General features: G+C 40.9%; 52 protein-coding genes, 1 tRNA gene and 1 pseudogene (1 of these 54 cut by a window edge). 32 read left to right on the top strand and 22 right to left on the bottom strand.

All coding sequences use genetic code 11. From position 1 onward, the window contains the following. The 5 genes in view from PVK79_RS17650 to PVK79_RS17630 are tightly spaced (at most 9 nt apart) and all read left to right on the top strand, a layout consistent with a single transcriptional unit that may run on beyond the window. Nucleotides 1-112, top strand: partial view of a heme lyase CcmF/NrfE family subunit gene (locus PVK79_RS17650; RefSeq protein WP_182731016.1) — the final stretch only. It extends 1,856 nt beyond the left edge of the window; only the last 112 of its 1,968 coding nucleotides appear in the window; its start codon lies off the left edge, out of view; the stop codon is at nucleotides 110-112. Beyond that, a complete protein-coding gene (locus tag PVK79_RS17645) occupies nucleotides 109-681 on the top strand; it encodes a DsbE family thiol:disulfide interchange protein (RefSeq protein WP_182759895.1) in 573 nt (190 codons plus the stop codon). The genes PVK79_RS17650 and PVK79_RS17645 overlap by 4 nt, the downstream gene beginning before the upstream one ends. After that, complete coding sequence (locus PVK79_RS17640) at nucleotides 678-1,139, top strand: cytochrome c-type biogenesis protein (protein WP_145239304.1); 462 nt, start codon at nucleotides 678-680, stop codon at nucleotides 1,137-1,139. Before PVK79_RS17645 ends, PVK79_RS17640 begins: the two co-directional genes overlap by 4 nt. Beyond that, nucleotides 1,140-2,420, top strand: coding sequence for a c-type cytochrome biogenesis protein CcmI (gene ccmI, locus PVK79_RS17635; RefSeq protein ID WP_257326270.1), 1,281 nt, complete (start codon nucleotides 1,140-1,142; stop codon nucleotides 2,418-2,420). A gap of 9 nt (nucleotides 2,421-2,429) precedes the next feature. Continuing rightward, nucleotides 2,430-3,161 (top strand): MlaA family lipoprotein, encoded by a 732-nt coding sequence (locus PVK79_RS17630; RefSeq protein WP_257326269.1) that lies wholly within the window; start codon nucleotides 2,430-2,432, stop codon nucleotides 3,159-3,161. Nucleotides 3,162-3,230: 69 nt separating this feature from the next. On the opposite strand, the gene PVK79_RS17625 is transcribed toward PVK79_RS17630, so the two are convergent. After that, nucleotides 3,231-4,454: an EAL and HDOD domain-containing protein gene (locus PVK79_RS17625; RefSeq protein WP_145239295.1), complete on the bottom strand. Its 1,224-nt coding sequence runs from the start codon at nucleotides 4,452-4,454 to the stop codon at nucleotides 3,231-3,233. 377 nt (nucleotides 4,455-4,831) lie between these two features. Between PVK79_RS17625 and putP the strand changes: the two genes are divergently transcribed. Next, on the top strand, nucleotides 4,832-6,343 hold the full coding sequence (gene putP / locus PVK79_RS17620) for a sodium/proline symporter PutP (protein ID WP_145239292.1): 1,512 nt from the start codon (nucleotides 4,832-4,834) through the stop codon (nucleotides 6,341-6,343). A 70-nt stretch (nucleotides 6,344-6,413) separates the two neighbouring features. Here the strand turns inward: putP and PVK79_RS17615 are convergent, their stop codons facing one another. Then, nucleotides 6,414-6,728 carry a YebG family protein gene (locus tag PVK79_RS17615; protein ID WP_145239289.1) on the bottom strand — a complete coding sequence of 105 codons (315 nt, stop codon included), beginning with the start codon at nucleotides 6,726-6,728 and terminating at the stop codon, nucleotides 6,414-6,416. Nucleotides 6,729-6,989: 261 nt separating this feature from the next. Here PVK79_RS17615 and PVK79_RS17610 point away from each other — a divergent pair, with 261 nt between their 5' ends. After that, the gene (locus PVK79_RS17610) at nucleotides 6,990-7,286 is read left to right on the top strand and encodes a ComEA family DNA-binding protein (RefSeq protein ID WP_257326268.1); all 297 of its coding nucleotides are present in this window, start codon (nucleotides 6,990-6,992) and stop codon (nucleotides 7,284-7,286) included. A gap of 16 nt (nucleotides 7,287-7,302) precedes the next feature. Here the strand turns inward: PVK79_RS17610 and PVK79_RS17605 are convergent, their stop codons facing one another. From PVK79_RS17605 to nhaB, 3 genes are all read right to left on the bottom strand, one after another. Further along, nucleotides 7,303-7,605 (bottom strand): DUF6170 family protein, encoded by a 303-nt coding sequence (locus PVK79_RS17605; protein ID WP_145239283.1) that lies wholly within the window; start codon nucleotides 7,603-7,605, stop codon nucleotides 7,303-7,305. Next, complete coding sequence (gene dsbB / locus PVK79_RS17600; RefSeq protein WP_145239280.1) at nucleotides 7,605-8,117, bottom strand: disulfide bond formation protein DsbB; 513 nt, start codon at nucleotides 8,115-8,117, stop codon at nucleotides 7,605-7,607. The genes PVK79_RS17605 and dsbB overlap by 1 nt, the downstream gene beginning before the upstream one ends. A gap of 123 nt (nucleotides 8,118-8,240) precedes the next feature. Further along, on the bottom strand, nucleotides 8,241-9,824 hold the full coding sequence (gene nhaB / locus PVK79_RS17595) for a sodium/proton antiporter NhaB (protein ID WP_145239277.1): 1,584 nt from the start codon (nucleotides 9,822-9,824) through the stop codon (nucleotides 8,241-8,243). Between the two features lie 434 nt (nucleotides 9,825-10,258). Between nhaB and fadR the strand changes: the two genes are divergently transcribed. Further along, the gene (fadR, locus tag PVK79_RS17590) at nucleotides 10,259-10,972 is read left to right on the top strand and encodes a fatty acid metabolism transcriptional regulator FadR (protein ID WP_064666576.1); all 714 of its coding nucleotides are present in this window, start codon (nucleotides 10,259-10,261) and stop codon (nucleotides 10,970-10,972) included. 273 nt (nucleotides 10,973-11,245) lie between these two features. Then, entirely contained in the window at nucleotides 11,246-11,851 is a 606-nt protein-coding gene (locus PVK79_RS17585) for a peroxiredoxin C (RefSeq protein ID WP_145239274.1), read from the top strand. 66 nt (nucleotides 11,852-11,917) lie between these two features. On the opposite strand, the gene PVK79_RS17580 is transcribed toward PVK79_RS17585, so the two are convergent. Continuing rightward, nucleotides 11,918-14,515, bottom strand: coding sequence for a TonB-dependent receptor (locus PVK79_RS17580; protein WP_182734905.1), 2,598 nt, complete (start codon nucleotides 14,513-14,515; stop codon nucleotides 11,918-11,920). Nucleotides 14,516-14,704: 189 nt separating this feature from the next. Further along, complete coding sequence (gene smpB, locus PVK79_RS17575; protein WP_064666579.1) at nucleotides 14,705-15,184, bottom strand: SsrA-binding protein SmpB; 480 nt, start codon at nucleotides 15,182-15,184, stop codon at nucleotides 14,705-14,707. Between the two features lie 146 nt (nucleotides 15,185-15,330). On the opposite strand from smpB, the gene PVK79_RS17570 reads away from it, so the two are divergent. Next, complete coding sequence (locus PVK79_RS17570; protein WP_145239267.1) at nucleotides 15,331-15,768, top strand: type II toxin-antitoxin system RatA family toxin; 438 nt, start codon at nucleotides 15,331-15,333, stop codon at nucleotides 15,766-15,768. Next, nucleotides 15,768-16,097 (top strand): RnfH family protein, encoded by a 330-nt coding sequence (locus PVK79_RS17565; RefSeq protein ID WP_145239596.1) that lies wholly within the window; start codon nucleotides 15,768-15,770, stop codon nucleotides 16,095-16,097. Before PVK79_RS17570 ends, PVK79_RS17565 begins: the two co-directional genes overlap by 1 nt. 60 nt (nucleotides 16,098-16,157) lie before the next feature. Here PVK79_RS17565 and PVK79_RS17560 read toward each other — a convergent pair whose 3' ends face one another. Next, nucleotides 16,158-16,517 carry an outer membrane protein assembly factor BamE gene (locus PVK79_RS17560; protein WP_145239264.1) on the bottom strand — a complete coding sequence of 120 codons (360 nt, stop codon included), beginning with the start codon at nucleotides 16,515-16,517 and terminating at the stop codon, nucleotides 16,158-16,160. Between the two features lie 119 nt (nucleotides 16,518-16,636). Between PVK79_RS17560 and PVK79_RS17555 the strand changes: the two genes are divergently transcribed. Further along, entirely contained in the window at nucleotides 16,637-16,954 is a 318-nt protein-coding gene (locus PVK79_RS17555) for a GIY-YIG nuclease family protein (RefSeq protein ID WP_145239261.1), read from the top strand. A 37-nt stretch (nucleotides 16,955-16,991) separates the two neighbouring features. Here the strand turns inward: PVK79_RS17555 and PVK79_RS17550 are convergent, their stop codons facing one another. The 4 genes from PVK79_RS17550 to ilvC form a co-directional block, all read right to left on the bottom strand. Then, a complete protein-coding gene (locus PVK79_RS17550) occupies nucleotides 16,992-17,882 on the bottom strand; it encodes a M28 family peptidase (protein WP_259398193.1) in 891 nt (296 codons plus the stop codon). Nucleotides 17,883-17,898: 16 nt separating this feature from the next. Next, nucleotides 17,899-19,092 carry a tetratricopeptide repeat protein gene (locus PVK79_RS17545; protein WP_182759896.1) on the bottom strand — a complete coding sequence of 398 codons (1,194 nt, stop codon included), beginning with the start codon at nucleotides 19,090-19,092 and terminating at the stop codon, nucleotides 17,899-17,901. An 81-nt stretch (nucleotides 19,093-19,173) separates the two neighbouring features. Further along, nucleotides 19,174-21,087 carry a methyl-accepting chemotaxis protein gene (locus PVK79_RS17540; RefSeq protein WP_257326265.1) on the bottom strand — a complete coding sequence of 638 codons (1,914 nt, stop codon included), beginning with the start codon at nucleotides 21,085-21,087 and terminating at the stop codon, nucleotides 19,174-19,176. A 193-nt stretch (nucleotides 21,088-21,280) separates the two neighbouring features. Further along, entirely contained in the window at nucleotides 21,281-22,753 is a 1,473-nt protein-coding gene (gene ilvC / locus PVK79_RS17535) for a ketol-acid reductoisomerase (RefSeq protein WP_182731024.1), read from the bottom strand. Nucleotides 22,754-22,917: 164 nt separating this feature from the next. On the opposite strand from ilvC, the gene ilvY reads away from it, so the two are divergent. The 5 genes from ilvY (at nucleotide 22,918) to PVK79_RS17510 (ending at nucleotide 27,182) form a co-directional block, all read left to right on the top strand. Next, nucleotides 22,918-23,832, top strand: coding sequence for an HTH-type transcriptional activator IlvY (ilvY, locus tag PVK79_RS17530; RefSeq protein ID WP_145239251.1), 915 nt, complete (start codon nucleotides 22,918-22,920; stop codon nucleotides 23,830-23,832). Nucleotides 23,833-23,984: 152 nt separating this feature from the next. Next, nucleotides 23,985-24,845: a MipA/OmpV family protein gene (locus tag PVK79_RS17525; protein ID WP_182731025.1), complete on the top strand. Its 861-nt coding sequence runs from the start codon at nucleotides 23,985-23,987 to the stop codon at nucleotides 24,843-24,845. 1 nt (nucleotide 24,846) lies between these two features. After that, on the top strand, nucleotides 24,847-25,233 hold the full coding sequence (locus PVK79_RS17520) for a DUF3019 domain-containing protein (protein WP_145239246.1): 387 nt from the start codon (nucleotides 24,847-24,849) through the stop codon (nucleotides 25,231-25,233). Between the two features lie 14 nt (nucleotides 25,234-25,247). Further along, complete coding sequence (locus tag PVK79_RS17515) at nucleotides 25,248-25,940, top strand: response regulator (protein ID WP_145239242.1); 693 nt, start codon at nucleotides 25,248-25,250, stop codon at nucleotides 25,938-25,940. Nucleotides 25,941-25,946: 6 nt separating this feature from the next. Next, nucleotides 25,947-27,182: an ATP-binding protein gene (locus tag PVK79_RS17510; RefSeq protein WP_145239239.1), complete on the top strand. Its 1,236-nt coding sequence runs from the start codon at nucleotides 25,947-25,949 to the stop codon at nucleotides 27,180-27,182. A 171-nt stretch (nucleotides 27,183-27,353) separates the two neighbouring features. Here PVK79_RS17510 and PVK79_RS17505 read toward each other — a convergent pair whose 3' ends face one another. The 3 genes from PVK79_RS17505 to PVK79_RS17495 form a co-directional block, all read right to left on the bottom strand. Continuing rightward, nucleotides 27,354-27,572: a DUF3820 family protein gene (locus tag PVK79_RS17505; RefSeq protein WP_145239236.1), complete on the bottom strand. Its 219-nt coding sequence runs from the start codon at nucleotides 27,570-27,572 to the stop codon at nucleotides 27,354-27,356. A 116-nt stretch (nucleotides 27,573-27,688) separates the two neighbouring features. Next, nucleotides 27,689-27,970 (bottom strand): hypothetical protein, encoded by a 282-nt coding sequence (locus PVK79_RS17500; RefSeq protein WP_182778293.1) that lies wholly within the window; start codon nucleotides 27,968-27,970, stop codon nucleotides 27,689-27,691. Nucleotides 27,971-28,257: 287 nt separating this feature from the next. Then, a complete protein-coding gene (locus tag PVK79_RS17495) occupies nucleotides 28,258-29,829 on the bottom strand; it encodes a cation:proton antiporter family protein (RefSeq protein WP_145239230.1) in 1,572 nt (523 codons plus the stop codon). Nucleotides 29,830-30,094: 265 nt separating this feature from the next. On the opposite strand from PVK79_RS17495, the gene PVK79_RS17490 reads away from it, so the two are divergent. Both PVK79_RS17490 and PVK79_RS17485 read left to right on the top strand, forming a co-directional pair. Continuing rightward, on the top strand, nucleotides 30,095-30,838 hold the full coding sequence (locus PVK79_RS17490) for a sporulation protein (RefSeq protein ID WP_145239228.1): 744 nt from the start codon (nucleotides 30,095-30,097) through the stop codon (nucleotides 30,836-30,838). A gap of 79 nt (nucleotides 30,839-30,917) precedes the next feature. Next, nucleotides 30,918-31,370 (top strand): GNAT family N-acetyltransferase, encoded by a 453-nt coding sequence (locus PVK79_RS17485; protein ID WP_145239226.1) that lies wholly within the window; start codon nucleotides 30,918-30,920, stop codon nucleotides 31,368-31,370. Nucleotides 31,371-31,386: 16 nt separating this feature from the next. Here the strand turns inward: PVK79_RS17485 and PVK79_RS17480 are convergent, their stop codons facing one another. The 6 genes from PVK79_RS17480 to PVK79_RS17455 all read right to left on the bottom strand — a co-directional run bounded on the left by PVK79_RS17480 (nucleotide 31,387) and on the right by PVK79_RS17455 (nucleotide 37,145). Further along, nucleotides 31,387-32,739 (bottom strand): sodium-dependent transporter, encoded by a 1,353-nt coding sequence (locus PVK79_RS17480; RefSeq protein WP_257326264.1) that lies wholly within the window; start codon nucleotides 32,737-32,739, stop codon nucleotides 31,387-31,389. A 216-nt stretch (nucleotides 32,740-32,955) separates the two neighbouring features. Then, complete coding sequence (locus PVK79_RS17475) at nucleotides 32,956-34,251, bottom strand: ATP-binding protein (RefSeq protein ID WP_257326263.1); 1,296 nt, start codon at nucleotides 34,249-34,251, stop codon at nucleotides 32,956-32,958. Nucleotides 34,252-34,279: 28 nt separating this feature from the next. Then, a complete protein-coding gene (locus PVK79_RS17470) occupies nucleotides 34,280-34,984 on the bottom strand; it encodes a response regulator (protein ID WP_257326262.1) in 705 nt (234 codons plus the stop codon). Between the two features lie 13 nt (nucleotides 34,985-34,997). Next, entirely contained in the window at nucleotides 34,998-35,390 is a 393-nt protein-coding gene (locus PVK79_RS17465; protein ID WP_257326261.1) for a DUF3019 domain-containing protein, read from the bottom strand. After that, on the bottom strand, nucleotides 35,380-36,237 hold the full coding sequence (locus PVK79_RS17460; protein WP_257326260.1) for a MipA/OmpV family protein: 858 nt from the start codon (nucleotides 36,235-36,237) through the stop codon (nucleotides 35,380-35,382). The genes PVK79_RS17465 and PVK79_RS17460 overlap by 11 nt, the downstream gene beginning before the upstream one ends. Nucleotides 36,238-36,341: 104 nt before the next feature. Continuing rightward, nucleotides 36,342-37,145, bottom strand: coding sequence for a hypothetical protein (locus tag PVK79_RS17455; RefSeq protein WP_182778330.1), 804 nt, complete (start codon nucleotides 37,143-37,145; stop codon nucleotides 36,342-36,344). A 116-nt stretch (nucleotides 37,146-37,261) separates the two neighbouring features. Here PVK79_RS17455 and PVK79_RS17450 point away from each other — a divergent pair, with 116 nt between their 5' ends. Both PVK79_RS17450 and PVK79_RS17445 read left to right on the top strand, forming a co-directional pair. After that, a complete protein-coding gene (locus tag PVK79_RS17450) occupies nucleotides 37,262-38,440 on the top strand; it encodes a serine hydrolase domain-containing protein (protein ID WP_145239207.1) in 1,179 nt (392 codons plus the stop codon). Continuing rightward, a complete protein-coding gene (locus PVK79_RS17445; RefSeq protein ID WP_145239204.1) occupies nucleotides 38,437-38,913 on the top strand; it encodes a SixA phosphatase family protein in 477 nt (158 codons plus the stop codon). Before PVK79_RS17450 ends, PVK79_RS17445 begins: the two co-directional genes overlap by 4 nt. Nucleotides 38,914-39,006: 93 nt before the next feature. Here the strand turns inward: PVK79_RS17445 and yhbY are convergent, their stop codons facing one another. Then, nucleotides 39,007-39,303, bottom strand: a complete 297-nt coding sequence (yhbY, locus tag PVK79_RS17440; RefSeq protein ID WP_016707974.1) for a ribosome assembly RNA-binding protein YhbY — start codon at nucleotides 39,301-39,303, stop codon at nucleotides 39,007-39,009. An 88-nt stretch (nucleotides 39,304-39,391) separates the two neighbouring features. Here yhbY and rlmE point away from each other — a divergent pair, with 88 nt between their 5' ends. The 11 genes and pseudogenes from rlmE to PVK79_RS17385 all read left to right on the top strand — a co-directional run bounded on the left by rlmE (nucleotide 39,392) and on the right by PVK79_RS17385 (nucleotide 57,227). Next, nucleotides 39,392-40,021, top strand: a complete 630-nt coding sequence (gene rlmE, locus PVK79_RS17435) for a 23S rRNA (uridine(2552)-2'-O)-methyltransferase RlmE (RefSeq protein WP_145239201.1) — start codon at nucleotides 39,392-39,394, stop codon at nucleotides 40,019-40,021. 66 nt (nucleotides 40,022-40,087) lie between these two features. Then, nucleotides 40,088-42,031 carry an ATP-dependent zinc metalloprotease FtsH gene (ftsH, locus tag PVK79_RS17430; RefSeq protein ID WP_145239198.1) on the top strand — a complete coding sequence of 648 codons (1,944 nt, stop codon included), beginning with the start codon at nucleotides 40,088-40,090 and terminating at the stop codon, nucleotides 42,029-42,031. Nucleotides 42,032-42,133: 102 nt separating this feature from the next. Then, a complete protein-coding gene (folP, locus tag PVK79_RS17425) occupies nucleotides 42,134-42,988 on the top strand; it encodes a dihydropteroate synthase (RefSeq protein ID WP_257326259.1) in 855 nt (284 codons plus the stop codon). A 2-nt stretch (nucleotides 42,989-42,990) separates the two neighbouring features. Beyond that, on the top strand, nucleotides 42,991-44,340 hold the full coding sequence (gene glmM, locus PVK79_RS17420; protein WP_145239192.1) for a phosphoglucosamine mutase: 1,350 nt from the start codon (nucleotides 42,991-42,993) through the stop codon (nucleotides 44,338-44,340). Between the two features lie 72 nt (nucleotides 44,341-44,412). Beyond that, complete coding sequence (tpiA, locus tag PVK79_RS17415) at nucleotides 44,413-45,162, top strand: triose-phosphate isomerase (RefSeq protein WP_257326258.1); 750 nt, start codon at nucleotides 44,413-44,415, stop codon at nucleotides 45,160-45,162. 1 nt (nucleotide 45,163) lies between these two features. Beyond that, a complete protein-coding gene (gene secG / locus PVK79_RS17410; protein ID WP_169019853.1) occupies nucleotides 45,164-45,514 on the top strand; it encodes a preprotein translocase subunit SecG in 351 nt (116 codons plus the stop codon). Nucleotides 45,515-45,596: 82 nt separating this feature from the next. Next, a tRNA-Leu gene (locus PVK79_RS17405) sits at nucleotides 45,597-45,681 on the top strand. 215 nt (nucleotides 45,682-45,896) lie between these two features. Beyond that, complete coding sequence (locus PVK79_RS17400) at nucleotides 45,897-46,616, top strand: Crp/Fnr family transcriptional regulator (RefSeq protein ID WP_182759900.1); 720 nt, start codon at nucleotides 45,897-45,899, stop codon at nucleotides 46,614-46,616. A gap of 203 nt (nucleotides 46,617-46,819) precedes the next feature. Next, nucleotides 46,820-52,249: pseudogene (locus tag PVK79_RS23480) on the top strand (glucoamylase family protein); the annotation flags it as partial. 39 nt (nucleotides 52,250-52,288) lie between these two features. Continuing rightward, nucleotides 52,289-55,411, top strand: coding sequence for a glycoside hydrolase family 94 protein (locus tag PVK79_RS17390; protein ID WP_338052651.1), 3,123 nt, complete (start codon nucleotides 52,289-52,291; stop codon nucleotides 55,409-55,411). Nucleotides 55,412-55,508: 97 nt separating this feature from the next. Continuing rightward, nucleotides 55,509-57,227 carry a diguanylate cyclase domain-containing protein gene (locus PVK79_RS17385; RefSeq protein ID WP_257326257.1) on the top strand — a complete coding sequence of 573 codons (1,719 nt, stop codon included), beginning with the start codon at nucleotides 55,509-55,511 and terminating at the stop codon, nucleotides 57,225-57,227. The last annotated feature ends 444 nt before the right edge of the window (nucleotides 57,228-57,671 follow it).

Genomic DNA, 57,671 nt, shown 5'->3' with positions numbered 1-57,671 from the left:
GATGTGGATTGGTGGTGTGTTGATCTCACTTGCCGGTTTTATGATTTTAGGTGATAAACGTTACCGCACTAGTAAGAAAAGCATCGATAAGTCACAGGAGAAGCTGGTATGAACCGCAAGTTGTTAGCGCTAATACCTCTGTTGGCGTTTGTTTTAGTGTGCGTGTTTTTATTTCAAGGTTTGTTTTCAAACCCAAGAGAAATTCAAACTGGTCGGTTAGGTCAACCGATGCCAGCTTTTGATTTACCAGATTTAATGCAGGATTCAAAGCGTTGGCAAGATGGCCAATTAAAAGGCGATGTATATTTACTCAATGTGTGGGGCACTTGGTGTCCTACCTGTTTGGCTGAATTAGATTATTTAACCCAATTGCGAGAGCAAGGCGTTAAAATTGTCGGGCTTTACTATGTGCAAAGTTACGATGCTGACTTTGATGGTGAATTTGATATGTCAGCGCTTCGTGAAGAAGTGGCGTCAATGTTAAGTCGTGCAGGTGATCCGTATCAGTTTAATATTCTTGACTTACATCGTACACTTTCGCTTGATTTAGGTGTATCAGGTGCACCTGAAACATTTTTAGTGGATAGCAAAGGCACCATTTTATTGCACCATACTGGCGATATAAACCCACGAGTTTGGCGTGCTAAATTTGCTCCCTTGATGCAGGAATTACAGCCATGAAATATTTTATAATTGCTTTAATGATATTAGCTAGTGGCATAGCTATGGCAGAGCAAGATCGGTACCAATTTGATAACAACGAACAAGCGCAACGATTTACTGAGTTAACTAAAGAATTACGTTGCCCTAAATGCCAAAATCAAAATATCGCAGATTCAGATGCTGTGGTTGCAAAAGATTTACGCGAAAAAGTATTGGCGTTAGTCAAAGAAGGCAAATCGAAAGACGATGTGATTGAATATATGATTGACCGCTATGGCTATTTTGTTCACTACGATCCGCCGGTTACGCCAGCAACATTAGTGTTATGGGTATTACCTATTTTGATTGTGGTATTTGGCTTTGGTTTTATTATTTTTCGACAACGTAAGGCTGCGGTTAAGCAAACATGGAGTGAGCAAGATGAGGCGTTATTAGCCAAGCTCATTGCGAAAAATGAACGTCAGGAGCAGATTTAAATGATACTAATGTGGGTTTCTTTTGCATTATTAACCTTATTAGCTGTGGCGTTTGTGGCATTGCCTTTTTTGAGTAAAGAGCGCATACAAAGTCTCACTTACAATGCTAATTCAGAGCTTATTGCCATTTACCATCAGCGCCTTGGTGAGCTGGCGAATGATTTAGCAAATCAACGTATTGATCAAGCTAACCATGATGAGTCTGTGATTGAGCTCAAACGTCGTTTACTAAATGAGTTATCACCTGAAAAATCACTGATGAGTAAGGGTAATAACCGTATCTTTGCGTTAACCGGTAGTGCATTTTTAATTGCTTTTACGGCTATATTTTATACTGCTACTGGCTCACAACAGCAATTACAGAACTGGCACAGCGCTATGGATAATTTACCTGCCTACGGTGAACGTGCAGTGATGCAAAAAGGCGAGCCTTTAACCCAAAATGAATTACAAGCGTTTGCGTTAGGGCTACGCACTAAACTAGATCAAAGTGGTGATGATCAAGTGGCCTGGATGCTGTTAGGACGTGTTGCTATGTCATTGAATGAATACGATATGGCACAACAGTCATTTGATAAAGTGTTGCGTCTGGATCCTGACAATATGCCTGTGCTTATCAGTTACAGCCAAGTGCTATTACTGGAAGGCAGTGAGGCAAATATGACGCGCGCTGCGGGTATGCTCTCTAAAGTACTTAAAGACGATCCAACTAACCTTGATGCTATTTCATTGTTAGCATTAATTGCTTACGAGCGTCACGATTGGTTACAAGCAAAATCAGCATTCGAAGTACTTTTAAATAGTATGGACGAACAAGACTCTCGTTATGGCATGATTGCTCAGAGGATTACTGAAATTGAACAAAATATTTCTGCTGAAAATACACAACAACAAGTTCAACAGAGCAGTGACGAAGATAATAACGCAGTCCAAACTAGCGCTATTAAAATCACTGTTAATCTTGCTCCACAGTTTACTGACAAGCTTCCAACGCAAGGAACCTTATTCGTCTTTGCAAAAGCCGCCAATGGTCCACCAATGCCACTCGCAGTGGTAAAATTAACAGATTATAGTTTTCCAATTGAAGTACAGTTAAGTGATAGTAATGCTATGGTTGCAGGTTTAACGCTTTCGAGCGTTAATAAAATTATTTTAACTGCACGCATTTCAAAGGATGCATCAGTAATGCCTTCAACGGGTGAGTTGGAAGGGCGTTCAGATGTGTTAGAACGTAGCCAAACCAAGGCTTATGATTTACTTATCAATGAATTAATACCTTAAGGATAAAAGATGTTAAGACAGAGTTTAGTTTTGTTTGGACTATTGGTGCTAGCAGGATGCGCACAAGTGCCTGACGAAAAAATAGATGAGCGAGATCCACTACAATCATTTAATCGTTCAATGTATGATTTTAATATGGATGTACTTGATGCGTATGTTCTGCGCCCTGTTGCGGTAGGGTATGTGGCTGTAACGCCAACACCGGTGCGCCGTAGTATCGTCAATTTTACTGGTAACATTAGTGCACCAACTGATGTAATTAATGCCACGTTACAAGGTAAAGCGGGTAACGCAGGGGTTAGTTTAGCGCGCTTTTTAGTTAATTCAACAGTGGGTATTTTTGGCTTATTTGATGTTGCTACATCGCTTGGTTTGAATATTGTTGATGAAGACTTTGGTCAAACTCTGGGGGTGTGGGGAATAGGTGACGGTGCCTATTTAATGCTACCGGGAATGGGACCGTCAACAGCGCGTAACTTGACGGGTGATGTTGTAGATAGCTTTGTGTTACCGAAAATTGCCTTAACCACGCCACAAACTGTATTGGTGTTTGCATTAAAGGCCGTAGAAGCCCGAGCCTCTTTAATACCACAAGAAAGCTTATTGAATGAGTCACTCGATCCGTATATTTTTATGAAAGACATTTACTTTCAACGTCAGTTATATGAGCTGTATGATGGTAATCCACCTGTTGAAAAAGAGCCCGAAGATTTTGATGAAGACTTTTTAGAAAGCCTTTAATATATTATATTTTCGGGTTAAATAACAATGCCAGCATCTAAGCTGGCATTGTTTTTACGGCGTTATTTATTACCCAGCCAGTACTTTCATTTGTTCATTAGCCCAGTTAACTGCGTCATGGTATGCATCTGGCACTTTACCAGCTGTAAGACCAAGCTCATCTTTAATCGCGTTTGCACCTTGCCAATTGGCTTGTTCGTATAATTTTACCAAGCGCAGATATTGTGCCAGTAAACCTTGATCCTCTAATAATGCTAACTTTATGTCGTTGGATAATGGTAGCTTATTCATCACGCTTTCCATATCTTCATCTAATATGGCATCCATTAGTGACATCATACCGGTTAAAAAAGCCATTCCCGTATCTTTGAGTTTACTATGGTTTATAGCTAGCAACTCAGTAAAGCGTGCTCTAGTTAACGATAAGCGTATTAACTCTGCGGGTTTATCACCAGCAACTTGAGCTGCAAACAACAAGGATAAAAACTTTTTAATTTCTGCTGCACCTAGCACAATTAGTGCTTGTTTGATGGTGCTGATCTCAGCTCTGCGCTTAAATGCCGCTGAATTACTATAACGTAATAATTTATAAGAGAGGTTTACATCTCGCTCAAATACGTCGGTAATTTTCTTTAAATTGACTTCAACAGTGGATGTCTCATAAAGCAGCTCGGCAAGAGCTATCTCTGATGGCGGCAAGGTTTTACTTTGCACCATTTCTGGTTTGGAAAAGAAAAACCCTTGAAAGTAAGTAAAGCCAAGATCTAATGCTAATTGATACTTTTCGTAGGTTTCTACCTTTTCTGCTAATAATTTTATATGCGGATAAGGTTTAATTTCTTCGATTATGCTGTGGATAGTGTCAACTTCACAATTGAGAAAATCTATTTTAATAATATCAATAAAAGGATAAAAATGACGCCATACAGGCTGGTGAATATAATCATCCAGGGCGAGCGTATAACCTTTTTGTTTTAAGTCTTTGACGATCGCGAGTAAGCGTTTCCCTGGTTGAATTGTTTCGAGTATTTCTACAACAATCTGATCTTTACCAAGCAGGGTTGGGTAGCCTTTTTGTAATGTTTCAAGCGTAAAGTTGATATACGCTGGTTTATTATCGGTGAGATCTTCTAAGCCAAAATTGAATTGACTACCTTCAATTAGCCGACTAGTTGCCTCGTCACCATCAATATCTGGGAATACATTATCAACGCCGTCACGAAAAAGTAACTCATATCCTACAAGTTGTTTGTTTCGATCTAAAATTGGTTGGCGTGCAGCATAAAAATACATAAACAGCGGGTCCACATCAGTTAAGCGATTACTTGGGCAATATAAGATAAAACAACATAAATAGCATTAACTATATTTAAAATATCAATACTATAGTATTGATTAATTGCAAAATCATCGATCTAATCCTAGGGTAATTAAGTATTAATTACCATGTTCTATAGTCAAATAATTAACCATTAGGTAAAACCGCTTAACCCTATATCATTGTAAGGTTAACTTAGTAATTGGAGTTATTCACCCTTTGCGTGATATAGTCAAGCTCTAGGTTGGTTTTTACACCAATAATGACTTTATATAGTATTGATTTATGAGTCATTATTAGGATTAAAAGCCAGGTTTTAACTTCAGAGTTGGAGGCGAGTTTGGAAACTGGAATGATTATTTCTTTAGCTGCGTATTTTATCGTAATGCTAGGTATTGGCTTGTACGCTTATAAGCAGTCTACCGCCGATGTGTCGGGCTATATGTTGGGTGGCAGAAGTTTATCACCAGCTGTAGCTGCTCTATCTGCCGGTGCATCGGATATGAGTGGTTGGCTACTTATGGGCTTACCCGGTGCTATGTATCTATTTGGCTTAAGTAAAGTTTGGATTGCAATAGGCTTAGTACTTGGCGCTTGGGCAAACTACTTCTTAGTAGCGCCACGCCTGCGTGTCTATACTGAGAAAGCGAATGACTCGATTACTATTCCTGATTACTTTGCTAATCGTTTTGCTGATAATAAAAATATATTACGTGTAATTTCGGCAATCGTGATCATCGTTTTCTTCACACTTTATACTTCTTCAGGCGTTGTCGCTGGCGGTAAATTATTCGAAAACTCATTTCAGATGAGTTACGAAACGGGGCTTTATGTGACAACCGGGGTCGTCGTACTTTATACATTGTTTGGTGGTTTCTTAGCTGTGAGTTTGACTGACTTTGTGCAAGGTTGCATCATGTTCATCTCGCTACTTGCTGTACCTATTGTTACTTATATGATGCTAGATCAGCCAGTGTTAGACACACTTACTAATGCCAGTTATGACTTGCTGTTAAGCGCTCCGAAAGAGAGCGAAGTCCACTCTCTTAATATGTTAGATTGGTTTGCAGGCGGTTCAACCATCGCTATTATTTCTGCAATGGCATGGGGCTTAGGTTATTTCGGTCAACCGCATATCATAGTGCGTTTTATGTCAGTACGATCTGTTAAAGATATGCCTACTATGCGTCGTATTGGTATGTCGTGGATGACCTTATCAGCAATTGGTGCAGTGTTAACAGGACTATTTGGTGCTGCTTACATGATCGAAAATCAAATGTTGATTGACGATAAAGAAACGATATTTTTAGTATTATCTGAATTGGTTTTCCATCCACTTATTGCCGGCTTTTTACTTGCTGCTATTTTAGCTGCGATTATGAGTACTATTTCATCTCAGTTATTGGTTTGTTCAAGCTCTTTGACTGAAGACTTCTACAAAATTTATTTAAACCGTGATGCATCACAAACCGAGCTGGTTTTAGTTGGTCGAATTAGTGTACTACTCGTTGCATTATTTGCTATTTATTTGGCTTATGACCGCGACAGTTCTATTTTAGATTTAGTAAGTAATGCGTGGGCAGGTTTTGGGGCTGCGTTTGGCCCGTTAGTATTACTTAGTTTATATTGGAAGCGAATGAATCTACAAGGTGCGATCAGTGGTATGGTTGTGGGTGCAGGGACAGTGTTGATCTGGATATATGCGCCAATCACCATAAATGGAGAGAGTCTCAGCAGTATCATTTATGAAATTATACCGGGCTTTATACTTGCAACAATTGCAATCATTACAGTGAGCTTATCAACAGCGCCACCAAATAAAGAGATCACCGAATTATTTGATGAAGTTGAACGAGGGCTATAACGAGTAGTAATTTTTATAACTAAAAAAGGGCAATTAATTGCCCTTTTTTAGTTAGTTAACTTATGATTTTTTAGCTTGCTTCTTTATCAGTGCTGGCTTTAATAGACGCTACATTTTCTTTTTTTACTTTCGCCGTTGGTGCTTTCTGTATTGCCTCTTTGCCGCCTTTAAGTACATTCATAAAGTCGTCTTTACTTTTAGCAATCTCAAGTGCGAGCGATTCGATTTGTTGTTCGCTTAGTGGTACATCAACTTTCTCAAGCATAACCTCAAGCGACTCTGCTATATCAAGCATTTTGTCATACGCGTCAGCTTCTTTTTTAGTAGTAAACGTCATACGCTCGACTCCGTTTCTCTCTACAACATATTTAACAACAACAGCCATGATTTCTCCTGCCAATTTGCTTGGTGAATAACAAGTTCACCTTGATTGATTACTGTTTTTATGTACAGTAATTGTTTATTGGTCTTTTTGCAAGTGAACATTTTTATTTTTTACTATTAGGATTTGACAAAGAGGTACAACTTTACTTTATTTAAATAGTCGCACTTTTTTAGTATGACTTTATTTGGAAGTAGTCCAAAAGTGAAGGCATTAAAGTCAACTATTAATTGAGTCCACGTATGGACATCATGGAGGAGAAACATGAAGTTTTTAACTTTAATAGTCGTAGTGCTTGGCTTGGCTATATCATTGCCTAGTGGTGCTGCTGTAACTAAAACCGAAGCTACTGAAAGTATGGGTAAAGTTCAGTTAGTCAATGTTAATCAAGCAACAGTCGAGCAGCTTACCCAGCTGCCAGGTATTGGTAAATCAAAAGCACAAGCGATAGTTGATTACCGTACCGAGCAAGGCAAATTTAAGTCTGTTGCAGATCTAGCGCAGGTGAAAGGTGTTGGCGATAAATTAGTCGCTAAACTGGATGGCAAAGTTACATTTTAAAAAACTACAGGGCGAATTATTCGCCCTGTTCAAATTGCTTTATAGCCTTGCTCAAATAGTGTTTAGAGAATTGAATTTCAACAGGGGTGGTTAACAACGGGTAACTTAACCCAGCCACCAGTAATACAGGAAGTAACAGCCAACCTTCGATATACGCTAATGATAGAAATACTGGGATCAATAAAATCAGCTTTATAATACGCAAACTGATTTTTTGCATTGGAGTTAACATACTCACTGCAATCGCAATTATTTGCTGACGTTGACGTATTTTAAACGATTTTAATTGCGTTACTTGACTTGAAAATAATGCAATCATCACAGCGACTTTTTAATTATTAAACGACTTACTACAACGCTTATCAGTATCAGAGTAAATACCGCAAAAATGATCTCCATCCATGCTGGCATACTTAACCCTGCAAATTGCCAATCGATGTTGCCACAGTCTCCTGTCGCAGCAAAAAAATGTGGCATCCACTCATGTAATGGTAATGGAAAATTAGGCTCGAATTCGCAGCTAAACGCAAAGGGATCGGTTGTCGTTTGCATATCAATATGTTGGCGTGCAATTAAGTAACCCCAAATACTAGCAACTGCCCATGCTGAAAATGCTGTTATACGGCAAATTAAATTGGTTGGTCTGACTGCGCCGACTAACCCTGCGGCTAGTAACCCTAGCATGGCAGTACGTTGATAAATACACATAATGCATGGCTCTAAGCCCATTTGGTATTGGAAATACAATGCGATTAATTCAAAAATAAAAGCGCTAAAAGCGAGTAGTAACCAAGCACTGCGTTGTTGGGCTAAATTTGCTAACCAAGTCATAAAATATCCAGTCTATAATTTGTGGATGAATTATGACTTAGTCATTAAACTACGCGCAAGGATAAATATGATTTGTAACAATAAAAAAGCTGCCGAAGCAGCTTTATTTACTGTTTGGATTATTTAATGCCCAGAACTTCCTATACTTTGTAAGCTTGCACTATGGTGCTCAATCCAGCCCCATTGATAGAATAAATCAGTCATTTCACTTAGGCCAAGATATGTCCCTGCTAAGCCAACAACCGTTAGCACTATGGTATAGGGGAGTGCCATGTAAACCATACGACCGTAGGATAATCGCAATACGGGAGCAAGGGTCGATGTTAGTAAGAATAAAAATGCAGCTTGACCGTTAGGTGTGGCAACACTTGGTAAATTTGTACCGGTATTAATTGCCACCGCTAATAAATCAAATTGATCGCGGCTAATTTGCCCTGCTTTTAATGCTGCCGCCACTTCATTAATATAAACAGTGCCAACAAAGACATTGTCACTGACCATCGAGAGTAGGCCATTTGCGACAAAAAACATAACTAACTGTAATTGCCCTTCAAATGTCAGTACCCAAGTTATTACAGGAGTAAATAAGTGTTGGTCAATAATGACTGCAACGATTGAGAAAAATACACATAACAGTGCAGTAAACGGCAGTGCTTCTTCAAAAGCCTTTCCTAGTTGGTGCTCTTCAATTATACCAGCGGACGCAGTTGCAAAAATAATGACGGATAAGCCGATTAAGCCAACAGTGGCAAGGTGTAATGCTAATGCAATGATCAACCATACAGCAATTAATGACTGAAACATCAAATTAACCTTATCGCGTTTGGTACGTTTGCTATCGAGCTCTTTTGCATGATCAGCTAGTATTTGATGAATCGTCTCTGGTAATTTGGCGCCGTATCCGAACGTTTTTGTCTTTTCAAGTAATATTGTAGTGATAATGCCAGCTATGAATACAGGCATCGTAACCGGTAGCATACGCAAGAAAAATTCCCCAAATTGCCAGCTTGCTCGTTCTGCAATAATGAGGTTTTGTGGTTCACCTACCATAGTACAAACTCCGCCAATGGCTGTACCTATCGAGGCATGCATTAATAAGTTACGCAAAAAAGCTCGAAACTCTTCAAGTTCCTGACGATTAACCGGGCGTACTTGATTATCATCGTTAATATCATGTTCGCTAGTGGAATCTTTCCCAGAGGCGACTTTATGGTAAATACTGTAAAAGCCCATGGCGACAGCTATAACCACCGCCATAACTGTAAGTGCATCTAAAAATGCAGAAAGAAATGCCGCCGCAATAGTAAACGCCAAGGAAAGTACTGTTTTACTTCGAACTGACACCACTAGGCGTGTAAAAATATAGAGCAGTAAATCTTTCATAAAGTAGATACCTGCGACCATAAAGATCAGCAGTAAGATTACATCTACATTTTGAACAATTTCATGCTCTACTTGCCCTGCAGTTGTCATGCCTATGAATAGTGCTTCAATCGCAAGTAAACCGCCGGGTTGCAGTGGGTAACATTTCAGCGCCATCGCGAGAGTAAAGATAAACTCTAAAACTAATGCCCAACCAGCCATGTAAGGGTTGATATGAAACAACACAGGGTTAATAGCTAAAAAAGCAATAATTGTGTATTTATACCACTGTGGGGCCGAGCCTAAAAAATTCTTAAAAATTGCATTGAAAACACTCTGTTGCATAGGTGTTCCTTATTATTTTGCATTTAAGTATAACTATTGTTGGTTAAGTTAATGTAGTCTAGCTGTGGTGTAAACAAAAAAGCTATAAACAACATCGAGTAAAACAACATCGAGTACCTTTTATCTGTTATGCGTTCCGCGCTATATTTAGTGTAGCTGAAATAGCTAAATGGGTGTATATAGTGTGCACAATGAAGTTAAAAGTCTATTACTCTTTAGGGTTAATACCTTAATTTAATATCGAAGAACTAGACAATGAAAGAGCAATAAATTAATTTTTATCCATTTTAGAAAACTTAGTTAGATAGAGGCTTTAACCTGCTATCGAAGGTGAATTAATGGGGTGACTTTACTTGTTAGTTTGGCTTCATCTGGTACAATCAGTCAGTTAATCGTTAAAAGTAATATTATGTGGTAACTCAAGTGGGAATTGAATGAGAATTTTTAAAGCGAAAAGCCCAGCAGGGTTTGCCGAAGAGTACATTGTTGAGTCAATCTGGAATGGTGATTTTCCTCCAGGTTCTATTCTTCCGGCTGAGCGAGAGTTATCAGAATTAATCGGTGTCACTCGTACAACCTTACGTGAAGTATTACAGCGTTTAGCGCGCGATGGTTGGTTAACAATCCAGCACGGTAAACCGACACGAGTAAATAACTTTTGGGAAACTTCAGGACTTAATATTTTAGAGACCTTAGCGCGTCTTGATGAAGATAAAATGCCCGAGTTAACCGACCAGCTACTTTCTGCGCGAACAAACATTAGCGCTATTTACACTCGTGCAGCCATTAAGCTAGCACCTGATCGCGTGATAGAAATCCTCTCGCAAAGTGATGAGCTTGAAGATAGTGCACAAGCTTTCGCTGATTATGATTACAAGGTACACCATGAGTTAGCTGTTGCAGGTAATAACCGTATTTATGTGCTTATTCTCAATGGCTTTAAAGGTTTTTACTCTAAGATTGGCTGTCATTACTTTTCAGATCCAGGCACGCGTCAGTTAGCGCGTCAATTCTATAAAGATTTAACCATACTTGCTGAGAAACGCGAACATGACGGCGCAATTTCAATGATGCGAAAATATGGTCATCAAACAGGTGAAATTTGGCAAAAAATTCGCGGTGATATGCCTGAAAATATCATGGATTAATACCGCATTTAATATGTAGTTATACCGATAAAAAGCCTGCATCTGCAGGTTTTTTTTGTTGCTGTTATTAGTGACAAATAGCGAGTGACAAACAGTCGTTCGCATTTTTCGATGACGTGAATCGGAAAATACGATTGTTCTTTTAAGTCTTTAGTCTCTAAAATAATTTGATAATTATGCATGTTAGCCCTTGGTATTTACTTTTTAGATCCCATATTAAAGGCAAGCATTGCGTAAGCAATTAAAAGCAAACTCAAATATTTGGAGAATAAAATGGGTGTATTAGTAGGCCGCCAGGCACCAGACTTTACCGCTGCAGCAGTACTAGGTAACGGCGAGATCGTAGATAGCTACAATCTTCACGAAACAATCAAAGGTAAAAAAGCAGTCATCTTCTTTTACCCACTAGATTTTACTTTCGTATGTCCTTCTGAACTAATTGCTTTTGACAAGCGTTATGAAGAATTCCAAAAGCGTGGCGTAGAAGTAATTGGTGTTTCAATCGATTCACAATTCTCACACAACGCATGGCGTAACACTGCTGTTGCAGACGGCGGTATCGGTGCAGTTAAATACGCACTAGTTGCAGATGTTAAGCACGAAATCTGTAAAGCATACGATGTTGAGCATCCAGAAGCCGGCGTTGCATTTCGTGGTTCATTCTTAATTGATGAAGAAGGTAATGTACGTCATCAAGTAGTAAATGACTTACCACTAGGTCGTAACATCGACGAAATGCTTCGTATGGTTGACGCTCTAGCGTTTCACACTGAGCACGGTGAAGTATGTCCAGCTGGTTGGACTGAAGGCAAAAAAGGTATGGATGCAAGCCCAGCAGGCGTTGCTAAGTTCCTTTCTGAAAACGAAAGCGACCTATAATTTAGGTCTTTGTTTTAGAATATGAAAAACCCGCCAATTTGGCGGGTTTTTTATTTAGGGTAGTCGCTAGAAAGCGAATGACACTTTGGTGTAGATATAACGTCCGCGAGGGTTGTGAACCGCGGAAGCATAACCGTATAAATCACCATCACCATCACCAATTGCAAATGGTGGCTCTTCATCAAATAAGTTATTTACGCCAATCGAGATCTTGGTCGATTCGGTAATACGATAAGCCGTTTGTAAATCAACTAAGACTTGTGAATCAACCATTCTTGATGTGTTGCTATCAAAATCGAGGGTGCCATCAAAATCAATATCAGGCGTATCTTCAAACTCACCCACATAGCTGATATTTACATTAGTATTGAATTCACCAAGCTCCCAATTAGTTGAGAACATCCAGCGGTGTTCAGGGTAACCATATTCACCAGTATAATCGCGACCGTCTTTTTCAAACTTGTCTTGATAAGACCATTCTAAGTTGAACTTAAGTAAACCAAGATCATCCAAGGAGTGATTATAATTTGCTGAGAAATCAACACCAGACACTTCCTGCGAAGAGACATTCTCAAAGGTACTATGAATTTTTTGGATCACCCCAAGACTTTGTCCACCTTGTGGCGACAGGCGAACGCAGATGGTACTATTCTGGTTGTTACATTCAGCATCATAAATAGGACCAAAGGCTTGTTCATCAATCTTATTGTCTTGAGTGATACTCCATACATCAATACTGAAACCAAGATCAGCCATAGGTGCCCAAATAAAACCAACGTTCCATGACTCAGATTCTTCGGCTTTTAAATCAGGATTACCAGCAAATTGGATGTTGTAATCGAGTACATCACAATCTTCTCCCGTTGCAGCACAGCGGTAACTATCAATAAAAAACTGACTTTCCTCTGAAGGACCTAGGCCGATTTGTGCTAGTGAAGGGGCTCTAAATCCTTGTGCCCATGAGCCGCGAACAGTAATTTCATCAGTAGGTGCCCAGCGCAGCGCTACTTTAGGATTGGTTGTGGTACCAAAGTCACTGTAATCATCGTAACGACCTGCAAGTTGTAATTCTAAGCTATCAGCTAATGGGATTGAGAATTCAACATAGGCAGCGTATTGGTCCCGCTCAGCGGCAGCAGAAACGGACTCAGTACCAAAAATTAGACCACGTTGAAATTGATCATCAGGGATATCACTGACGTCCTCTTCGCGGTACTCAATACCAGCCGCCATCATCACGACACTGTCACCAAAACTAAACGCTTCGCCGGTAATGTTGGCATCAAATGAGGTCATATGTGATTCACCACGGCGAACTAAGCTGGTGGTAATACGATTTATTACATCTGGATCATTATAAGTGCCGCCAAATGGGTTGTAGTTGCCAGCATTTATTTCTTGTTGTAAAAAGTCAGTTCTTACCCAGCCTTGAGTACGATCACCGGTTTGCATTGATTTACTTCGACCTTTTTGTACAGCTGCTTCCCAGCTCCAATCGCTAATTTCACCACGAAGACCGGCAACAAAGCGTAACGTATCTGATTCTATATCCCACTGACGGGCACCTGCATCCACGGTACGATAGCGACCAATCTCAATATCTTTACCAAAAGGATTGTTTGGATGACTGCCTGGAACTGTTAATCCCGCATCTTCGTCTAGCGGTGTCGGTGCACCTGCAGCAATCGAGGTATTATGCTGCATGGCCATTTCCAGAAAGGCTGTAATGCCGTTATCAAAGTTGTATTCAAATTGTGAAATAGCACCAACTCGCTCAGAAGCAGGGGCAATATAACCAAATGGACCATAATCAAATAAGCAGCTGCCGCTAGATGTGGCACTTTCAGCTGGGCAATCAGGATCGATAGTTTTTACGCCGTCAACATAGAAATAACCAGGGAATCCGCGTGATGAACGGAAATCTTCACCACCATTCGCGGTTTGATTAGCAGTGCCTAAGCGGCCCATTTCATCTGATGATAAAGAGGTGTTTTTAAAGTAATCGATGATCACAGACGCACTGCTTTTTTCGTTTGAGGTACCCCAAACTATGCTTGCTGAGGTTTCTTCATAGTTAGGGCCGTCAGTACCACCATAACCTAAATTAACTTCTAAACCATCGATGTCTTTTTTCAAAATAATATTCACCACACCTGCAACGGCATCGGAACCATAAATTGCAGAGGCACCATCTTTAAGAATATCAATACGTTCGATAGCAGAGACCGGAATACTGTTAATATCAACAAATGAGTTAGTGATACTCTCAGCAAATGCGCTTATAGCTACTCGACGGCCATTAATTAACACAAGCGTTGCATCTGCGCCAAGACCACGAAGCGACACTGCCGCAGAGCCATTGGCCGTAGAGTCTTGGTTGTTGCCGCGAGTAGAAAAAGTACCATTACCAGCAGCAGGCATTCTTTCTAGTAATTGTTGTAGATTGTCATAGCCCATATTATCGATATCGGCGCGACTAATTGATTGTACTGGGGAAGGGCCTTCAATATCTGTTCGCTTTATTCTAGAACCAGTCACTTCAATACGTTCAACTTTTTTTGCTTCGTCCGCAGCAAATGATTGAGAAGTATAACCCGCTGTTGAAAGTGCAAGTGTTACACAAGCGATTAACTTAGGTTTAAATGGGAGTGTTCTGTTCTTCATCCTTAAATCCTCGTTGTCATGTTAATTTTATCTGGTTAAATCAACCAGTAATATCAATATCATGTAAGTGAATTGTTATCAAATCGTTTGTTTGGATTGTGTACTATAATTTATACAGTTGCGGGGATTTAGGGGCTGAAAATAAAAACGCCTAACTGGGTTAGGCGTTTTTGAGGTTGTTTAGATAGATTAAACTTTGTGCTTCATTAACCGTTCTTTTTCGCGAGACCAGTCTTTGTTTTTACCGTCTTCACGTTTGTCATGCATTTTTTTACCCTTACCGAGGTGGAACTCAAGTTTCACCCAGCATTTTTTCCAATACATGGCAGTGGCAATTAATGAATAGCCATCGCGCTCAGTCGCACCGACTAAGCGATCTAGCTCGCGTCTGCTTAATAATAACTTGCGATAACGTAATGGATCGCAAATAACATGGGTTGAAGCACTATTGAGAGGCTGTATTTGACTGCCAAGCAAAAACGCTTCGCCATTTTTAAGGTGAATGTATGTTTCAGAGATGTTTACTTTACCAGCTCGGATACTTTTTACTTCCCAGCCTTGTAGTTCAACACCAGCCTCAAACTTGTCGTGTAAAAAATACTCATGACGCGCCTTTTTATTTAGCGCGATAGTATTACTTGTCGATTTAGATGAATTTTTCTTAGCCATAGTGGCCCATATTATACGTAAAGCTCTGCTTTTTACATCGATTTTTTATTTTTGCTAATAAAAAAGTGTTTGTAAATAAAGCGCCATGAAAGTTTGGGGAAAAACGCAAAGCTTGCTAAAATTCGCCCACACAGTTGGGAGTGAGTATGCCACAAATAGAAAAAAGTGCGCTAGTAATGTATAGCAGCAAAGAAATGTTTGATTTAGTCAATGATGTGGATGCTTATCCTGAATTTTTACCCCATTGCTCGGATGCAAAAATTATTGCACAGCAAGGTAATACCATGACGGCAAGTTTGGAAATTTCCAAAGCGGGTATAAAAAAATGGTTTACTACTGAAAACACCTTTTTAGATGACAATACAGTAACATTGCGCTTAGTTGATGGGCCATTTAAAGCCTTGCAAGGGCGTTGGCATTTTCAAGTGTTGGATGACAATGCATGTAAAGTTCAGCTACAGCTTGAGTTTGAATTTGCGAGTAAATTAATTGAACTTGCGTTTGGGCGCGTATTTAACGATGTTGCAAAAAACATGGTGAATGCATTTACTCAACGCGCTAAACAGGTATATGGACTGCGATGATGATAAAAGTTGAAGTTGTGTATGCATTACCTACCACGGCAACGTGTTTGCTTGTTGAAGTACCAGTTGGTACAACGGCAGAAAATGCCGTGATGCAATCAGGTATCCTCGCTAAGTGCCCTGAAATTGATGGCTTAGCATTAACCTTAGGAATATGGAACCGTACCTGCAAGCTTACGCAAGTGCTTGAGGATGGCGATAGAATTGAAATTTACCGTCCTTTAATTGCTGATCCTAAAGACGCACGACGAAAACGTGCAGAAAAAGCTAAAGACGAAGGTCGTGCTAATAAAATTACAGGTGGGCGACCGCTTGATAAAGCTAAATAATAGCTCAAACAAAAAAGGTTAGCTGTTGCTAACCTTTTCGTAATTTACTGAACTGGAGCGTTATTGCTCAAGCGGTGTATTAAACTCTGCGGGTTGTTCATAGTCACCACTGAGCGATACCAATTTTTCATTTTCAAAATTAATAGTCAGTGATTTACGTTGTTCGTTATCACGGCCAAGATTAAAAGAATATAAGTAATGCCACGTGTTTTTATCGAAAGCGTCTTCTGCAACAGGTTTACCTAATACATAAAGAACTTGCTCACGGGTCATATTGATACGAAGCTTGTCAACATCGGTTTGTTCTAAAAAGTTACCTTGTGGGATGTTGATACGATAAACCCAGCTAGAACAACCGGCGGTTGCACTTAAGGTCAGAGCAACGATAAACCAAAGAGAAAAAGTTTTTAACGACTGCATTGTTTGTTTGGATCCTTATTTTTTATAAACTGCATGATACCGATTAGTCACCTAAGGTAAAACCCTTTTGAGTAATTGTTTGTGACTTAATTTTTACTATCGATGTTTGGAGCGTAATTTTGACCTCAGAGTCCGCTAAAAGTTTAACTACTACTGAAAATACTATGACAACTAAGATCTCCACGTGGTCACTTTATATTGTACAAACACGTTTAGGGCATTGGTACACTGGGATCAGCACGGATGTGGCAAAACGATTTGCAGCACATCAAGCGGGCAAAGGGGCTAAAAACTTAAAGGGGAAGGGGCCACTGACTTTAATATATCAATGTGAAGTCGGTTCTCGCAGTGAAGCCACCAAGCTTGAGATAAAAATTAAACGCTTAAGTAAGGCACAAAAGCGAGCGTTTGTTAGCTCTGGGATTTTGCTAACCTGAATTCAGTTTAAAATATATTTACTATCTACAATTTAGCTCAAAGAGTGTTTATATCGTTTATATCAAGTTGGCTAATAAATGCGGCAATATAATTAACTGCATCAATATAAAGCGCTTGGTCAATATTACTTAGTAGGTCGGAACTCTTATGATGGTGGGGATCATGACCCATACCAAAGTAAATATAAGCAATTCCGGCTTTAGCAAACGCATAATGGTCGCTTGCTCGGCGCCAATCAATACTATCTCCGAGGGTCATTCTGTTCATTGTGGTTGATGAACTAGCTACTTTTATCTTTAAATTATGCTCAGGCACCTGCTGTAGTTGTGCTTGTAAAGCACTGCGTTGTGCATGTGAGACAAAGGCATATAAGATTTTTTTTGGCGGTTTTACTGCTAACATATCCAAATTAATATTTAGCACGGTTACGCTGTCGTCGATTTGCAATTGACTAACAAAATATTCAGCTCCATGTAAACCATTTTCCTCTGCGTCAGTAGCAACAAAACTAAGTTGGAAAGGCAGATTTGTGTGTGCGAAGCGTTGCGCTAGGAATAACAAGGCACTGACGCCACTGGCATTATCGTTTGCGCCTGCATATAAAGTGTTACCACGCATACCTAAGTGATCATAATGAGCGGTAATTACCAAATGAGTCTTGACTAAGTGCGGTGGTTTTAAAGTCGCAACGACATTTTGCCCCGTTGCTTTTGAAGACCAGCCATGGCTGTAACTAAACGGCTGTAATTGCGTATTGTAACCGAGCGTTTGCAGTCGCGTACTAATGTATTGGGCACTGATACGCGCGCCATCTGTATTGGTTTTTCTACCGCTTAGAGCCGTAGAGCTTAGATGCTTCAGATCATCGATCAGCTGTTGCTGCGCGCTGCTATTACTTTGGCAAAATGTTGAAAAGCTGAGGCTCAATAGCAAAATAAAATAGTTAATGATTAATTACTCGCGCGGTCATGTCACTTAGTGCCTGTAATTTATTTTGATAACGTTGCTTATCATGGTCAAAATCGGCATGTTTATTAGCCAAACGTAATTGGAGATACGCTTGCTTAAAATCACCTAACTGATAATAAGTGCGGGCAAGACCAAAGTAGCTATCATGAATATCATCATCAATTCTTTTTGCTTTATTGAAATGCTTGATGGCATCTTGATAGTTTTGTCCAAGGTATGCGTTATTTCCTAATGACACATGATAATACGGATTACTTTGGCGCTTCAAATCAAGTTTATATAAAATCTTGTCTGCCAGCTCAGGACGGTCGGTGAGTTGATACAGTAAAGCTAAGTTACCCAGTGCTGTATTGTTGTCGTTATTAAGCAGCAAAGCATAATTATAGGCTAATTCGGCGTTATCATACTGAGAATCAAGGCGAAGTAATACGGCTAAGTTACCCCATGCAGCAGAGTAATATTTATCTGCTTTTGTTGCCGCTAAAAAGTAGCTATAGGCTAAATCATAATTTTGATTGAGCATTGCCGCTGCCCCTTTATTGTTATAAAACATCGCGGTAATTCGTTGTTTGCTGATGGGGGTCGTCTGAAATTTCTCACCTCGCGAGTTCGGATCAAAATCAATCACTAATGAGGTTTTTGCGTCATACACATAAGTCACATTAGTGTGGTTATTACGACGCTGTGTGACGATCAAATTAATATGCCCAGTCAATAAGTTATAGCCTTTATTTAGCGCCCAATACTCAGGAATATGAACCGTTTGAAATTGCCCCTGCATGCCTAAATATTCCGCAATACTATAGGCCAAAATCGATAATGATAAACAGTTAGCATTTAGATCTCGGTAGGCTTGATTGGCGGTTAGGGTAGCCCCTGCTTGATATAGTAAGGATGCATCGCCATTTTCTAACAAAAAGTTTAGTAATTTTCGAGTTGTGTTTAAATTGTGTTTAGTACTTGGGAAGGCTGCATCGAGTTGTTGTGTTATTGTATCGCTTAAGGTAAAAATCTGTTCACTACTTTCCACCGGGTAAAGCGTGAAAGATTGGTTTTCAGTGACTGGTGGAGGGATGAGTATTGTTTGATTACTCACACTGGTACAGGCAGAGATACTAAAAAGCAGCACAATGACTGCTAACTTACAAAACCGCGTTAGTATTGTCATAATCATACCCCAACTAATTACTGACTTATTAAGTTTAGTCTGTTTTTTAGTCGAGGTAGATGTTAAATGTTACAAACTGTGTCAGCGCTTTTCAAAGGTGGCGACTAAACTTGCTAAGGTTTGTGCGCTGGTTGCAAGTCCTTTGATCGCCTGCTCGGTATCAATTTGTTCTCGCATTGCCATATCGCTGATCTCACTAATTTGTTCAATATTACGGCCGACGTCAGCAACCACACTACTTTGCTCTTCAGTAGCTGTTGCAATCAAGGTTGCCATATCATTAATTTCATTAGCGGTATTGGTAATGGCATCAAGCAACTGCACAGAGCTTTGCATTGTTGCTACGCTGTACTGAGCTTTATCTTTGGACTGGGCAATATGTTCAACCACATTGGTAGCTGTTTTCGCGAGCTCTTCAATCATTGATTGAATTTCAGTCGTTGATTGTGACGTACGGTTGGCTAAGGCTCGTACTTCATCCGCAACTACGGCAAAGCCGCGGCCATGTTCACCAGCACGTGCTGATTCAATTGCTGCATTTAGTGCTAGTAAATTGGTTTGCTCTGAAATACCACGAATAGAGTCAACAATACTGGCAATAGTCTGGGTTTTATTAGCAAGCTCAGTCACTTGTCCCGCAATTGTGTCAATATCACTGGCTAATGCGGTAATACTCTGTTGGCTTTGCACTACTTGCTGGTGGCTCTGTAATGTATTCGCTTTACTATCTTCGGTCAGTTTTGCGGCAGTTGCGGCGCTGTGGGCAATTTCTTGCACTGTCGCGCCCATTTCGTTGATTGCTGCTGCAACAGAGATAGTCTGCTCTTTTTGGTTGTCCATTGCCTGTGAGTTACGCTTGGCTTGAGTAAATACCTGATCTGAGCTTTGACGAATTTCTAAACTTTCGTGGGAGACTTGCGCAATAGCGGTTTCAATTTTATCAATGAATTGGTTAAAACCATTCGTTAATGCTAGTAGCTCAGGCTGGTCACTGTGAGGTAAACGGTAAGCTAGATTGGCATCACCAGACCCTAAACGAGTAAATAACTCTGCCATTTTTGATAGCGGTGAAGCTAACGAACGAGCCAGTAAAAAACTAACGATACATGCCAACAGCGCAATTGCGATAGCAAAACTTAAAATTTGCCATTGTAAAGTGTTGATCCCGGCAAACACTTCTGCTTTTGGTACTTGTGCAACCACATAGAGTTGAGTGTTTTTAATTGGACTCGCCGCAAGGAAAAAAGTGTCGCCATTGAGTTCGACTTCTTGCAAGTTAAATTCATTGCTTGTTAATAATTGACCACTTACTTGATGACCATACAAGCTATCTAGATTTGTTTTTTCTACTTTATTAACGTCTTGATGGAGTTTAATTACGCCTTTATCGTCAGTAATAAATACAAAGCCAGTCTGCTCGATAGTAAATTTATTCAGTAGTGCCTGCATATCATCAATACTTTTTGCCAGTCCGGTTAAGCCGATGCCATTGATCTGTTGATGATTAACAAACATTTTTGTGTCGCCATTAGGCTCTTGATATAAGCTAATAGAGTAAGCTTGGTTGGCGTTTTTAAAATCAAAAAACCAGCCATCTTGCTGCCGATCTAATACTCTTAAAAAGCCATCTTGATTCCAGTACTGCGCGGTATCGCGATTTGCCCATGATGCGGTTGCTAAGCCGTATTGTTTTACCAGACGATTTAATTCTTTGATTAAAACGTCATCATTGTTATCACTACTATTTGCCCACGCGAGTATAAAATGATTACTTGATACTTGTTCGGCCGCACTGAGTAATTCATTGATCTCTAAGCTTATATAGTTATTTATTGCGTGTAGTTTACTGGGCAACTCAGATTGTATCATCCGTTGTTCGATAATGGTTTTGGCGGATAACAGCGCCGTAATGCCAATTAAGCTGGCGACTGACAAGGCAATAGCGATCCCTAAAATAGTGATCTTACGTGTGATACTAAGACTTTTATATGGCATTGTGGGTACTGACTTTACAAATTATGAGGGTATTTTAGCATGTTTTTTTCATACAGTTCATCATCTAATAGAGTAAGTACTCAGTTTATAATTTACGCTAAGGCGTCTTTAGGCAAATTAATAAAATGAAAAAGCCCACTGCGTTTAGCATGTGGGCTTGGTTTCTAACAAGCGAAATTGTTACTTTCCAGGGTTAAACAATTTTCTTCATTGCTGACATGTAGCCACGCAATTTGGTACCAATGATTTCAACAGGGTGCTCACGCAACGACTTGTTGATTGCAATTAGTGTTTGGTTATCAACATGATTACAGCGCTCGCCTAAGCCTCTACCAATCACATCAGTATCGATGTTTTGCATAAAGTCTTGTAACAGTGGCAAACATGCGTGATTGTATAAGTAACAACCATACTCTGCTGTATCAGAGATTGTGCGGTTCATTTCGAATAATTTTTTACGTGCAATGGTATTGGCAATTAATGGCGTTTCATGTAGCGATTCATAATATGCTGACTCAGCTATAATACCCGCTGCAGTCATGGTCTCAAACGCTAATTCTACACCGGCTTTCACCATTGCAACCATCAAGATACCGTTATCAAAAAACTCTTGTTCGGTGATTTCAACATCACCGGCAGGGGTTTTTTCAAAATTTGTTTCAGCTGTTTCTGCACGCCATTTCAAAAGGTTTGCATCATCATTCGCCCAATCTTCCATCATTACACGAGAGAACGTACCATCGATGATGTCGTCTTGGTGTTTATTGTAAAGCGGGCGCATGATTACTTTTAATTCTTCACTTAATTCAAACGCTTTTACTTTCGCTGGGTTTGATAAACGGTCAAGCATATTTGTAACGCCGCCGTATTTAAGTGCTTCAGTAACAACTTCCCAACCGTATTGAATTAGTTTTGATGCGTAACCGGCGTCTATACCTTTTTCGATCATCTTATCAAAACATAAAATTGAGCCTGTCTGTAACATGCCGCAAAGAATTGTTTGCTCACCCATTAGGTCTGATTTTACTTCAGCAATAAATGAAGACTTTAATACCCCAGCGCGATGACCGCCAGTACCCGCTGCATAAGCTTTAGCCTGGGCTAGACCATGTCCCTGAGGATCATTTTCTGGGTGAACAGCAATAAGAGTTGGTACACCAAAACCGCGTTTATACTCTTCACGAACCTCAGAGCCTGGGCACTTAGGTGCAACCATGATTACAGTGATATCATCACGTACTTGCATACCTTCTTCAACAATGTTGAAGCCATGAGAATAAGCAAGCGTAGAGCCTTGTTTCATCATCGGCATGATTGCGTTTACAACCGCAGTATGCTGTTTATCAGGTGTTAGGTTTAACACAACATCAGCAGTAGGGATCAATTCTTCGTAAGTACCTACAGTAAAACCATTTTCTGACGCATTAAGAAATGATTGACGACGTTCGCTGATTGCAGAATCACGCAATGTGTAGGCAACATCTAAACCTGAATCTCGTAAGTTCAGTCCTTGGTTTAAACCTTGCGCACCACACCCAACAATAACAAGTTTTTTGCCTTTAAGTGCTTCAACACCATCGGCAAATTCAGCCGGATCCATAAATTCACATTGTGCTAGTTGTGCTAACTGCTCGCGTAAGGGAAGAGTATTAAAATAATTCGCCATTGTTAGTATCCTATAAATTTCGTATTTGTTAGATGCAAGCGCTTGCTGCTTTGCTTAAAGTCACCATAAGGAATTTTTACCCTTGCGTAAAATGATATATTTGCATTAAAGTATTTCAAAAAATGAAATGCTTTAATTAATAACCGCTAACTATTGGGATCACTATGGACCATAAACGATTACATTACTTTCTGGCACTTGCCAAAACCTTACATTTTGCCCGTGCCAGCGAGTTATGCCACATAAGTGCTCCCACCTTAAGTCGCAATATTAAACAGTTAGAGGATGAAGTTGGAGTCGCATTATTCAGTCGCGATAATCGCAGTGTAAAGTTAACAGCTGAAGGAGAATCGTTTATCGACTATGCAACGGCTACGTTAGCTAATTGGCAGCGTTTTCGAGCAAATGTACAAAATCCTGAGCAAACTATTTACGGTAAAGTAAGCATTTACTGTTCAGTAACTGCCTCTTATAGTTTTTTGCATCAACTATTAGAGCAACTGCGTTTGCAACATCAACATATAGAAATAAAGCTTAATACTGGCGATCCCGCAGTGGCAATAAACCGTGTGCTTGACGGACACGAAGCCATGGCAATTGCCGCAAAGCCTGATAAATTACCGACGCAAATTGCATTTGCCAGTATTGGTTATTCATCCTTGGTATTTATCGCGCCACGTATTCCGTCGTTGCTCACTGAAAAACTGGCCCAGTTTGGCGATAAGATAGATTGGTCTGAGCTTGAGTTTATAGTGCCAGAGCAAGGTTTTACTCGTCAAAGGTTAGAGCTGTGGTGGCGTAAGCACGGTATTAATGCAAAGATCTATGCGCAAGTAGCGGGGCATGAAGCTATGGTGTCAATGGTGAGTTTAGGGCTAGGCATTGCCATGGTGCCAAAAATTGTTTTAGATAATAGCCCATTAAAAGATCGCGTTCAGGTGATCAGTGATCAAAAAGAGGCCCCTGCCGGGTTTGAGATTGGTTTGGCAGTATTACGTAAAGAGTTACCAGATGCCGCGTTAAATGCATTATGGGAGATTGCTCAATCACTGAAAAACGTTAATAGCTTAGCTCCTTAGCCGAGTCTAAATACGCAGATGTAAAGTTTATTTACCTTGAATCGTTCCATATGTATCAAAAGTGTGAATGATTGTAATCGTCTAGGGATTAGTTATTAATACCTTGCTATGATAACGATATTGGGTTGTCTCTTTTGGCATAAATAACAACAATGAAGTCGATAGTTAATATTCTTACTGCGCTTTGCATCTCTGTATGGCTTACAGTACCTTGTTTTGCACAGCCATCAGAAATTGAGCCTGTGCAGGATATAACAACAGGGCAGTGGCACTTGAGCCTTAACACGGGATTAGGAGTCATAACAAATCCATTAGCTGGTGGAGGTGATTTACCATTAGTGTTGATCCCAGATATAGCTTATTACGGTGAACAGTTCTTTTTTGATAATGGTCGCTTAGGCTATAGCCTGATACAAGACTCCCCACATACCTTTAATTTAGTCACTGAGTTTAATTCGGAAACTCGTTTTTTTGTTGATTGGCATCCAAGTAACATTTTTGCATTAAGATCAGAAAGTTCATTTACGAACAGTGAAAATGAACTTCAAATCCAACAACCTAGTCTAGATATCCGTGAGCTTAATAAACGTAAATGGGCACTCGATGCTGGCCTGAGTTACCATTATAGCTATCAGCAGCATGTATTTTCCGTGCAGGCATTAGCTGATGTATCCGGAGTGTATGACGGGTGGCGAAGTGCACTGCAGTGGCAAATGCACAAGAACATTGGTGAGTTACAGATTAAGCCGACTATTGGCATCTGGTATAAATCGGCAGCACTGAATACATATTTTTATGGCGTAACAGAAAAAGAGTCTCCAGTTCGTGCAATTGAGGTTGGCAGTAGTTGGCAGCCTTATGCTAAAATAGATGCCCGCTGGCCCTTAAATGGAGCCAACTCATTGCGTTTTCATCTGGCTTATTATGATTATTCCGCCTTAGCTGACGACAGTCCGCTGTTTGAACAAACGTATTCTCTGACTGCCTTTATAGGGTTTGATCATATTTTTTAATATGAAGTATTTACAACTTGGTGCGTGCGTCATTTTTTTGTTGGTATGGCCAAAGTTAGCTGTCGCAAAAAAAGATATATTAACAGTTACTCCAAAAGTCTGTGTGGTTTCCGAACAACAAGACTTTTGCGATGTTGATGTAAAATTTGCTTTAAATATGCCCCATAAAATGGACGTTTGTTTATACAGCGAAGATCAACAACTGCAATGTTGGCAACAGGTTACCTTAGAAGAATTCAATCATAAAGCGCGTGTTCAGGTTGAAACCATATACTCCCTAGTCAATCCTCACACGGATGAATTACTGGCGACAACACGCATTGAAGTACAGAGCACTCGCGCTAAAACAACTCGGCGCCGATTACGTTCTCCGTGGAGCTTTTTTTAATCTTGGAGCTGCAAATGGCAAAGATCTTACTTGTAGAAGATGATTTAGGGTTACAGCAATTAACCCGTGACTATCTTGAAAATAATGGCCTTGAAGTGGCGGTGCTAGACCGTGGCGATGAAGTGTTTAGTTACCTTGAAAACAATCCGGTTGATTTGATGATCCTCGATGTGATGCTGCCAGGTAAAGATGGCTTTAGTGTTTGTCGTCAAGTCAGAGATAAATTTAGCTTACCAATATTAATGTTGACCGCCAAAGGTGAAGACTTTGATCAAGTCATTGGTTTGGAACTTGGTGCCGATGATTATGTTATTAAGCCAGCTGAGCCAAGAGTATTGCTTGCCCGTATTAATGCGCTATTACGCCGTGGCCAAGCATCAGTAAAAGCGCCAGAAGAATTACAATTTGGCGATTTATGTATTGATAAAACCAGCCGTATTGTTCGCTTAAAGAATAACGAAATCACCCTCACTTCCCATGAATTTGAATTACTGTGGTTATTAGCTTCAAATTCCGGTGAAGTACTAAGTCGTGAACATGTTCATCAACACATGATTGGTCGCCAATATGATGGATTAGACCGCACCGTAGATGTACGTGTATCTCGGATCCGTAAAAAATTAGGTGATAACAGCGATAAACCATACCGTATTAAAACCGTTTGGGGACAAGGCTACTTATTTGTCTCCGATGCATGGGGTATGTAACTATTAATGGGGAAACTATTTGCAAGTTTATATGTGTATATTATAGTTTCCCTGTTTTTAGTCAGTGGGGTAATTGAACAACTTTGGCCCTATGAAGACAGTCAACAACAAATTGCGCTCGATGATGAGTTTGGTCAATCCCTATGGCTATTAGCGCAAACCCCGCAAGGGCTTACTAAAATAGCCACTCGCTTTCAAAGTGAAATAGTACAAAAACAAGACCTAATGTTGCCCGCACAACAACAACAAGAACTTAACCTACATAATTATATTTATCTATTTGATCAACAACAGCGAGCTATCTGGTATATCGTTGTTGATAATGAGCAATTATTGCAAGTGGGTCCAATTACCGTTTCTGCGCCAGTATTCTCATCCGTTTGGCCTTATCTATTATTATTGTGTGTCGTTGGGATCCCTGTTGGCTTATGGAGTTTTTTACTGTGGCGTGATTTTGCTAAGTTGCGACTGGCCTGTGAAGCCGTTGGTGGATCACAAGACTTTGAGCTGAGCGCCACCTCGAAATCATTCTTTTTACCAATTACCGACACCTTAAGTGCTATGCAGCAGCGTATTCAGCATTTATTAACCGCTCAACAAGAACTTACATCGTCGGTATCGCATGAGTTTAGAACGCCACTGGCACGTTTAAAATTTGCGTTGGCAATGCTTGAGGATAAAGTAGCTGACGAAAAAGCCTTTGAATATATCGATAACATGCAATTAGATATTGTGGAGTTAGAGTCGTTAGTTAAAGAAATGCTTGATTATGCTCGCCTTGATAGCCAACAACCTAATCTTACGGTGCAAACATGTAACTTAGTGCAGCTAGTAGAAAGTGTTGTCACTAAACTTGATTTTGCTACGCAAATAAAACTCAATATGCAATTACCAGCTTTATGCAGTTACACTTGTGACAGTCACTTTATCGCCCGCAGTATCCAAAACTTAGTAGGCAATGCGTTGAAATATGCTCGTCACGAAGTGCGAATTAGCTTAGTTGAAAATACTGGGCAGTTAATTTTATCGGTCGAAGACGATGGCCCTGGCATTGAACAATCACAATGGGATGCAGTGTTTAAACCTTTTGCCCGACTTGATAAAAGTCGCGATAAAAAGACTGGAGGCTTTGGGCTTGGTTTAGCCATTGTGGCAAAAATAGTGTCTTGGCACCAAGGCAGCTGTACGATATCGAATTCAGAATTAGGTGGCGCCAAATTTACAATCTATTTGCCTAAGTAACCAGAGTTCAGGGTAAGTAACTCCTTTTCTATTGCTATATCTGTGGCTAAATTGATACTCAAAAAAAAAGCGCCTAATAGGCGCTTTTCTGCGGTTAAAACCAAAATCAACAAGTAGCAAAAGAGTAGACTTCACTTTGCTAAGTAAGTTCCATTATTTATTACTTTTAATTTATTTATGTGTTTTTAAAAGCGGCATGAGCATCTGCTCCAAGCCATTGAGTTTAACTTCATACATCATTGCTAATTGAGCACCGAGTGTGCCGTGAGGAAATCCTTGCTGCTTAAACCAGACCAAGTATGGTTCTGGTAATAGCAGCAAAGGGCGGCCTGCGTATTTACCAAATGGCATTTTTGTATTGATCGCTGTTTTTAAAAGCTCTGGATCCATGATTAACTTAATTTGCTAGATTATGCGTGAAGTGTATTACAAAAGAGGGTGAGAAAATAGGCTGTGACGGGCAAGAAACAGCCTATTTAATGAGGGGAGTAGGCCCTCATAATTTACTAATGGATCTGATATTGATGCTTTTTGGTAAATCCAAGTTGTTTAAGTTTGTTTATAATTGACGGATCATCGATGCGGCTTGGTGTTTCGCTATCACGTAAGAAATGATTTTCCGGCACTTGATATATATCGAGCATTTTTTGAAATAGCACTGAGCGCATTGTTAACGCTGTCATTCCATTTCTTTGTATTTCATCAAGACGATTTTGAAGCTCAACCAGTTTTGGGTTATTTACATCATCCGCCACTGTCTGAAACTGTGTAGCAAACTTATTCTTCATCTAAAAACCTTATTTAATAGCAAAAGACAAAATGCCGATAAATACGTATTCAAAAACACGAGAAGGCTTTTTTTGTGCTAAAAATAGATACTTACGTATTACTCAACAAATGCAGTTTACTCTTTTTTCATGGGTAAATGCCAATCTGGATGTAAAGCTTTGTAAATGCGCTTGACTCTTATTTGGGGACTTTTGCGACGTTGTTTCAGGCGGTTATATATAAGGATATGAAAATTAAATGAAAATAGTTCTCAGTACCTTTTGTGGTGCTGAGAACTTTATTTATATTATGGAAATAATTTTTGCTTTACATGCTCAGCGAAGCCACTACCGGCCTCTAAATAGAAGTTATAAGTAGAGTCAACGCCCATATCTTCAAGTTCTTTTTGCTGATCTGGATAGTTAGCAATGGCAGTAACTTGACCTTGGTAACCCGAAGCACGCAATTGCTCCAAAGCAAAAATGTTTTGCATATGTTTTGGCATCGCGAGCATGATCATCTCTACATGGGAGTGATTTACCCGTTGCCAAAAGTCTGGATCGGTTGCATCTGCCAAGAGTGCCTTACGGCCTCGTGAAACATGCTTCTCGACCACTTCTGGCTTGATGTCTACTCCAGCTACAACGCCAGGATGGGTGATGTTAATTGTTTCATATGCACCGGTGCCAATACGACCCATACCAAAAATAACAATCTTGGTGTCATTTAAGTTCACAGGAAGTTCTTCTGCTAAGCGAGTAGGGCTTTCAAAACGTATGAGCCAAGCTTCGATTTTTACATAAATTTCGTTTGAACGTTTATTTAGTGGGGATGCAATGATAAAGGTCATTGATACTGCAATAGCCATAACAGCCAACCACTCAGATGTGATTAACCCGCTACTGGCAGCAACCATACAGACTATCAAGCCAAACTCGCTGTAGTTAGCTAAGGTAAATGCACTCAATAAGGAGGTACGAGCGCGTAACTTAAAGGCATTCGTTAGTATATAATACAGGGCAACTTTGACTGGTAGCACCAATACAATAATAAGCGCTATAAGTAATGAGTTGAGCGTCAGATCAGCACCTAAACCAATTGTTAAGAAAAACCCAACTAATAAAATTTCTTTTAAATTAAGTAGTGATTTTGCAAGCTCACTGGCTTTTTTATGAGGAGCAAAGATCATACCGATGATCAACGCGCCTAAATCACCTTTCAAGCCTGCAAATTCAAATGCATGATAGCCAACGACAAGTGCAAAGAAAAAGCCAAACAAAGGTAATAGCTCACCATGTTTAGAACGATTTAACACCCAAAACATGACTGGGCGTAATAATGGCAAGGCAACTAATAGCGCAAAAGCCCAACCGTTGGGGATTTTACCTGTGCTGATGGCTAAAAATATCACTGCAAAGATATCTTGCATAACCAAAATACCAATGGCTATTTTGCCGTGAAGGCTGGCCATTTCGCCACGTTCTTCAAGTACTTTTACAGCAAAAACTGTGCTAGAAAAGCTAAAAGCAAAACCAACAAGCAACGCACTTTGCCAACTTAGGTCTGCAAATAATGGCAACGAAAGTGCGCCTAAGAACAGCATCAAACTGCAAAAAATAGCGCTACTAATAATAATATGTAAAGAGGCAGGGGCCCAAACTTGTGGCTTAATAAGATGGCTAACTTTTAGTTTCAGACCAATACTAAATAGTAATAACGTGATCCCTAAATTAGCAATCGTATTAAGTAGCTCAGTGGTTTTAAAGCCAGATAAGTTCAGTACAAAGCCAGCAATCAAAAAACCGATTAGCGGAGGAAGTTTAAGTTGGTACACGGCAAAGCCACACACAAATGCGACAGCAAAATATAATAGTTCCATAATTCTTAATATCACTTCATTTGGTTACCTAGTGTAGCGAAATATCAGCATTTTTGAAAATCATTCGTGTATATTATGCATATAAATTGCGCGCATAGAGATATACCTGTGTATGAAAAACACTCGTTTAGTTAATTATTCTGCTAAAAACTCAAAAAATAGTTATTTTTTCACTGACAGCAGCTTTTAAATATGGTTAAGATGCAGTAACAAAGGAATTTAAGCGTGATTCAGGTTTAGGTGAATTAAGCTTAAGGAGAAATAGATGTTTAAAAAAATTCTTGCATCAGTCGGTATTGGTGCAGCAACAGTAGATACCGTGCTTGAAACTGAGCATTTACAACCTGGGCAATTATTTAATGCCCAAATAGTGATCACCGCAGGGGATGTTAGCCAAGCAATAACAGGTCTTGATTTAGCATTAATGACGCGCGTAAAAGTGGAAGGTGAAGACGGTGCTTATTTTACCAATCATATTATTGATAAGTGGCGTATAACCGATATTGGTACAATTGAACCTGGTCAACAAAAACACATTCCGTTTGAAGCGCGCTTACATTCAGAAACACCGATCACCGAAATCAACGCCGGTTATAACCAATCACATGTGTGGCTTGAAACAGGTTTAGATATTGATTTAGCACTTGATCCTACGGATAAAGATCATCTTCATATTTATCCAAATGATGCCGTAACTACTTTTATGCAAGCGATGGATAAACTGGGTTTTAGCTTGGTAAAAGCGGATGTTGAAAAGGGCTTCTTACGTGCTAGTACGTTTAACTCTGTCTCTGGTTGTTATCAAGAGCTGGAATATAAACCAAATAGCCGTAGCTTGTTCGGTATTCAAGAGATTGAACTATCGTTTGTGCCTGAAGCTCATAAAACTCATGTTTTAATTGAGCTTGACCGTGGTTTTCGTGGTGATGGCTATGTTGACCTGACGATTGAACATGATCACGTTAATCTTTCGCATTTATGTGATCAATTAGAACGTTTGCTTGCCTAGCTATTCAGAGCTCGGTTAGTTAGCTAAGCGTAATAAGTAGCCCAGTATTGACTGGGCTTTTTTTATGTTAGGAGTTTTTATGCGATTAACAACAAAACCATTTTCTCAACTGTCTGCGCAGGTACTGTTTACTATCATGCGCACGCGGGTCGATGTATTTGTAGTTGAGCAGCAATGCCCATACCCTGAATTAGACGATATCGATTGCACTGCAACAACTCAGCATCTCTATTGGCTCGAGGCTGAACAATTAGCTGCATACGCACGTTGTTATGAGAAAAATGAGCAGTACAGCGCTATTGGTCGCGTGCTGGTTGAAAAATCACAACGGGGTAAGGGGTTGGCAGTGTTATTGGTTAAAGAGGCGATCCAGTGTTGCTTTACGCATTGGCCGAACAAGGATATATACATTGGCGCGCAAACCTATTTACTCGCGTTTTATCAGTCGCTGGGTTTTCAGTGTATTGGCGAGCCTTATTTAGAAGATGGTATTGCACATCAAGATATGATTTTAAAAAACCGCTCCGTGTAAAGAGCGGTTTTTTGAGTTAGCCTAATAGCGAGCTGACAAACACTAAACCAATTGCAATTGGGCAAATGAATTTAATATACCATGGCCATATTTTCCAAAATAGGCTGGTAGCAACTTCTGGGCAGCCTTGTTGTATTTCGTTTAATAGTGAGTTGCGATACCAAATCCAGCCGACAAACAAGCAACACATTAAACCAAGAATAGGCTGACCAAATTTAGTTGTGAGCGCAATAACTAAACCAAACAGCGCATTAAAGTTCAGGACTATCGTAAAGCTCACCAATGCTATAATCGTTCCTATTAACCAAGTGGCTTTTACACGGCCAAGATCAAAGCGCTCTACCGCATACGAAACCGGTGCTTCAAGCATTGAAATAGACGATGTCAGTGCAGCTATACTCATCAATGCAAAAAAGGCAAAGCCAACGAATAAACCAATGGTGCCCATGCCATCAAAAAGAGCGGGTAATACTTGAAATACTAAAGTGTCTTCAGAAAGCAACTCTCCAGTAGCTGAGAATATTTCCACCCCTTGTGCCTGCGCAACGTACATCGCAGGGATAATTAGTAACCCAGCAACAAAAGCAATAAACACATCAATAAGGGTAACGTAGGCGCCAAGTGAGACTAAATTTTCTTTTTTACTAATGTAGGAGCCATAAATGATCATCACACTGGTGCCCAATGACAATGAAAAGAATGCTTGCCCCAGTGCACTAACAAGTAATTCAGGGTCTAAAATAGAGCTAAAATCAGGTACTAAATAGGCTTTAAGGCCTGTCATAGCACCTTCTTGCATCAGCACATAAACAATCAGTGCAAATAAAATAGTCAGCAGTGCGGGCATTAAGCGTTTCGACCACTTTTCAATGCCGTTTTCTACTCCGCGGCTAATGATTGCGACAGTAAGAATAATAAACCCAGCTGTAAATATAAGGTTTCTAGAGAGTGACTGTTCACTTAACCAAGTTGAAGAGCTCTCACTGCCCACTAAAGTCGCAATGGGCTCTAGAGTGGCACTGATCATCCAACCGGCGACAATGGCATAAAAGCTGAGGATCAGTCCGGCACATATGATACCGCCAAAACCGACCACAAACGCAAAGCGTTTTTGGAACGGGTTATTTGAAACTTTCCGCAATGAACTAACCGCATTGGCCTGACCATGGCGCCCAATCGTTAGTTCTGCCATCAGTGCTGGGTAAGCCAAACAAAATGCCAATACAAGGTAAGCAATTAAAAAGGCTGCGCCTCCATTGCTAGCTGTTTGTGTAGGGAAACCCCAAATATTACCAAGACCTACTGCAGATCCTGCTGCGGCCATAATGAATCCAAAACGGGAGCTAAACTCCCCTCTGACTGCGCTCATAATTATTTTTTCTTCTCTATATAGTGACGGCGCTGACAATCTACTGTAAATGTTAAAAAATAAAAAGCCCTTATTTTTAGCTGCAGCCGTGCAGAATTAACGCATGACTGTATTTACAAAATTTAGAATGCCAATGCTGTTAACATTGTTTGTTTAAGTTATTGTTATCTAATCATAATGAGGTGGTTTATGATGCTGTAAACTGTAACATAAAAGTTACAACTGTTCCGGGTTATGTATTTTAAGGGTAAGGCATGCCCCCGTTAGGTGTTTACTACGATTTACGCTTACACTGCCATGATGCCAATCAGCTACTTTAGCAACAATGGCAAGTCCTAGGCCATAACTTTGATCGGCCCGATTGCGATGACTCTGTTCTTGAAAAAAAGGGCTAAAAACTTTGTGCCAATTTTGCTCTTCGATACCTGGGCCATCATCCTCAACGGTGATAATAAGTGTTTGCTCTTTAATCGATGCCGTGAGAATAATTTTTTGTTTGGCAAAGTCACAGGCATTGCTAAGCAGATTAGTGATTGCGCGAGCTAACCAGTGTAAATCTGCATAAATATGAGAATTATCATGACAGATAAGCTGTAAATCAAGTTGTTGCTGTACTAACTTAGGCTCTAGTTGCTGTATTAGGGTGCTTAGGTAGCTGTTTAACTCAGTGTGTGAGTAGGTCAGTTGGTTGGCTTTTTGCTCAAGCGTGGCAAATGCTAAATAACTTTTCAACATTGATTCCATTTGGTCTAAATCAGCTTCCATACGATTTAAATAATGTTTTATTTTTTTTTCGCTATGACTATCTAGTGCCGCATCTAAGCCAAATCGTAGGCAGGCAATGGGGGTGCGTATATCATGAGATAAACTCGAGGCCATCAGTTTATTTTCATCGAGTAATTTTTCGATCTGGCTTGCCATGCGGTTAAAAGTAAGCTCAACATCTTTAATGTAAGTGAAATGGGATACCCGAATGCGAGCATGTAAGTCGCCACTGGCAAACTTTTTAGCTGCGTCATTAACCACGCCTAGTCGTTTAGCTAATGGTGCAATAATAAACCCCATAAACACACATAACCCAGCGTAAAACATTAAGGTAAGTAACATATCATTTTGTTGATCTTGTTCGTGGGATTTTTCCAAACGTAATTTAAGATGAAAAGGCGCAAGCAAATCATTACTGTAGAGTAGGTAATACCCTTCTTGATCTTCTAAAATCAGTCCGCCTTCAGCATTGATCTCTTCTAGCAGTGATGGTGGCAGCGCTAAAGATTGCGTGGCTCGATAACTTAATCCCAACGAAAACTGTTGTGCAAGTAAGGCGGTGTAGTCTGCTCTTTGCATGAAGGGTTGGCTGGCAATTTGCTGGCTGAAGCCCATTAAAAGTTTACTTTGAAAGCCAAACTCATCCTGCGAGGTATGAGTTTGCTGACTAAAAGCATCAATTAACCAACCTAATATTACGATCGAGAGCAGGGCACTGGCTAATAAGGAGAGATAAAACTTTTTCATAGCATTTGCCAGTATACCTTAGCGGCGATCACCAAGCGCTTGCGACGAGTAAATAGCCTCGCCCCCAAATTGTTTTAATTTTTTCAGGTTGCTGCGGATCATCATTAAACTTTTTGCGCAGTGCAGAAATAAGCACATCGACACTACGATCAAGGCCATCGTATTCACGACCCTTGGTTGCTTTGAATACAGCATCTCGCGACACAACTTGCCCGGCGTTACAGGCTAAATAATGCAGTAATAAGTACTCGGCGCTGGAAACTCCTTGATCAATATTATTAATAAAAACGTTGCGAGATTGTGTATCAATTTTTAAAGAGCCAACTTGAATAATGGTATCATCCGCTTGCGACTCTGAATTGTCGTTATTGGCGCGCAGTGCCGCCTTGATCCGCGCAAGCAATGCACGCGGCCTGACCGGTTTCATTATGTAATCACTGGCACCGACTTCAAGACCAATCACTTCGTCCATTTCTTCGTCTCGAGCGGTTAGCATAATAATAGGGCTTTGGTAAAATTGACGTAGTTCACGACAGACACTAATACCGTCTTGGCCGGGGAGCATAATATCGAGTAAAATTAAGTCAGGCTTGAGCTCTTTTACATGACTGACAACTTGGTCGCCACGTTCACAAATATGAGTCGTGTAGCCTTGCTCAGTTAAATACTCCGCTACCCACTGGGCTAAAGAGCCGTCATCTTCAACTAGTAATATTGTGCCGTAATTATCCATGCTTTATCTCGTTTTAAAAAAGCCGCCAGCGGCGTTTCTTTTGGCGATTTTGATACACCCATTGCAACTGTACTTGTGTTGACGCAATGATCTTACCGGTATCGCTGTTTATTAACTCAAATGAAATGCTTTCAACAGAATCAAAAGCATAATTTAACTTTCCGCTATTTTGTCTAAGCCAGCATTGCATAATATGCTTCGATGTTGCATCACGTAAACAGTAATTACCGATGCTAGTTTGTTGCCAGCTTAGCTCTATATCAGCATAGCAACTGCGTCCTTCGCGCAGTGCAACACAGGTGTCGGGCAACGCAATTAAACTACTGTCATGCGGTTCTTCAACATTGGCTAGTAATTGTTTTGCGTTTAATAACAGTAATAAAATTACTGTGGTTTTAAAATACATAGCGCACGCCTACCATGGCTTTATGCTGATAACCCTGAGCCACAATGGGACTGTTGGAAATTTCACTTGAAAACCAGGTTGACAGCCAGCCACCTAAAAATACCCAGTGTCGATTAAGTGGGTACTCGGCGTGGAATTCAAAAATCATACTCATTGCGCCGTCTGTTTTATAGACAGCACGAGTAGCGGTGGCTTCTTCTGATGTTATGCCAAAATAGTAATTGCTGAAATCTGCTGAGTAAGCGCTAATGCCAACACCGGTGCGAAACTCCCAGTTTTGCCACGGTAAAATATGGCTAAAAAAGCTATTTACGACCCAACCATTATGAGCATTAGAAATATCATGTAAGTATTCAAAGGAAATCTGTGAGTTTTCAAAGCGACGGGTAAGGCGTAAGCCGGTATCAAAGTCACTTTTTCTGGTTCGTATACCTTTAAGTTCAGGCATCACCCCACTGCTATAAAAGTCCAGTCCTGTTTCATCAAACCCAGCTTGCATATTGGTACCAAGAATATCAAGATCCCAATTATACTTATTGATGATGCTATAACCAATAATGATGCCGCCACTGAGTTGGCTGTGATCAATATCTAAATAAAAGCGTTCGTAAGAAACAGCAAGGTTAATATCAAGTTCTAGACCGTCACTGTAAGAATCCATTCCAACTAGATAAGAATCTTCAACATAATAGCCCGCACCCGCGCTCCAATCCCAAGCAAAGCCTGAGGTTGGCTCTAAGGTGTTATCAGCATAATAGCGATTACTGGCATTGCTAGAGGTGCTCCATAAACTCACACTGATCAGTAATAACAGTAGTTTCTGTAGAGTGTGTTGTTTACGTTGCATCCATGATCCAAATAAATTAAGCAGTTGTTAAGTGTATTATATTGTCAAAGAGTTCCTTTGATCTGTAAAAAATTGTAGCCAGTAGTCATTCTGTGGACATTGACTTAGTGTACTTTTATTTTATCGATCAAAATACTACTTAGATAATAGTGCATCATCGGTGTTAGAGCACTCACTTCAGTGCGATTACACGGTCCTTGAAGTTTAGTTAAGCTGGTCATTTTTGAAATGGTTTTATAGCTTGGTATACTGATCTCCTGATTGGCGCGGGCAAGACGTGCTTGATCAGTATTTTGTTGATGGATAAAAGTGGCTACTTCAAGTTCATTACTGATCACTTGTTCATCACTGAAGCTGTAAATAAGTGGTTCGCGATGGAAGCTCGCACTGTCGATTGAGGATTTTCCAAACCACACTACATCACCCGATGCACGATGGATCAGGCGCATGCTAACCTCTGCATTGATGGTTGAGCATTGTTGGATCGGATACAGTTGTGTTATTTGCGCAAATAAAGGATACGCTTTATTTGGTGGTTGTATTTGATATTCGGTATCTTCAATAAAGTTGAGCTCTAGCTGGTGTATAGCTAGGGTATAATCACTATTACCTTGATCAACGACACGTAAGTTCATAGTCGTTAATGCATCAGTTATTTGTTTAAATAGGGTATCCGTGACACTTGCTTTATCGGCAATAACTTGCACAGTTTGGTTACGAGTAATTTTATGCGCTGGTAATTGTACTGATTTTACTTTCGGTGAAGCATGTTCGGTTTCATAGGTTACTTGATAGCTTTGGCTTTTTAATTGCGGCTTGAGTGGCATTTCTAAAGGCGCAGCAGGTGGCGGCGCAGTCACACAAGCTGTTGTAATGAAAGTGAAAAAAACTATTGATAAATAACGTATAAACACTGTAAAACCCTTTGAAAGCTCGATAATCGGAATATTGTACGTTAGTCTTAATAAAACTTCATGGTATTATAAAGCTAAGAATGTCTTAATCTAGATAAAAATAATAAAAAATGAAGTCCTTTGTGTCGTTAATCAACTCCTTTTTTTTCGTTATCACGTTAGTGTTATTTCAATCGCAGGTTCATGCCAGCGAGCAACAGTGGCAAGAATTTGTCAATGATTACACACAACATCTCGAACATAAATTAAAAAGCAAAGGGATCCCAGGGGCTGCGTTGTCGATAGTTAATGGCCCTGATGATACGCATATACAAGGGTTTGGGGTAACAAAGCTAAATAAGGGCTTAGCAGTCAATGCCCATACTCGGTTTCGCTTAGCATCGGTATCTAAAACGTTTGCAGGCTCACTCAGTGCAAAGTTAGCCAATGAGGGGAAGTTTTCTTTAGACGACCCTGTCAGTAAATTTATTCCAGCCTTCGCCAATACGGATTACAAAAATAATTTAAAAGTTTTTCACTTACTCAGTCACTCCAGCGGTTTAGTACCTAATGCGTATGATAACTTGATTGAATCAAGAATGAGTTACCCTGATATAGTGCAAAAGTTGTTGAGTGTGGAACCTATTTGCCAGCCAGGGCAGTGCTATGGCTATCAAAATGTGATGTTTAGCTTAATTGCTGAAGTGATCAAAAGCAGTACTAAATTGGATTACTCTCGGTGGATGAGTGAATTTATATTTTCACCATTAAATATGAATGATGCAAGCCTGGGTTATACAGCGATGGTAACAGATGATAATTATGCTCATCCCCATGTAAGAGGGCGCAAACGCTGGCATACCGCAAAATTGAAAAAAAATTATTACAAGGTACTTCCCGCAGCCGGCGTTAATGCTAGTGCCAGTGATATGGCTATTTGGTTAAAAGCGCAGTTAGGATATTACCCAACGGTATTATCCAGTGCAGTGTTAGCCAGTCAAACTCGTCCTTATACGCATACAAAAAAAGAGTTACGGCGTCGAGTGTGGAAAAAGCACCTTAGCGAGGCCTATTATGGCTTAGGCTGGCGGGTTTACGAATATGATAATGAAACCATTTACTATCATAGCGGCTGGGTGCAAGGATATCGCAGTGACCTTGTAGTAATACCGCACTTAAACATAGGTTTCAGTCTGATCCTTAACGCCGAAACCGGTATCATTAATGAATTAACGACAGAGTTTATTGATCGTGTGTTGCTATTCAAACGCTCACAACAACTAGCAATGTATAAAGAGGAAGACAAATGAACTATATTTTAGCGAGCTTAATATTACTGTTTACTGCGAATTTAACAGCAGCACCGCAAAGTATTTTTTTGTTTCGCCATAGTGAAAAATTAACAGGCAACGATCCCCATCTTACGGATGCCGGCAAGCAACGGGCGCAGCAGTTAGTGAGTCTGCTTAGTAAAGTCCAGCCAACAGCAGTTTTTAGTACGGACTATAATCGCACTATCGAGACCGCAACTCCTATTGCTGAACATTTTAATATTACAATTCAAAGCTACGACCCTCGTGACTTAGCCGCATTTAAACACACTGTTTTAGCGCAAGATGGCGTAGTGGTGATTGTAGGCCATAGTAATACCACGCCAGAATTGGCAAAATTAATAGCGCAAATAGATGTTGAAAAGATGCCTGAAACTGAATTTAACCGCTATTTTATCTTACAAAGCGAAGCGCAAGGTTATCAGTTGAGTGATATGAAGATGAATTTTTGAGCAATGTAATATATTTATTTACAATTTATTGCAGTTGCGTCGCAGATATAAAAAAACCAGCAATTGCTGGTTTTTTTATAGCGGAATAGAAAATTAATTACGTGGTAATTGGATCTTCTTTTCTTCGCTTTGGCGATAAAGCACAAGGGTGTGGCCGATTGACTGTAATTTCTCAGCACCGGTTTCACGAATAATAGCTTCAAAAATCAGTGCTTTAGTCTCACGATCATCAGTAGGTACTTTTACTTTAATAAGTTCGTGGATTTCTAGAGCGCTTTGAATTTCAACTAATACACCTTCAGTTAAACCGTTAGAACCAAGAAGTACAACTGGTTTTAGAGAGTGTGCTTGACCTTTTAAAAACTGCTTTTGTTTGTTCGATAATTTCATGTTGTTACAAATTTTGCTGAATATGGCTTGAATTAAGGGTATTCTAACGCCATCTAGAGAATATTACTAATTAGTTGCGTGTTAATTTATGACGAATAAGAAACTTTCGGCCAGTTCACAGCGATGGTTGAAGGAACATTTTGATGATCCTTATGTTCACGAGGCACAAAAGAAAGGTTGGCGCTCTCGTGCGATTTTTAAACTCGACGAGATCCAAAATAAAGATAAATTACTACGCCCAGCCATGACTGTTGTTGATTTGGGAGCTGCGCCGGGAAGCTGGTCACAGTATTTAGCAGAAAAAGTAGGCGATAAAGGGCAGGTGATCGCTTGTGATATATTACCTATGGATTCATTGGCCGGCGTTGATTTTTTGCAAGGAGATTTCCGAGAAGAAGCTGTTTTAGATGCGTTATTAAATCGCATTAATGGTAAAAATGTTGATGTGGTGCTCTCTGATATGGCACCAAACATGAGTGGTAATAGCTCCGTTGACCAAGCTGGAAGCATGTATTTAGTGGAATTAGCATTAGATATGTGTAGCCAAGTTTTAAAGAAAAATGGTGCATTTGTTGTTAAAGTATTCCAAGGTGAAGGCTTTGATGAATTCTTAAAAACAGTGCGTGATAGCTTTAAAACTGTAAAAATCCGTAAACCCGACGCCTCACGTGCGCGATCACGTGAAGTATATATAGTAGCGACAGGCTACAAACTGTAGTACAGTTGTCAGGCGTTTAGTTGAATTTAAATTAATTGGATACAAGAGGTTAACCCCTTGAGCGATATGGCGAAAAATCTAATACTCTGGCTGGTCATTGCAGTTGTGCTAATGTCAGTATTTCAGAGCTTTAATGGTGGCGATCAAACAGACCGTCAAACTAGTTACAGTCAATTTGTAAAAGATGCCCGAAGTGGCGCTATACAAGAAGTGGCAATCGAAAGTACCAGTGGCACAATTACTGGCACTAAAACCAATGGCGATCGCTTTCAAACGATCATGCCTATTTATGATAAAGACATTCTTAATGACTTATTAAAAAGTGATGTGAATGTAAAAGGTGTGAAGCCAGAAGAGCAATCATTCTTAGCGAGCATCTTAATTTCATGGTTCCCAATGTTATTACTAATTGGGGTATGGATTTTCTTCATGCGTCAAATGCAAGGCGGCGGTGGCAAAGGTGCTATGTCGTTTGGCAAGAGTAAAGCACGCTTAATGAGTGAAGACCAAATTAAAACCACCTTCGCAGATGTTGCCGGTTGTGATGAAGCTAAAGACGATCTAACAGAGCTTGTTGATTTCTTACGTGATCCATCTAAATTCCAAAAACTTGGCGGTAGTATTCCTAAAGGCGTATTAATGGTTGGTCCTCCAGGTACGGGTAAAACCTTGCTTGCTAAGGCCGTTGCTGGTGAAGCGAAAGTACCATTCTTTACAATTTCAGGTTCAGACTTTGTTGAGATGTTTGTTGGTGTGGGTGCTTCGCGTGTTCGAGATATGTTTGAACAAGCGAAAAAAGCAGCGCCATGTATCATCTTTATCGATGAAATTGATGCCGTAGGCCGTAAACGTGGCGCAGGTATGGGTGGTGGTCACGATGAGCGTGAGCAAACACTTAACCAAATGCTAGTAGAGATGGATGGCTTTGAAGGCAATGAAGGTATTATCGTTATTGCCGCGACTAACCGCCCAGATGTACTTGATCCAGCATTACTTCGTCCTGGTCGTTTTGACCGCCAAGTAGTGGTTGGCTTACCTGATATCCGTGGCCGTGAACAGATCCTTAAAGTACATATGCGAAAAGTGCCATTAGGCGATAACGTAGAAGCTTCTGTTATTGCGCGTGGTACACCGGGATTTTCTGGTGCTGATCTTGCAAACTTAGTCAATGAAGCGGCTCTATATGCTGCACGTGGTAATAAACGTGTTGTTAGCATGGCTGAATTTGATGCTGCTAAAGATAAAATCATGATGGGCGCAGAGCGCAAGACCATGGTGATGAGCGAGAAAGAAAAAGAAATGACTGCGTATCATGAAGCCGGACATGCAATTGTTGGCCGCATAGTACCAGAGCACGATCCTGTTTATAAAGTATCGATTATTCCACGTGGCCGTGCCCTTGGTGTAACGATGTATTTACCAGAGCAAGACCGTGTTAGTCACTCTAAAGAGCTATTGGAATCAATGATTTCAAGCTTATATGGTGGCCGAATTGCTGAAGCGCTGATTTATGGTGAAGATAAAGTAACTACTGGTGCTAGTAACGATATTGAACGTGCTACTGACATTGCGCGTAAAATGGTTACACAGTGGGGCCTAAGTGAAAAATTAGGGCCATTACTATACGCTGAAGATCAAAATGAGATGTACATGGGTGGCGGCGGTGGTCGTGCCATGAGCATGTCGGATGAAACGGCAAAAGTAATTGATGCTGAAGTTCGTTTGTTCTCAGATCGCAACTATCAACGCGCTGAGCAAATCTTGAAAGATCATATTGATATTCTGCATTCAATGAAAGATGCATTAATGAAATATGAAACGATTGATGCTAAGCAAATTGATGATCTAATGGCACGTCAGCCTGTACGTGAACCACGTGATGCGCATGACCGCCGTGATACTGCTGATAAAAAACCAGCAGTTGAAGAGAGCAAAGCAGAGCCAGTTGCTGAAAAAGACGACAAGCCAGCTCAAAAAGATGAAACAAATCTTGATGATAAAGCTGAATAACAGTTAAAATAGCTAAACGAAAAGCCCCGATTGTCGGGGCTTTTTTGTAACTGGTTAAATAAAGTATATATATCAATGCAATGGATGTATTGAAGGTGATAGATGACCACAGTTAAGTTACCTAGAGGTCGCAGTTTACACCTCGACACCCCAGTTATAATGGGGATCTTGAATGTCACTCCTGACTCTTTTTCAGATGGCGGGCGCTACTATCAAACAGACAGCGCTGTCATACAAGCTCAAAAGTTACTCGCAGATGGTGCTACCATATTAGATATTGGTGGCGAATCAACACGTCCTGGTGCGCCTGATGTTAGCCTTGAGGATGAATTAGCCAGAGTAATACCCGCAATCGAGGCAATTCGTGCCCACAGTGATAGCGCCGTTAATGATTGCATCATTTCGATTGATACCAGTAAAAGTGAAGTAATGCGTCAAGCTATGCTAGCTGGTGCTGATATTGTTAATGATGTGCGTGCTTTACAAGAGCCAAACGCACTGGCAACAGTTGCTCAGTATCCAGACGTTGCGGTGTGTTTAATGCACATGCAAGGCCAACCTCGAAGTATGCAAAACTCTCCACATTACGATGATTTATTCAGTGATATAAATGATTTTTTTGTACAGCGGATCAATGCCTGTGAAACAGCGGGTATTCAGCGCCAGCAACTTATTTTAGACCCCGGGTTTGGCTTTGGTAAAACCCTCAGTCACAACTACCAATTACTGGCGCGGTTTAATGAATTTAACCACTTTGGTTTACCTGTTTTAGCAGGACTATCGCGCAAATCAATGATTGGCAACTTATTAAATAGACAAACAAACGAGCGCCTTGCTGGCAGTTTAGCAGGGGCATTAATTGCTGCGCAAAATGGCGCAAAAATTATTCGTGTACATGATGTAAAAGAAACCGCAGATGTGCTTGGCGTGTGGCAAGCTTGCGAACAAGGAATTTAAAAATGAAAGAAAGAAAGTATTTTGGCACCGATGGTGTACGTGGCATGGTGGGTGAATACCCAATTACACCAGAATTTGCACTTAAATTAGGTTGGGCTGCAGGCAAGGTTCTATCAAAAAATGGCACTAAGAAAGTCATTATTGGTAAAGATACTCGCATTTCTGGTTATATGTTAGAGACATCACTTGAAGCAGGTTTGATCGCCGCAGGTATCGATGTGGTGTTACTTGGCCCGATGCCGACGCCAGCCGTTGCGTATTTAACGCAAACATTTCGTGCTGAAGCTGGAATTGTGATCAGTGCATCTCATAACCCATATCATGACAACGGCATTAAGTTTTTTTGTGGCCGAGGTTTGAAGTTGGCTGATGAAGTAGAGCTACAAATTGAAGCAATGCTTGATGAACCAATGACCTGTGTAGCATCCGATAAGCTAGGTAAAGCCCGCCGTTTAGAAAGCGCTGATGGCCGTTATATTGAGTTTTGTAAAAGCCAATTCCCACAAGGCCTGTCGTTAGAAGGTTTAAAGATTGTATTAGATTGTGCCAATGGTGCAACTTATCATATCGCACCATCAGTAATGCGTGAGTTAGGCGCGCAGATAATCAGCCATGCTTGCGAGCCAAATGGTGTAAACATCAACCTAGAATGCGGTGCTACCCATGTTGATGCATTAAAACGCAAAGTATTAGAACATAATGCTGATGTCGGCATTGCCTATGATGGTGATGGCGACCGTGTAATGATGGTTGATCACAATGGCCGTGTCTTTGATGGTGATGATATTGTTTACATTATTGCCTGCCAAGCTGCCAATGATGACATGTTAGGCGGCGGTGTTGTTGGCACGGTAATGTCTAATATGGGTCTTGAAAACGCGCTTAAAGCGAAAGGTATTGAGTTTGCTCGCAGTAAAGTGGGTGACCGTTATGTAATGGAATTACTACAAGAAAAAGGCTGGAAAATCGGCGGTGAAAGCTCAGGGCATGTATTGAATCTGGATTTGATCAGCACCGGTGATGGCATCATTTCAAGCCTACAAGTTTTGGCTGCTATGGTGGCGCAAAATCGTACGCTAAAAGATCTTGGCGCAGGGTTTGTTAAATACCCGATGAAGATGATTAATGTGCGCTATAAAGCGGGCACAGATCCAACACTTGCACCAGAGGTTATTGCTGCGGTTGCTGATGTTGAAAAACAACTTGCTGGTAAAGGCCGTGTGTTATTACGTAAATCTGGCACTGAGCCGGTTGTTCGCGTGATGGTAGAAGCCGAAGAAGAGAAAATAGTCCTTGATAGTGCACAAAAAATTGCTGCAGTTGTCGAATCTATGAGCAAACAAACTGATTAAGAACAATAACCTCTTGTAACTTTGGGCGAGTCGAGTTACTATCTCGCCCGCTTTCTAATGTGGAGTGGAAAAATGGCAATACGCAAGCCAATGGTCGCAGGCAATTGGAAAATGAACGGCTCGAAAGAGTTAGTACATCAATTATCTGACGCTATCAACAACGTAAAATCAGATGAGATAGACGTTGTGGTATTTCCACCTTACCCATTGTTACCTATGCTAACAGCAACAGGTGTAACAACTGGGGCACAAACGGTTTCTGAAAATGAACCGGGTGCATTTACTGGTGAAGTTGATGCGCAATTAATTAAAGATTTAGGTTGCCAATATACGTTAGTTGGTCACTCTGAACGTCGTAGTATCTACGGCGAAAGCAATGACACTGTTGCAGCTAAGTTTGCTCGTGCACAACAAGTGGGTTTAACACCTATCTTATGTGTTGGTGAAAGTGAACAGCAACGCGAACAAGGTCAAACTGAATTAGTCGTTGCTGCACAAATTGATGCAGTAATTGATAAATTAGGTCTAGCAGCACTGAAAGATTCTGTGATAGCATACGAGCCCGTTTGGGCCATTGGCACAGGTAAGACTGCATCGCCTGAACAAGCACAACATGTGCACAAATTTATCCGTGATAAAATTGCTGCTAACAGTAGTGATTTAGCACAAGGGCTGACCATTCTTTATGGTGGCAGCGTAAATGAAAAAAATAGCGAATTATTATTTGCACAACCAGATATAGACGGCGGCCTGATTGGTGGCGCTAGTCTAAAAGCAGAGTTATTTACTGCAATCTGCGAAAGTGCAAAAGGGACCGTATAAGATGTACGAAATTTTATTAGTAGTTTATTTAGTTGTTGCTTTAGCGCTTGTTGGTATGGTTTTAATTCAACAAGGTAAAGGCGCGGACATGGGTTCATCATTTGGTGCTGGTGCCTCTGCAACCGTTTTCGGTTCGTCAGGTGCAGGTAACTTTATGACAAAAACAACTACAATCTTAGCCAGTGTTTTCTTTGTGCTAAGTATTGTACTAGGTAACTTAACTGCAGGTCAGATAAAAAAGACTGATGAGTGGGAAAACCTAGAAGCAGCACCAGCAGTTGAAACAATTGCTCCTGCAGCTGACGATGTTCCAGTAACATCAACGAAAGAGAAATCTGACGTACCAAATTAATACTTATTAAAAGTATCGTTAAACGATTTATCATCCTCAAATAAATCATATGTTTAACACCTAAAGCGAAAGCTTTAACAATGCGGTTGTGGTGGAATTGGTAGACACGCTACCTTGAGGGGGTAGTGCTTTCGGGCGTGGGGGTTCAAGTCCCCCCAACCGCACCATCTTATAAAAACCAGTAACAGCGATGTTACTGGTTTTTTGCTTTTTGTGGTCTGCAATTAGCACAGACTCTCACCTCGATTAGCTTCCCCGTTTATTTAAATTAGCATCACTTCAAGTATAGCGCTGTAGCGCACAGACGAAAAACGACGGTTAGTCCAAGTTATCAATAACTATTACGTTCTTTGATATATGGATTTATCCATTGGAGGCCTGAGTGACTGCAACGTGCACCTTACCAGTTGTAAGCAATCATTTATTAAACTATTTACCTAGACTCGAATACCAATGGTTTGTTGAAAATTGCACGCCAGTAGAGCTGTTGTTTGGCGAAACACTCAATATTGCTGATGAAGCGATAAAATATGTTTATTTTCCAGTAACGGGCTGTATTTCATTACTTATCGAGGTTGTCGAAAAACAGTCTTTTGCGATGGGATTAATTGGTAATGAGGGCATGCTAGGTGCCACGCTTGCGCTTGAAAACTCAAACGCTGCTATGAAGTCGATCGTCCAAAGTTCAGGACGTGCGCTACGAATGGACGCCGCAAAATTTAATCACAGGTTAGAAAGCAATCCGCTAGTGAGAAAATTAATACTTAATTATCTCTACGTGGTGATGCAACAACTCGCTCAAACGGGCGCATGTAATAACGCTCATGAAGTGAAGCAACGCCTTGCTCGATGGCTATTAATGACACAGGATCGTACTCATTCAGATCATCTGCAGTTAACACATCAGTTGTTAGCGAAAATGCTGGGTGTAAGGCGCAGTGCAGTGACGATTGCGGCAGGTTATTTACAGCAGCAGGGAATTATAAGTTATAACCGCGGACAGATTAGTATTTTGTCCAGAGCTGGCCTCGAACAGTCATCCTGTCAATGCTATTTTGCAGCGGTGAATAGTTACCAAAAAACATCAGCTATTTATAAATAGCAGACAATGCTCTGCGCTATATCGCAACAGATAGTGACTATGTGCGTTGTCGTACCGAATCATAGAAATTTTCCAGTTACATTATCTCTAATGAAACACAGAAAGTATGGCTCTGAAAGTTAAGCTGTTCACACACATGAGCTCATTTTAAAAATAGTACTCTCAATTAGCGATCACCAATCAGCAGAGAATTAGGGACAACTATGTCAAATATCATTTCTTCACTATTTTGCTCTCAACTTGCAAAACCACCGTGGAATAGTGTTCAGCCTGTTCGCGAAGAACTCTTCGGAGTTGAGCGATTAGAGCAGCATGCAATCAGTTTGGCTCAAGCACAAGAAGTGTCAAAATCAACTGCCAGAGTTGTATCATTACAGGTTCGTCTCAAACAAAATGCATCAGTATTGTTGGCAGCCTATCATGCTAACGCCAAAGCATTGGCTGCAGGGCACAGTGTCGTTCCTGCGGCGGAATGGCTACTGGATAATTATCATTTAATTGAGCAACAAATTCGTGAAGTCAGAGATGATCTACCAGATGGCTTTTATCGCCAATTACCAAAGCTAGCCAGTGGCCCTTTTGCGGGGTATCCACGAGTTTTTGGTTTGGCGTGGGCGTATGTTGCCCACACGGATAGTCATTTTGACGAGCAGAGCCTTTGTAAGTTTATAAAAGCCTATCAAACCATCAATATTCTCACCATTGGCGAACTATGGGCCGTCGCGATTACGTTGCGTATAGTATTAATTGAAAATTTACGTCGACTTGTTGACCAAATTTCTGTTGGTCGCATTGACCGTGATGATGCGGATCAGCTTACTGACCGTCTTATGGTGTCCGGCAGCGCAGATACTGTTTTATTAGCTCAGCTCCAAACGCGTTCATCAGCCCCTTTATCGGAAGTTTTTGCTGCACAACTTGCGAAACGATTACGCGATCAAGACCCACATATCACTCCTGCGCTGAAATGGTTAGAACAAAAATTAAATGAACAAGGCCTTAGCGTTGATGATGTAGTTCAACATTCGCAGCAACGCGAAGGTGCGTCCAATGTGACGGTTCGAAATATCATAACCAGTATGCGGTTGATCACCGATATGGACTGGACTGATCTTTTTGAAAAGGTCAGTCTCGTTGATGAAAAATTGCGTTGTGCAAGTGCATTTGGTGACATGGATGCCGTTACTCGTAACCTATACCGCAATGCCATTGAACAATTGTCACGAGGCTCAAAGCTTTCTGAAGTTAAGGTCGCTAAACTGGCACTGCAGGCGGGCAGAGATGCAAAGAAAAATACCCACAACCAGCAAGAAGCCGAGCGCCTTGGTGACCCCGGTTATTACTTAATCGACAAAGGCAGAGCACAGTTTGAACAATCACTAAAATTTCGGCCTAATTTAGGGCTTTGGCTAAGCCGATTGCATATCAAAATCGGCTTAGTAGGTTATGCCGCATCAATTTTACTCTTAGCACTTGGATTAGTGATTGGATCTATTTCTTTATTTGGTTTTCGCCAGTTGCCACTCGATTTATTCTTAGTATTAATAATTATCGGGTTTTTACCCGCCACCGAAATTTCAACCGCAATTATTAATCGTTCGGTAACTTGGCGGCTAAGAAATGGCACGTTACCTGGGCTTGAGTTTAAAACAGGTGTGCCAACGTCATTACGCACTTTGGTCGCGGTGCCAACATTATTGACTAATTCAAGCGATCTTTGTCAACAAGTAGAGCGTTTACAAGTGCACTATTTAGGTGGGGTCGACGGCGATTTAACATTTGCATTATTAGTTGATGGTTTAGATGCCGATCAACAAGTTTTAGAAAGTGATAATCAAATGCTGACAATAGTGGCAGAACAAATCGACCGTTTAAATCATACTTATCCATCCGGTCCTGCGGGTAAGCGATTTTTATTACTGTATCGAGGTAGACAATTTAACCCCAGTGAAAATAAATGGATGGGGTGGGAGCGCAAACGAGGCAAATTACATGAATTAAACCGTTTGCTGCGAGGAGCCACTGATACTAGTTTTATCCCCTTGGCTGGCAGAACATTAGAAGTCCCAGAAAATGTTCGCTATGTGATCACACTTGATGCTGATACGCGGTTACCGCGTGAAACTACCTTACGGCTTATTAGCCGGATGGGGCATCCGCTTAATCGTCCTCGCTTTAATGTTAAGACACAACGGATTGAAGCCGGTTATGGCATTATTCAACCTCGTGTCACGCCTTCATTGCCTATTGGTGCACAGGGGTCTTTTTATCAACGTGTTATTTCCAGTCCTGGAGGAATGGATCCTTACGCAGCGGCAAATTCAGATGTTTATCAAGACTTGTTTGGCGAAGGTTCTTATACCGGAAAAGGCATTTATGATATTGATGCATTTGAAGCAGCCCTTGCTGGGCGAGTAAAAGAAAATGTAATGCTAAGCCATGATTTATTTGAAGGTATATTTGCGCGTGCGGCGTTGGTGTCGGATGTTGAGGTTGTTGAAGAGTTTCCTGCTCGCTACGATGTATTGGAAAAACGGCAACATCGTTGGACTAGAGGAGACTGGCAACTATTACCTTGGATATTCGGTAAATTTTCTGGCGCAGATGCCGTGTCGTGGGTTGGTCGTTGGAAATTATTGGACAACCTAAGACGTTCTTTAATTGCACCAATCACCTTTTTGGCATTGCTGTTATGCTGGCTATTGCCATTACCATTAGCAGCAATAAGTACGGTTTTATTATTAGCTACCATCGCCATTCCAGTATTTACTCCCTGTTTATTTTCACTTATCCCACCAAGACCTAGTGTCGAATTTCGTCACCATATTAGAATGTGGTTTGGTGATTTGCGTCTAGCATCAGCGCAAGTGTTTTTTAAAGTGGCATTTTTACCTGATCAAAGTTGGCGAGCCATGGATGCCATCGGGCGAACATTGATCCGCTTATTTGTCACTCGTAGTCATCTATTAGAATGGACCAGCTCGGCGCAATCCAATGGTGATCCGCGGCTGAATATTCTCGGCTTTTATAAAACAATGTACCAAGGCACACTCGTTAGTCAGCTAATATGCTTTGCGATACTGATCAATATGCCAGCGACTTTGCCGCTCGTGTTGCCATTTTTATTACTATGGCTAACAGCTCCTCTATTAGCTTATTGCAGTAGTCGTCCTATTGCGACAAGCGACCTTAATAACGCAGAACCATATGCTGATATGCTTAGATTGACCGCTCGTCGAACATGGCGTTATTTTGAAACCTTTGTGACTGATGAAGACAATATGTTGCCGCCAGACAACTTTCAACAAGAGCCAGAACCGGTGATCGCGCATCGTACATCACCCACTAATATTGGACTTTATTTATTATCAGCCGTTGCTGCGCGAGATTTTGGTTGGATAGGTCTGCACGCTGTCGTTAATCGTTTAGAAGCAACCTTTGCCACCCTTAATAAGTTAGCTAAGTGCAAAGGGCATTTTTATAATTGGTATGCCACCCAAAACTTAGCAACGTTAAATCCAGCGTACGTTTCCTCAGTAGACAGTGGTAACTTTGCCGGCCACTTGATCACCTTGGCGAACGCTTTAGATGAATGGCAACAGATGACCACAGATCATCATTTCAACACGGGGATGCAAGATAATCTCAGCTTGCTGAGTGAGGCCATTACAACGAATACTTTAATTCACTCACAAGATTCCCAAGTACTGAATGCTATTGTGGCCGAAATAACCGCGCTGATTGATACTGCGGGTACGATAGAGCATATCAGCCCTAGCATAATTAAATTAGTTAACCACGCCTTCGAACTCCCCATATTTGAGTTAACTGCGGATGCTACCTTTGATGATATTAGGTTTTGGCTGCAAGCTATAGCGACCTTGGCTGGTGAGCAATTACAAGATCATCAATTGAAAGTTTATTCGGCTCAAGCAGATGTTAACCTAATGCACCAACTGAAAAAATTAGCAAAAACAGCGCGAGAGATGGCTAACGGGATGAACTTTGCTTTTTTAATTAATCAAGAAAGAAAGTTGCTATCGATTGGTTATTCGCAGTCTGACAATAGTCTTGACGCTAACTGTTATGATTTACTGGCATCTGAAGCGAGATTAGCCAGCTTGTTTGCTATTGCCAAAGGCGATTTGGCTACTAAACATTGGTTTCATTTAGGACGCACAGCAACGCCATTAGGTAAAGGCTCTGCACTGATCTCTTGGTCAGGCTCGATGTTTGAATACCTTATGCCGTCTTTGATCATGCGAGCGCCAGTAGGAAGTTTACTTGAACAAACCAACCGCTTAGTGGTTGAACGCCAACAAAGTTACGCGAGTCAACTGGGGATCCCATGGGGGATCTCTGAGTCAGGTTTTAATGCCCGAGATATTGAATTTACCTATCAATACTCTAATTTTGGCGTGCCAGGTTTGGGCTTAAAGCGAGGGCTGTCAGAAAATAGAGTCATTGCCCCCTATGCAACAGGCTTGGCAAGTATGATTGATCCAGCTGCTGCGGTAGAAAATTATCAACGGCTACACAGTATTGGAGCATGCGGGCGTTATGGTTTCTTTGAAGCGTTAGACTTTACTCCTTCACGTGTGCAGTCGGGCAGCGACGTTGCCATTGTTCGCAGTTTTATGGCGCATCATCAGGGCATGACCATTGTCGCTATTTTAAATTGTTTACGCGATGGCTTAATGCGTTCGCGTTTTCATCGAGAGCCATGTATTCAAGCCTGTGAGTTACTGTTGCAAGAAAGAATGCCCAGAGATGTTGCAATAGGGCATCCTCGCGCTGAAGAAGTCAGGGAATCTGCCAGTGTTGATGCCAGTGAAGCAAATACAGTTAGGCACATAAATGTTGCAATGGATGTGGAGCCGACCACGCATCTATTATCAAATGGACGCTATACAGTCATGTTAACGGCAACCGGCACAGGGTATAGCCGTTGGGGGAATTTTGCGATTACGCGATGGCATAGCGATCTGAGCTGTGATACCAGTGGTTCATTTATTCTGCTACGAGATGTTGAAACCGCCAAGCACTGGTCAAGTACTGCGCAACCCTTTGTGAGCTCTGGTGGTGAGTTTAATCCGTGTGTTTTTAGCGAAGATCACGCAAGGTTTATGAAAATAGAAGGAAACTTAACCACCACAATGGATGTGTAAGTGTCGGGGGAAGATGATGGTGAAGTGAGAAAAATAGCAATAAGCAATCAAGGTCATTTCAGTCATGAAATAGAGCTTACCTCATTTGCAGAATTAGTACTTGCAACAGCTGCGAATGATAACGCCCATCCCGCATTTGCTAAAATGTTCGTGCAGACCGAGTTTAATCAAGAATATAAAGCGATTATCGCGACGCGGCGCAAACGCTCTGCAGATGACGCTGATATTTGGGTTGGCCATTTTGCGATTATAGAGGGGGAGATAACGGCAGAGCCACAATATGAAACCAGCCGTGCCGAATTTATCGGGCGTGGTAATAACTTAGTCAGTGCACAAGCCATGACTTTAACCGCATGCTCTTCGAGTAAGGAGCTATCAAATACGGTGGGGTGTGTACTGGATCCCATATTGTCCTTACGATATCGTATTAAAGTGCCTGCGCAAGGAGCCGTGAACATCGCATTTTGGACCGTGGTGGCGCCGTCCAAAGAAAAACTAATAGCGATGATAGACAGGCACAACGATGCTAATGCTTATGATAGAGCAAAAACGCTGGCCTGGACCCAAGCGCAAGTACAGCTTCGTCACTTAGGTATTGAATATACCGAGGTGGCAGATTTTCAACGCTTAGCAGCCCCAATTTTATATGCAGATCCGCGCTTTAAAGCGTCATCAGCAGACATCATAAAAGGGATTAAGTGTCAGTCTGAACTGTGGGCGCAGTCAATTTCTGGTGATCTCCCCATCGTGTTGTTATTAATTAATGATATTGAAGATATCGCAAAGGTTAAGCAGCTTTTACGGGCCCATGAATACTGGCGAATGAAGTGTCTAGCGGTCGATCTGGTGATCATCAATGAACACCCCTCGGGTTACATGCAAGACTTACATAATGCAATAGAGACGGCTGTGCGCAGTAGCCAATCTCGACCATCTTTTAATCGTGATTATTTGGCAGAGCAGAGCATTGGGGCAGTGCATGTATTTCGTGCTGACATGATAAACAGCGAGACTCGCGATATGCTGCATGCTATTGCCCGAGTGGTTTTAGTCGCTCGCCATGGCTTTATAAATAAGCAATTTTTTCTACGTACAGCAAAAACGCGCAATCAGGCGGTAACTAGCATGCTAAATCATCAACCACGAACGTTAAACGCGAATACACAATTGCCAAAAGCGAACTTACCAGAGCTGGAGTTTTTTAACGGTTTAGGCGGTTTTGCTGATAATGGGCGTGAATATGTCATTCGTTTGCACAATGGTGAATGCACGCCTGCACCTTGGCTTAATGTTATTGCTAACCCGAGTTTTGGCTTTCATGTTTCGGCTGAAGGCAGTGGCTATACGTGGTCAGAAAACAGCCGAGAAAACCAACTGACCACCTGGTCAAATGATGCCGTGTCAGACCCCATTGGTGAGATTGCTTATGTATGTGATAAAGACAGTGGTGAAATTTATACTGCAACGGCTCAGCCCGCACAGGACAAGGGCAGTTATATAATACATCACGGTTATGGTTTCAGTCGGTTTAAGCATCAGGTTAGCGGACTATCATTAGATTTATTGCATTATGTGCCACTGGACGATGCAATTAAAATCTCTCGATTAACCATACACAACGAGTCAGGTCGAAAACGTCGGCTGTCAGTAACGGCTTATGTGGAATGGGTCCTTGGCACATCGCGTAGTACCTCTGACTGTTTTATTACCAGCTCGTTAGATGCAAACACCAATACAATTTTATTGCATAATCGGTGGGGAATGGCATTTCCAAAACGTGTTGCTTTTGTTGATATGGCAGGTGCGCAAACCGCATGGACAACCGATAGGAGCGAATTTATTGGCCGCAATGGCACTAAGGCAGCGCCAAGGGCTCTAAGTCAGCAGGTATCTTTATCTGGTACTGTTGGTGCAGGTTATGATCATTGCAGCGCTTTACAAACTGATATTGAGCTTGCTGATGGTGAAAGCCGTGAAGTTATCATGTTTATTGGCCAAGGCGACTGTGAGCAACATGCCTTAGAATTGGTTAGCAGTTACCGACAAAGAGATCTGGATGAGGTGTTTGCCGGTGTACAAAACCATTGGCACACCCTATTAAATAAGGTGCAGGTAAAAACCCCGGATCGCGCTATGGATATTATGCTCAACGGCTGGCTGATGTATCAAACTATAGCGTGTCGAATATGGGCGAGATCTTCTTTTTATCAAGCCAGTGGCGCTTATGGATTTCGTGATCAACTGCAAGATGGTATGGCCATAACCTTAAGCCAGCCTGCAATAACCAGAGCGCATATTTTACGTGCGGCGGGTAGGCAGTTTGTTGAAGGTGATGTACAACATTGGTGGTTGCCGCATTCCGGACAAGGGGTACGAACTCATATCTCAGATGATCGCGTTTGGTTAGCACTGGCGACCGCAAACTATATAAAAGTAACGGGTGATAAAGCGATATTAACGCAAGCTATCCCATTTTTAGAGGGCAAGCCGCTTGGCAAAGAGCAGCATGATGCCTACTTTAAACCGAACGTTAGCGAAGAGTCTGCCAGTCTATTTGAACATTGTGCTCGCGCACTGGATCAAAGTATTCAGTTAACGGGTGAACATGGGCTGCCATTGATGGGAACTGGCGACTGGAACGATGGCATGAACTTAGTAGGAGCGGCTGGAAAGGGCGAGAGTGTATGGCTTGGCTGGCTGTTGATACGTGCTATAGACTTATTTGCCGTTTATGCGCTTGAACAAGAAACTGAAGCGGATCGACTACGAGGCAAGCATTGGCAAGAACATGCTGAAAAAGTGCGTATTTGTATTGATGAACAAGCATGGGATGGACAGTGGTATCGTCGAGCAACATTTGATGATGGTACTTGGCTTGGGTCAAAAAGTAATGATGAGTGTCAAATCGACTCTATTGCTCAATCTTGGGCGGTATTAGCAAATGGTACAGATCAACACAAAGTCATGACAGCCATGTCTGCCGTTGAAACTCATCTTATCAAGCAGCAAGAACGGTTGGCCTTGTTATTTACCCCGCCTTTTGATCAAACCACTCATAATCCCGGATATATTAAAGGTTACCCTCCCGGTTTAAGAGAGAATGGTGGTCAATACAGTCATGCTGCTATGTGGTTTATTTTAGCGTTAGCTAAGCAGGGCGAAGGTAAAAAAGCCGTGGATTTATTTGCCATGGTCAACCCGATTAATCACGCCAGCGATAGCGAAAAAGTCCAACGTTATAAAGTTGAACCTTATGCCGTAGCCGCTGATATCTATTCAATTTCACCTTATATTGGCAGAGGTGGTTGGACTTGGTATACCGGTGCTGCTGGTTGGATGTATCAGGCGGGGTTAGAAGGTATTTTAGGTATTCGTCGTGAGGGTAAAAATTTAATTATTCAACCCTGTATCCCCGATCATTGGCCTGAATTTAGCGCTGCAATAAAAATCGCGAATAGCCACCTTGATATAACAGTAAATAATCAAGTACCGCTTGCGAATAATCTATTGCATGCAGAGCTTAATGGTATTTTATTAGCTAACCAAGGGTCATTGGTGAGTGTGGAGCTCAAAGACGGCTATCATCGTTTGATGATATCGGCGAGCGTCAAGTCAGATAAGCATTAGCCGCTGCAGATTAATTAACCGAAGCTCAGGTTAATTAGTCGAGCGCCTAAGGGCATCAGAGCTATAAACTGAAAATCCAACAACCCGTAGGTTAACTATGATAATTAAGACGATAACAGTGCTATTGCTTGCACAGAATTCATCTTTAGCAAAACGCATACGTACCTCTTTGTATTATTCACAACTACGGGTATTTAAAGTGGTTTATGCAAAAGAGCAAACAAAAGCGCTTGAGCTAATAAATAGTAGCTCGATTGATGTCGTGTTGTTAGATTTATCAGTAGCGAATGCTAAAAGCGCAGAGTTTGTAAATCGACTTCGACATAACTCTCCGAAGACGATTATTATGTTACTGTGCAACGCAAATGATAATGCAATTGTATCGCAAGCGATGGCTCAAGGTGCACATGGGTTTATTGATAAGCATAGTTTAGGGCAGCACTGGCTTATGCGGTTGTTGGGCTTTAGCCTTTTACAAACACAGCCTTTAAAATTACAAAAACGCAGTATTAAAACCTTACATGCAATTTGCGACAGCTCACTGCTCGGGATCATGGCTGCTGATTGGTTCGGCAATATTATTTATACCAATCAGGCTTTTAACACCATAACGGCATATAGCGCAGCAACACCGCAAGGCTGTCATTGGATGGCGCAAATCTATGATGATGATAAGAATCGTTTACTAACGGATTTACAAGCAGCTCAGAAAAATAACACAATTGTTTGCTCTGATGTGTGTATCATTTATCAAAGTAAGCAGCTGTGTCAGGTCCGTGTAACCGCGACGCCGATAGCAAAAAATAAAAAATCATATGGCTACATAATTACACTAGAAAAGCTTAGTAAACGAGATAATAAAGCTAAGTTAACCGCTGCAGTTACTAAAACTAGGCGTGATTTACTGCCCGCAACTACGGCGCAATTGACCCTAGATGCTATGAGTGATGCGATATTAAGCACCGATATTAATGACAAGGTATTATATTTAAATCAAGCAGCATCAATACTTACTGGCTGGGGCTGCAGTGAGGCTGTTGGTTTATTGTTGTGTGATATTTTCAAGATTAAAGAGTCTGCTTCAGCGGTTATCGCGAAGTCGACGCTTGCACAAAGTCAGCGAGAGCAACGGCCTTTCGATTGTATATTAGTGCGTAAAGACGGTGTTGAGATCCAAATCGAAGAATCTGCTCGTACTATCTTTAATGAGCTTGGTGAAACCATTGGGGTGGTTTTTATATTTCGAGATATCTCGCAGTCGCAACTAAAAGCAATCAAAATGAAATACTTAGCGCAGCATGATCCGCTAACCGGATTACCTAACCGGTTACTTTTTCAGGAGCGGCTAAATCAGGCTCTCGTGTTAGCTAAACGACATAATAAGCGATTGGCGGTACTTTATTTAGATATTGATTTATTTAAAAAAGTGAATGATCTACACGGTCATGAATTAGGTGATAAGTTGCTTTGTTCGATTGCTAACCGAATGACTGATGCGGTGAGACAAAGTGATACTGTCTGTCGACAAGGTGGTGACGAGTTTTTGATATTGCTCTCTGAAATAGAGCACCCTGATGATGCAGCAACATTTACCAGTAAATTACTTCACACACTGATTAATCCGCATCAGCTTAATGGCAAAAAAATATCCGTGCATATGAGTATAGGTATTCGTATTTTCCATCACGATATTGAGGTTCCGCAACAGGCTAGTGAAGGAAAATTAAGTGATGTTCTTATCGATAATGCTGATAAAGCAATGTATCAGGCAAAATCACGAGGACATGATGGCTATCAAATTTTTAAACAAGCTTAACCCATTGAATTTTATTTAAAATTTTAATATAGAAAATTAGAAACCATAAATAGCAGCACGCAATAAGCGAAATTTAATAATTTGTCTTGGCAAAGCACTCAATAGCGCGCAAGATGTATATTTACTTTTCGCTAACAAAATGGCATAACGATTTTGTTATATTAATTTTAAGTTAGACGCTAAAAATGACGTTCAAATCATTTTCCACACATATCAGTTATATAAGCGGCTAAGCTGGAAAAATAATGGCCGATAGTCCAATTAATATTATTTATAATGTTTAGAAATCAGCTTTTGAGGCGAGTTCACGCTAAATAAAATAACCCGCAAACTATAATGGCTAATCTAGATCAGTAAATACTAAAAGATGATAGAGTATAATAACGTTGTAGCAATCATTCAGTGCCTACTGCATTGAGTGTTTACTGCATAAAGAGCGCCTAT

This window comes from Pseudoalteromonas rhizosphaerae, assembly GCF_028885455.1.
Classification (GTDB): domain Bacteria; phylum Pseudomonadota; class Gammaproteobacteria; order Enterobacterales; family Alteromonadaceae; genus Pseudoalteromonas; species Pseudoalteromonas rhizosphaerae.
Note: the sequence above shows the minus strand (reverse complement) of the source record. Positions and strands in the feature narration are given on the sequence as shown.

Bases quoted from the DNA above. Each gene is read 5' to 3' on its own strand.
- PVK79_RS17565 (WP_145239596.1), top strand. From the start codon at position 15,768: ATGATAAAAGTTGAAGTTGTGTATGCATTACCTACCACGGCAACGTGT.
- PVK79_RS17500 (WP_182778293.1), bottom strand. From the start codon at position 27,970: ATGAAGAATAAGTTTGCTACACAGTTTCAGACAGTGGCGGATGATGTA.
- PVK79_RS17485 (WP_145239226.1), top strand. From the start codon at position 30,918: ATGCGATTAACAACAAAACCATTTTCTCAACTGTCTGCGCAGGTACTG.
- fadR (WP_064666576.1), top strand. From the start codon at position 10,259: ATGAGAATTTTTAAAGCGAAAAGCCCAGCAGGGTTTGCCGAAGAGTAC.
- PVK79_RS17640 (WP_145239304.1), top strand. From the start codon at position 678: ATGAAATATTTTATAATTGCTTTAATGATATTAGCTAGTGGCATAGCT.
- PVK79_RS17560 (WP_145239264.1), bottom strand. From the start codon at position 16,517: ATGCAGTCGTTAAAAACTTTTTCTCTTTGGTTTATCGTTGCTCTGACC.
- PVK79_RS17450 (WP_145239207.1), top strand. From the start codon at position 37,262: ATGAAGTCCTTTGTGTCGTTAATCAACTCCTTTTTTTTCGTTATCACG.
- ilvC (WP_182731024.1), bottom strand. From the start codon at position 22,753: ATGGCGAATTATTTTAATACTCTTCCCTTACGCGAGCAGTTAGCACAA.
- PVK79_RS17540 (WP_257326265.1), bottom strand. From the start codon at position 21,087: ATGCCATATAAAAGTCTTAGTATCACACGTAAGATCACTATTTTAGGG.
- PVK79_RS17645 (WP_182759895.1), top strand. From the start codon at position 109: ATGAACCGCAAGTTGTTAGCGCTAATACCTCTGTTGGCGTTTGTTTTA.
- PVK79_RS17520 (WP_145239246.1), top strand. From the start codon at position 24,847: ATGAAGTATTTACAACTTGGTGCGTGCGTCATTTTTTTGTTGGTATGG.
- PVK79_RS17505 (WP_145239236.1), bottom strand. From the start codon at position 27,572: ATGGATCCAGAGCTTTTAAAAACAGCGATCAATACAAAAATGCCATTT.
- PVK79_RS17515 (WP_145239242.1), top strand. From the start codon at position 25,248: ATGGCAAAGATCTTACTTGTAGAAGATGATTTAGGGTTACAGCAATTA.
- rlmE (WP_145239201.1), top strand. From the start codon at position 39,392: ATGACGAATAAGAAACTTTCGGCCAGTTCACAGCGATGGTTGAAGGAA.
- smpB (WP_064666579.1), bottom strand. From the start codon at position 15,184: ATGGCTAAGAAAAATTCATCTAAATCGACAAGTAATACTATCGCGCTA.
- ftsH (WP_145239198.1), top strand. From the start codon at position 40,088: ATGGCGAAAAATCTAATACTCTGGCTGGTCATTGCAGTTGTGCTAATG.
- PVK79_RS17580 (WP_182734905.1), bottom strand. From the start codon at position 14,515: ATGAAGAACAGAACACTCCCATTTAAACCTAAGTTAATCGCTTGTGTA.
- PVK79_RS17390 (WP_338052651.1), top strand. From the start codon at position 52,289: ATGATAGACAGGCACAACGATGCTAATGCTTATGATAGAGCAAAAACG.
- glmM (WP_145239192.1), top strand. From the start codon at position 42,991: ATGAAAGAAAGAAAGTATTTTGGCACCGATGGTGTACGTGGCATGGTG.
- PVK79_RS17475 (WP_257326263.1), bottom strand. From the start codon at position 34,251: ATGAAAAAGTTTTATCTCTCCTTATTAGCCAGTGCCCTGCTCTCGATC.
- PVK79_RS17630 (WP_257326269.1), top strand. From the start codon at position 2,430: ATGTTAAGACAGAGTTTAGTTTTGTTTGGACTATTGGTGCTAGCAGGA.
- PVK79_RS17605 (WP_145239283.1), bottom strand. From the start codon at position 7,605: ATGATTGCATTATTTTCAAGTCAAGTAACGCAATTAAAATCGTTTAAA.
- yhbY (WP_016707974.1), bottom strand. From the start codon at position 39,303: ATGAAATTATCGAACAAACAAAAGCAGTTTTTAAAAGGTCAAGCACAC.
- PVK79_RS17545 (WP_182759896.1), bottom strand. From the start codon at position 19,092: ATGACAATACTAACGCGGTTTTGTAAGTTAGCAGTCATTGTGCTGCTT.
- ilvY (WP_145239251.1), top strand. From the start codon at position 22,918: ATGGACCATAAACGATTACATTACTTTCTGGCACTTGCCAAAACCTTA.
- PVK79_RS17495 (WP_145239230.1), bottom strand. From the start codon at position 29,829: ATGGAACTATTATATTTTGCTGTCGCATTTGTGTGTGGCTTTGCCGTG.
- PVK79_RS17585 (WP_145239274.1), top strand. From the start codon at position 11,246: ATGGGTGTATTAGTAGGCCGCCAGGCACCAGACTTTACCGCTGCAGCA.
- PVK79_RS17460 (WP_257326260.1), bottom strand. From the start codon at position 36,237: ATGCAACGTAAACAACACACTCTACAGAAACTACTGTTATTACTGATC.
- PVK79_RS17385 (WP_257326257.1), top strand. From the start codon at position 55,509: ATGATAATTAAGACGATAACAGTGCTATTGCTTGCACAGAATTCATCT.
- putP (WP_145239292.1), top strand. From the start codon at position 4,832: ATGATTATTTCTTTAGCTGCGTATTTTATCGTAATGCTAGGTATTGGC.
- PVK79_RS17465 (WP_257326261.1), bottom strand. From the start codon at position 35,390: ATGTATTTTAAAACCACAGTAATTTTATTACTGTTATTAAACGCAAAA.
- nhaB (WP_145239277.1), bottom strand. From the start codon at position 9,824: ATGCAACAGAGTGTTTTCAATGCAATTTTTAAGAATTTTTTAGGCTCG.
- PVK79_RS17510 (WP_145239239.1), top strand. From the start codon at position 25,947: ATGGGGAAACTATTTGCAAGTTTATATGTGTATATTATAGTTTCCCTG.
- secG (WP_169019853.1), top strand. From the start codon at position 45,164: ATGTACGAAATTTTATTAGTAGTTTATTTAGTTGTTGCTTTAGCGCTT.
- PVK79_RS17570 (WP_145239267.1), top strand. From the start codon at position 15,331: ATGCCACAAATAGAAAAAAGTGCGCTAGTAATGTATAGCAGCAAAGAA.
- PVK79_RS17525 (WP_182731025.1), top strand. From the start codon at position 23,985: ATGAAGTCGATAGTTAATATTCTTACTGCGCTTTGCATCTCTGTATGG.
- PVK79_RS17480 (WP_257326264.1), bottom strand. From the start codon at position 32,739: ATGAGCGCAGTCAGAGGGGAGTTTAGCTCCCGTTTTGGATTCATTATG.
- PVK79_RS17625 (WP_145239295.1), bottom strand. From the start codon at position 4,454: ATGTATTTTTATGCTGCACGCCAACCAATTTTAGATCGAAACAAACAA.
- PVK79_RS17445 (WP_145239204.1), top strand. From the start codon at position 38,437: ATGAACTATATTTTAGCGAGCTTAATATTACTGTTTACTGCGAATTTA.
- folP (WP_257326259.1), top strand. From the start codon at position 42,134: ATGACCACAGTTAAGTTACCTAGAGGTCGCAGTTTACACCTCGACACC.
- PVK79_RS17615 (WP_145239289.1), bottom strand. From the start codon at position 6,728: ATGGCTGTTGTTGTTAAATATGTTGTAGAGAGAAACGGAGTCGAGCGT.
- dsbB (WP_145239280.1), bottom strand. From the start codon at position 8,117: ATGACTTGGTTAGCAAATTTAGCCCAACAACGCAGTGCTTGGTTACTA.
- tpiA (WP_257326258.1), top strand. From the start codon at position 44,413: ATGGCAATACGCAAGCCAATGGTCGCAGGCAATTGGAAAATGAACGGC.
- PVK79_RS17610 (WP_257326268.1), top strand. From the start codon at position 6,990: ATGAAGTTTTTAACTTTAATAGTCGTAGTGCTTGGCTTGGCTATATCA.
- PVK79_RS17470 (WP_257326262.1), bottom strand. From the start codon at position 34,984: ATGGATAATTACGGCACAATATTACTAGTTGAAGATGACGGCTCTTTA.
- PVK79_RS17490 (WP_145239228.1), top strand. From the start codon at position 30,095: ATGTTTAAAAAAATTCTTGCATCAGTCGGTATTGGTGCAGCAACAGTA.
- ccmI (WP_257326270.1), top strand. From the start codon at position 1,140: ATGATACTAATGTGGGTTTCTTTTGCATTATTAACCTTATTAGCTGTG.